This is a genomic window from Streptomyces sp. NPDC006643 (genome assembly GCF_042870175.1).
In the GTDB taxonomy this organism is placed as follows: Bacteria; Actinomycetota; Actinomycetes; order Streptomycetales; family Streptomycetaceae; genus Streptomyces.
Window position 1 is genome coordinate 226,740 of record NZ_JBIAHA010000009.1, and the last position, 46,707, is coordinate 273,446.

Here is a 46,707-nt window from a genome sequence, read left to right on the forward strand (position 1 = left end):
GCCGCTCTGCTCGCCGCCGCCGACGGCACCGCCTGATACTTAAGCGGTTACTTGACTGTTGGCGTCCCGGCTGCAATAGTTAAGTACGTGCCTAACTATGAAGGCTCGTTGGACGCGGTGTTCCAGGCGCTGGCGGACCCGACCCGGCGGGACATGGTCGAACGGCTGATCCGTGGCCCGCTCTCGGTCAGCAGGCTCGCGCAGCCCCTGGCGATGTCGCTGCCCGCCGTGATGCAGCACCTCCAGGTCCTCGAAGCGTGCGGCCTGGTCCGGTCCGAGAAGGCCGGCCGGGTCCGCACCTGTCACATCGAGCCCGCGGGGCTGCGGGCGGCGGAGGGCTGGATCGGGCGGCAGCGCACCGAATGGGAGCACCGCCTGGACCGGCTCGGCGGGCACCTGGCGGAAGCGGAACAGGACCGCCCCTCGGATGAGAACCGTCCGGAGCGGCACCGCCCTTCGGAGCACGACCGTCCGGAGCGGGACGACCGTCCGCCTGAGCACCGGCCAACAGGGCAAGGATCAGCAGAGCGAGGGAGCACCTCATGACCGACCACACCGTCACCCACGCGACATTCACCATCGAACGCGCCTATGCCGCCCCGCCGGCCCGCGTGTTCGCCGCCTGGTCCGACCCGAAGGCGAAGGGCAGCTGGTTCGCGGGTCCGGAGAACCCGCACGAGCTGGACTTCCTGGTCGGCGGCCGGGAGGTCAACCGGGGTACGGCCCCGGACGGCACCGTCATGACCTTCGCGTCCGCGTACCACGACATCGTCCAGGACGGCCGGATCGTCTACAGCTCCACCATGCACGGCGGCGAGGCGCTGTGGACCGTCTCGCTCACCACCGTGGAGTTCGAGCCCGACGGCGCCGGCACCCGGCTGACCCTCACCGAGCAGGGCAGCTTCCTCGACGGATACGAGAAGCCGGAATGGCGCGAGCACGGCACCGGCGAATGGCTCGGCGCGCTGGACGCGTACCTGAGCCGTACCTGAGTCGTGCCTGAGCCGTGGTCGACCGGGCGACCCGAATCTCACGCGACGGGCGCGGGCGGGACGACGTAGGTTCCGTCGCGTGAAGATTCCCTCGAACAGCGAACTGATCGACATCGCACAGGCGGTGCTCCACCCGCACTCCGTCGGCGACCGCCTCTTCGGCGACGTGGCGTCCACACTTGTCACCGACTCGGGGACGCTCTACTCCGGCGTCTGCATCGACACCGGCTGCGGTACGGGCTTCTGTGCCGAACACGCGGCCATCGCGGCCATGGTGACGGCGCGTGAGTACCGGATCGTCAAGATCGTCGCCGTGTGGCGGAACGAGGAGGGCGCCCTGCACGTGCTGCCGCCGTGCGGCCGGTGCCGGGAGTTCGTCCGGCAGATCGACCACGCCAACATCGACGCCGAGGTGGTGCTGGGCCGGACCGTCTCTGCCGGTCTGCGTGAGCTGCTGCCCGCCAACGAATGGCCCCAGCCGCTGGACTGACCGAGTCGGCCGGGCCGGATCGAGCCGCACGACGGCGACACGATCCGGCCCTGCCCGTGCCGGCGCCGGATCCGCGTGGGCTACGACGCGGCCAGCGCCTCCGTCGGTGGCAGACGAGCGGCCCGGACGGCGGGGTAGAAACCCGCCATTCCCCCGATCACCAGCGTCGCCGCCACCCCGCCGCCCATCGCCCACAGCGGCACCACCGCGGGCCAGCCCTGATACCCCGCGTAGCCGGTGGTGACGCCGATGCCCAGCAGGACACCGCCGATCCCACCGAGTGCGGACAGCAGCAGGGACTCACAGAGGAACTGCGTACGGATCTGCCCCCGCGTCGCCCCCAGCGACCGGCGCAGCCCGATCTCGGCCCGGCGCTCCAGCACGGAGATCACCATGGTGTTGGCGACCCCGACGCCCCCGACCAGCAGTGCCACCGCGCCCAGGCCCAGCAGCAGACCGGACAGCGCGTCGTCCGTCGCCTGCTTCGCCGCCAGCGCGTCGGACGGCCGGGAGACCTCCACCTCGTTGGGACTGCGCGGGTTGGCCGTCGCGCCGAGCACGCTCTGCACGTCCTCGACGGCCGCCTCCTCCGCCCGTGTGTAGACGGTCGTCGGATGACCGTCGAAGCCGAGCGTGTCCCGCGCCGACGGCCAGCCGACGAGGGCGGCGGCGTCGAGTTCCGGGGCCAGCTCGTTCGGCGCCAGCAGTCCCACCACGGTGAACCACCGGTCGCCGAGCCACACTTGCAATTCCGGGCCCGCCTCGAAGACACCCAGCTGCCGGGCCGCCTTGGCACCGAGCACCGTCGCCGGATAGCGGTCGTTCGCCGTGTTGAGCCAGCGGCCGTCGACGACGTCGATCCGTACCGTCTCCGTCAGATCGATCCGGGCGGCGAACACGCCGATGCCGCCCGTCTGTTCCTCCGGGATGTGGTCCGTCCGGTAGATGTTCGCCCCGGTGCGGCCGATCGCCGAGACCGACTCCACACCGTCGGTGGCCGAGATCATCCCGACCGCCTCGTCGGGCAGTGACGCCTGGTCGCCGCCGAAGGACTGACCGGGGACGACGGTGAGGAGATTGGTGCCGAGCGTCGCCATCCGCCGGTTCAACTCCTCCTGGCTGGAGGTGGAGATGCCCACGACGCCGATCATCGCCGCGATACCGATGGCGATGCCGAGCGCGGAGAGGAACACCCGCGTCGGGCGCGAGCGCAGGCCCGAACCGCCGACCCGTACGACATCGGCTGCGGCGAGCCGGGCGGGCCGCGGGCGGGCGGGCGCCGGGCGGAGCGGGGACGCCGTACTCGTACTCATACGCCGACCTCTCGTGGTGCGTGCGCGTCGGAGTGCGGGCCGGCGGCCGAATCGTGCTCGACCCGGCCGTCCTTGAGCCGTACCTCGCGCGGCAGCGAGGCGGCGATGTCCCGGTCGTGGGTGATGACCACGACCGTCGTACCGGCCCGGTGCAGCTCGTGCAGCAACTCCATGACCACCGCCCCGGACTTCGAGTCCAGCGCGCCCGTCGGTTCGTCGGCGAGCAGCAACGGCGGATCCCCCAGCACCGCGCGGGCGATCGCCACCCGCTGCTTCTCACCGCCGGACAGCTGGTGCGGCTCGTTGTACAGCCGCTGCCCCAGACCCACCCGCCGCAGGGCGCGTTCGGCCAGCGCGCGCCGCACCCCGCGTGAACGGCCGCTGTAGAGCAGCCCGTCGGCGACGGAGTCCAACGCCGGTACGCCCGGGGCGAGATGGAAGGACTGGAAGACGAAGCCGATGGACTGGGCGCGCAGCGCGGACAGTTCGCGGTCGGTCAGCTCGGCCACGGGGTGCCCGTCGATGCGTACCGTGCCCGCCGTCGGGCGGGCGAGCGTGCCCATGATGTTCAGCAGGGTGGACTTGCCGGAGCCGGACGGGCCGACGATGCCCAGCAACTCACTCCGTCCGATGGTCAGTTCGGCGTCGGCGAGCGCCGTGACCCGTCCGTACGTCTTCGAGACACCCGTCAGCTCGACGACGGGCCGGCCCGGCGTCACTGGGGTACCCCCACGCGCAGGCCCTCGGTGATGCCCGTGCCGGACACCTCGACCAGACCGTCCGCGAACAGGCCCAACTCCACCGGACGGTTCTCGGCGCCGTCTTCGGTGACCACCTGCACGGCGTAGCCGCCGCCCTGACGGGCGATCAGCGCGTCGACCGGCACGGCGAGTACGTCCGCGCGGCTCTCGGCGGTCAGCGTGACATCGACCGGCGCCGCCTGGTAACGCCCCAGCTTCTTCTGGTCCTTGACGGTCAGTTCGACCGGCAGGATGGCGTCCTCGGCGCTCGTCTCCTCGCCGCCTTCGGAGGGCGCGGCGGTGGCGGCGGCGCCGATGTCGGTCACCTCGGCGTCGACCACGGTCCCGTCGGGGAGCGCCACCGCGGCCTTCGTACCGTTCTTGACGAGACCTTCCAGCCGTACCTCCAGATCGACGGTGACCACCCGTCCGGTGCCGGTCCAGGTGAGGACGTCACCGCCGAGGGCGGCGCCGCGCGCGGTCCTGACCTCGGCGACACGTCTCGCACCGGACGCCACCACCGCGTCGCCGGGCGACACCTCGCCGGTCTCCGCCCGGCCGAGGTCCTTCTGCCAGGCCCGGACGGCGTCGGCGGTGGACTCGGTGTACTCCGCGTCGACGGTGAAGCCGGTGTGGCCGAGCGCCGCGAGATTGCGCTCCAGCATCGTGACGTCCTTGCCCTCGGAGCCGACGCCGAGCGTGCGGTACAGCGGGGTGGACCCGTACAGCAGGACCGACTTCCGCTCGTCGGCGCTGTAGACGCTCTCGCCGCGCTCGATCTCGTCGCCCACGTCCGGCAGCCAGGTCACGGTGCCGGAGCCGGCCCCCGTGTCGCTGCCCCGCGTGCCCTGCCCGTCCCGCGCACCCTGCCCGTCCCGCGTGCCCTGAGCGTTCTGCGTGCCGGTGCCGCCCGATTGCCCGGAGCCGCCGCCGGCCGGGGCCTGTACGGTCGTCGCCTCCCCGTACCCGAGCGCGCCGTCCACGGTCTCGCCGCGAGTGAGCGTGGTCTTCTCCACCGCCGCCGATTTCGCGGGCCGGGAGGGGGCCGCCTCGGCGGACTCGCCCCCGTCGCCGCCGAGCACACCCGTCGCGCCGACGCCCCCGGCGGCGACGACCGTCAGGGCGGCCAAGGTGATGAGCGAGGCGCGCAGCGGTCGGCGCCGACGACCATCACCGCTGGCGTCATCCGCGGGGCCGTCCTCGCGGGTGTCGCCGGGAGACGGTTCGGTGGGCTCGGCGGCGGGGCCTGCCCATGTGCCGTCGGCCGGTTGTGGGGAGGAGGTCACGAGCCGCCGCCCCGCTTCATCATGATGCCGCCCCCGGGGAACTTGTCACGGCAACTGTCCATGGCCCGCTGGAGTTCGGCATCGTCGCGGTTCACGTCGGCGGGGAGACTGAGTTCCATGGAGCCGCCGTTGATCTTCGGGTCGGGGAAGTCGGGCATGCCGTTCTTCCGTACGCACTCGGCCCACGCGGCGACCTTGGTGGAGTCGAGCGTGCCACCTCGGCCGCCCATGCCCTGCGGGGACAGATCGACACACGCCTCCTGGGCCGTCCTGAACTCCGGGGACCCGGGGTCCACACCGCTGTCCGGACCGACCTTGATGCCGCCGCCCTCCCCGGGATCCGGGAACTTCGGCACACCGTTCTCACGCATGCACTTCGAGTAGGCGAGACTCCTCTCCTCCATGCTGGTGGGGGACGCGTCCGGCCCGGCGCCGGAACCGGCCGAGCCGTCGGCGGACGACGAGCCGTCGTCGGAGCAGCCCGACAGGAGTACTCCCGCGAGCAGGAGCGGGAGATACGGAAAGATGCGCGCACTTCTGCGCCTGTACGAGTGGGTCATGCCCCAACATCTACCGACCCGGTGGTTACACGGCGGGAACGCACGCTGTTATGCCGCTGTAACCCCCTGTCCCGCATGCTGTGCGACATGCGCGTACTGATCGTGGAGGACCACCGGGAGCTGGCCGAGACCGTGGGCGCGGGCCTGCGACAGGACGGCATGGCCGTCGATCTCGCCCACGACGGACGGCAGGCTCTCGACATGACGGCGGTGTACGAGTACGACGTCGTCGTGCTCGACCGCGATCTGCCCGTACTCCACGGCGACGACGTGTGCCGCGCCCTGGTGGCGGGCGGTGTCCGGTCCCGCGTACTGATGCTGACCGCGTCGGCCACCATCGAGGACCGCGTCGACGGACTCGGCATCGGCGCCGACGACTATCTGCCGAAGCCGTTCGCCTTCGCCGAACTGATCGCGCGGGTACGGGCGTTGGCGCGCCGCGCCCAGCCGGCCGTACCGCCCGTCCTCACCCACGGCGATCTCTCGCTGGACTCGGCCCGGCGCATCGCGCGGCGCGGCGGGCGCCGCCTCGAACTCTCGCCCAAGGAACTCGCCGTGCTGGAACTGCTGTTGGCGGCCCAGGGCGGCGTGGTCTCCGCCGAACAGCTTCTGGAACGGGCCTGGGACCACGCGGCCGACCCCTTCACCAACACGGTCAAGGTCACGGTCAGCAGGCTCCGCCGCAAACTGGGCGAGCCGCCGGTGATCGAGACGGTGCCGCATGCCGGCTACCGCATCTGAGCGGGTGCGCCGCATGCCACACCCACGCCGCTTTCTGAGCCTCCGTCAACTACCGTGCCCGCGCTCGCCGTTCCGCCGTGTCCGGTGGACGGCCCGGCTGCGCCTCACGCTCCTCTACGGCGCGCTCTTCCTCCTGTCGGGGGCCGCGCTCCTCGCCATCACCTACTTCCTCGTCGTGAACGGGTCCAGGCCCCGCGTCTTCCTCATCGGCCACGGCGGGGAAGTGCCCGTCCCGGACGAGGACGCGCTGCGCCACTCGATGAGCAAGCAGGCGGACCGGCAACGGGAAGAGACACTGCGCCAGTTGCTCGTCCAGTCCGGTGTGTCCCTCGCGTTGATGTCCGCCGTCTCCGTCGCACTCGGCTGGCTGACGGCCGGCCGCGTACTGCGCCCGGTGCGGACCATGACCGACAAGGCCCGCCGTATCTCCGAACGCAACCTGCACGAACGGCTCGCCGTCACCGGCCCCGCCGACGAACTCAAGGACCTCGGGGACACGTTCGACAGTCTGCTCGCCCGGCTCGACAGCGCCTTCGACGCGCAGAAGCGCTTCGTCGCCAACGCCTCGCACGAGCTGCGCACCCCGCTCACCCTCCAACGCGCCCTGATAGAGGTCGCGTTGTCCAACCCGGCGGCGGACGCGCGGTCGCTGCGCACCGTCTGCGAGCGGGTGCTGGCGGCGGGGGAGCAGCAGGAACGTCTCATCGAGGCACTGCTCACGCTGGCTCGCGGCCAGCGCGGGCTGGAGCGACGGCGGCCGACCGATCTCGCGCCGGTCGTCGCCGACGCGCTGCGGGCCGCGCCGCCCGGCGGAGCACGGATCGAGCGGTCGCTCGCACCGGCGTGGACATCGGGCGATCCCCGGCTGGTGGAACGGATGGTCGGCAATCTCGTGGACAACGCGCTGCGCCACAACGACGACGGCGCGCACGCCTGGGTGCGGGTGAGCACGGGAACGGAGCACGGCCGGCCGGTGCTGCGCGTGGTCAACAGCGGGCCGGTCATCCCGGCCGACCGGGTCGAGACGCTTCTCCAGCCCTTCCAGCGCTACGAGTCCCGCGCCGACGGGCCCGACGGTCTCGGCCTCGGTCTGTCCATCGTGGCGGCGGTCGCGACCGCGCACGGCGCGGAGCTGACCGTCGTACCGGGACCGGCGGGCGGGCTGGACATCACGGTGGCGTTCCAGGCCCTGCCGCAAACCCCGGCGGCTACTCCCGGCCGTGCTCCGTCCCGGTCAGCCAGGCGTAGGCAGCCCGCGCCGTGAACTCGTCCTGGCCGCGCGCGAACAGCAGCTCCGCCCCGCGGAACGCCGGATCGCCGGCCGTGCCCGCCACGTACGGGACGGCGACGCACCGCATCCCGGCCGCCCGAGCGGCGGTCACGCCCGGCGCCGCGTTCTCCAGCACCACACAGTCCGCCGGGTCGGCGCCGAGACGCCGCGCGGCCTCCAGGAAGACATCGGGCTCGGGCTTGCCGTGCGGGACCTCCTCGGCGGAGACGTAGAGGGTGAAGTACGGGGCCAGTCCCGTGGCGCCCAGGACGGTCTCGATGGCCGTACGTGACGAGCCGGACGCGACCGCCATCGGCACCCCTCGCGCGTACAGCAGCTCCACGAACTTCCGCATCTCCGGGAAGACCTCGGTCGAGGCGCGCGCCAGCTCCAGATAGAGGCGGTCCTTCAGGACGAGCAGCTCGTCGACCGGCGCCCCGATCCCGTACTCCGCGCGCAGCCCCTCCAGCGTCTCCCGGGTGCTGATGCCGATGTACCGGGTGTGATGCTCCCAGCTGAAGTCGGCCACACCGTGCCGCGCGAGCAGCCGCCGGCCGGCCTCGTAGTAGTTCGGCTCGCTGTCCACGAGGGTGCCGTCGAGATCAAAGATGACGAAGGGGATATGCGCGGTGGTCATGCCCCCAGCATGCCAACCCCACGGGCCACTCGCGCGAGGGTGCCCCGCCGTCCCCGGTCGTCCGCCCGCCCCGCCGTCCCCGGTCAGGCGTCCGGGCGCAGGCTCATCCCGATCACCTCGACGGGCGGCGCCGACAGCCGCTCGGCCAGGGAAGTCCACCGGGCCGCCTCGGCGGCGTCGCCGCGCCCCTCGTAGTACGTGGCGAGCCTCTTGGCCCCTCGCGGATCGGCGAACTCCCGCGCCGCCCGGCGGAACCACTCGGCCGCACCGTCCTCGTCACCGCCCCGGGCGAGGATGATTCCCACGCTGTGCGCCGCGTTCGGGTGCTGGAGATCGGCCGCGTGCCGCCACGCCTCCAGGGCCCCGTCCACATTCCCGAGATCCAGCCGTACATGCCCCAGGTTGAACGCGCCGGACGGGTTGCCGCGCTTCGCCGCCCGTTGGTACCAGGGCTCGGCGGCCGTCAGTTCGCCTCTCTTGTCGTACAGCAGGCCGATGTTGAAGGAGGCCTTGTCCGACCCCAGCTCCGAGGCCCGCAGATACAGGCTCATCGACTCGTCCTCGTCCCGGCCCTCCAGCAGCTTCCCCAGATTGAGCAGCGCGTCCCGGTGCTCGTCCGCCGCCGCCCGGCGGTACCAGCGCTCGGCCTCCTCCGGGTCGCCGTCCTCGGCCGCGTGGAGACCGAGGTGATACGCCGCCTCGGTGACTCCGGCGTCGGCCGCGCGCCGCCACCACTCCCGCGCCCCGTCGAGATCCCGCCAGGTCGCCAGGCTGTTGCCGAGATCGTTCGCCGCGCCCGGGTGGCCCGCCTCGTACGCCTCCCGGAACAGGTCCTCGGCGTCCAGCGCCCTCCCCTCGCGCAGCGCCTCCACCCCGCGTTCGCGAAGCTCCCGGGCCTCGGCCGTGACCTCGAATGACTGTTCCGCGTCGGTCATATGTCTCCTCCCGACCGGCAATGACGAAACGGACCGCTCGACGGTTCCGTACGACCCCGGGCATCCTCAACGACGGCCCCGCCGTGCGCTGTTGGCCCACCGCGCGGGAGAATCCGACAGAACCAGGAACGGCTCACGCAGCACCCCCGAACACCACACAGCACTCCCGAACACCACGGAGGCCCGGCATGCTGATCGTCGCGGGCAAGGGTTACGTCGATCCGTACGACCGCGAGGCCTTCCTCGCGGGCTTCGAGGCCGCGCAGCGGCGGGCGCGCGCCGAGCCCGGCTGTCTCGACTACGTGGTGGCCGCCGACCCCGTCGAGCCGGGACGTGTCAACGTGTACGAGCGGTGGGAGTCGCGGGAGCATCTGGCGGCCCATCTGGCGCGTACGGCGCGGGAGTCACAGCCGTCCCCGGTCATGCTCAGCATGGAGATCACGCAGTACGAGATCGGCTCGTCGGGCCCGTTCCCAGCCTGACCAGCGGGCCCGCGTGACAGACAGGCCCGCGTGACGAATGGGTCAGCCTGACGCCCGCGCCAGCAGCCCCGAGAGCATGACCTCCAGCACCTCCCGCAGCGTCGTCGCGAAATCTATCCGCAACGCCGCGAGAGCCGGGTCGGACTCATACGCCGCGAGCATGGCGGCCGACGGCTGGGCGTGCGTCCAGATCGCCCCGGTCGTCATGACGCAGACGGCCGCGAACCGCGTGGCGTCCCCCTCCGTCAGCTCGGGCACCTGGGTACGGATGAGAGCGGCCAGCGCGCCGATGTTCACGATCGCCGTGCGCTTGTACTCCGCCGCGACGGCCGGTGAGACATTGCGCTCCAGGACCGCCGCCTGGGCGCTGGTGAGATCGCACAGGACCGGCCGGTCCGCCAGCGACGACGCGAGTACGGCCACCGTCCGGTCACCGCGCGCGGCGAGCGGGGCGCCGGCGTCCACGGCGGCGGGGAGCGCGCCCTCCAGATACTCCAGCCACTCCCGGCTCGCGGCGCCGAGCAGTTCGAGGAGTACGGCCTCACGGGACTCGAAGTAGCGAAGGACGTTCGACTTCGCCAGTCCGACCCGCCGGCTCAGCTCGTTGAGGCTCACCTGCGCCACCGGCATCTCGGTCAGCATCGCGGCTGTCGTGTCGAGGATCGCCTGGCGGCGCTGGGCGCGCTGCTCCTCGCTGCGGGCGCGCTGGAAGGTGTGTGCCATGGCACGAGTCTACAGACCTGCGGTCTGTTGTTATCGGACCGGCGGTCTGCTAGCTTCGAAAGGGAAGAGACCGGCGGTCTCCTATCGTCGCCGACGCTGTCGGCCATGCCGCGCCCGAACCTCTCCGAAGGAGTCGTCATGTACAACGTCCCTGATCAGACCGGTAAGTACGCCGTCGTCACCGGCGCCAACAGCGGCACCGGCAAGGAGGCCGTCCGCCGTCTCGCCGACGCCGGGGCGCACGTCGTCATGGCCGTCCGTACGGTCGCCAAGGGGGAGCGGGCCCGCGACGAGATCCTGGCCCGGCACCCGCACGCCAAGCTCGACGTACGCCGCGTCGACCTGGCCGACCTCGCGTCCGTCGGTGAGTTCGCCGACGGACTTCTCGCGGCGGGCACCCCGCTCGACCTGCTGGTCAACAACGCGGGGGTGATGGCCCCGCCGTCCCGGTTGGAGACGGCAGACGGCTTCGAGCTCCAGATGGGCAGCAACTTCCTCGGTCCGTTCGCCCTGACCGTACGACTGCTCCCGCTGCTCCTCGCCGCCGAAGCCCCGCGCGTGGCCACCATGAGCAGCGGCGTGGCCAACTACGGCACGATCGACTTCGCCGACCTTCAGTGGCGGAATCGGCGCTACAGCCCGAACCGCTCCTACGCGCAGTCCAAGCTCGCCGACCTCATCCTGACCAGGGAGCTGGCCCGGATCGCCGCCGAGCGCGGCTGGCCGCTGCTGAGCACCGGCGCACACCCCGGCTACACCCGTACCAACCTCCAGACGGCCGGCGCGAGTCTCGGCACCGGCAGGCTGACGGTGACGCGACTGCTCACCAAGCTCGCCTTCCTGCCCTCGCAGGGCGTCGAGCAGGGCACCGAACCGCTGCTGTACGCCGCGACCAGCCCCGACGCGGTTCCGGCCGGCTACTACGGCCCCGGCGGACGCTTCGGCCTCGTCGGCCCCACCACCACGGCGCGTACCACCGCCAGGGCCCAGGACGCCTCGGTCAACTCCCGTCTGTGGGCCGAGTCCGAGCGCCTGACGGGCGTCGCGCTCCCTGAACACGCCCTCTGAGGCGAGTTGTGCCTCCGACTCGTCCGGAAGGGTGAACCGGCCGCCGGAATGGGTAGTTCAGGCGGCAGTGCCGGACGCCGGCAGGCTGGTCTAGACCGCCTGCTAACGTCGGCCGCACAGAGCCGGTGAACGAGCGACAAGGGGACAGACAGTGGGCGACAGGAGCGACGGCGGCGACGACAGGAGCGGCGGGCGGGCCTACATCGGGTCGTTCACCTCGGCGGGAGGCCGCGGCGTCATCGCCACCAGCGTGGACCCGGACACCGGGGCACTGACGGAACTGGGCGCGACCGACGCCCTCGCCGACCCCTCCTATCTGGCCCTCTCGGCCGACGGCTCGATCCTCTACGCCGTCTCCGAGGGTGAGGAGGGCGCAGCCGCCGCGTTCGAGGTCACACCCCGCGCGTCGGGCGGCACATCGGCGCCGCGCCTGGTCGGCGAGCCGGTACCCGTCTGCGGCTCGGGCCCCACCCATCTCACCCTCGCCGCCGGGCATCTGGTGACCGCCAACTACGGCTCCGGCAGCGTGACCGTCCTGCCCGTCCTCCCCGACGGCGCCCTCGGCGCCGCCGCCGCGATCCGCCGGCACGAAGGCACCGGACCGCGCACCGACCGGCAGGAAGGCCCGCACGCCCACCAGGTGCTGCCGGACCCGAGCGGACGGTGGCTGCTCGCCGTCGACCTGGGCACCGACTCCGTATGGACCAGCGCCGTCGACGCCGAGAGCGGCGACATCACCCCGCACGTCGAGACCGCGCTGCGCCCCGGTACGGGACCGCGCCATCTCGCCTTCCACCCGGCGGGCACCCACGCGTACGTACTCAACGAACTGGAGACGACCCTCACGATCTGCCGCTGGGACGCCGAGAAGGGCGCCCTGGAGCCGGTCGGCGAGGCACCCGTCCTCCCGGACGGTGTCGAAGTGGCCAGCTACGCCTCCGAGATCGTCGTCTCGCACGACGGCCGGCACCTCTGGGCCGCCGTACGCGGACACGACAGCATCGCCGTCCTGACACTCGACGAGACACGCGAGAAGGCCGTACTGGTCACCACCGTGGACTGCGGTGGACGCTGGCCGCGCGATCTCACGCTGGACCCCGCGGGCCGCAGGCTCTACGTGTCGAACGAGCACTCCGGCGATGTCACCTGGTTCGACATCGATCCGGCGACCGGAATCCCGTCCCGCGCGGGCTCGTTCGAGGCGCCCGCCGCCTCCTGCGTGATCTTCGGCTGACCCGGCGCGGCAGCCGGCCGGCGCTCGGTCCGATCTCGCCGAACGCCGAACGCCGAACGCCGAACGCCGAACGCCGAACGCCGAACGCCGGACGGTCCGGAGATCGGACCGTCCGGCGCTGGACGACATACCGGCGATTGGGCCGGCCTCGGCGATCAGTGCGCCGGTGCCTGCGTCTGCGCGGAGATGCCCAGCGCGCTCGTGTACTGCGACAGCACCAGCTTGCCCACCGCCGGATACGCCCCCAGCGCTTCCGAAGCGGCGCAGTCGGCCTCCTTGAGCGCGATGTCCAGCAGACCCTCGGGCAGCTCCGGCCCGATCAGATACGGGGCGAGCGCCAGCTGCGTCGAGCCGGACTCGCGCAGCTGCTCGGCGATGGCCGAGACCGCGCCCTCGTCGTCGAGCGCCGCCGCCATCACCGGCACGGCGAGACGCGCGGCCAGCAGCATCCCGGTGATTCCCGCGGCCTGCACGGCCTCCTCGCCGCCCACCGTGGCGAGGATGATGCCATCGGCGGCCGTGGCCACCGTGAAGAGCCGCGCCCGGTCGGCGCGGGCGAGCCCGGCCTCCGACAGGCGCACGTGCAGCGCTTCGGCGAGCAGCGGGTGCGGACCGAGGACCTCGGTCATCTCCGCCACGGCCTTGCTCTCGACAACGGCCTGACGTATGCGCCTGACCAGGGAGTTGTCGGGACCCGCGAGCAGCGGCACGACAACGGCCGAGATGCCCTCGGGCTCGCTGACCTCACGGCCGGCGGCCTTCGCGAGCTCGTAGCGCGCGACACGCTGCTCGGCGGTGAGGGCCAGGACGGTGCCCAGCGCGGGGTACTCGTCGTCGTCGCCGTCCAGATAGCCGATCCGGGCGTCGAGACCCGGCAGCTCGGAACGCGCGATGCTGACGACCTCCTCGCCGAGGTTGCGCACCTCGGCGCTCGGGACGCCGGGCATGGCCAGCACAAGCGTGGGCGCGCCCTCGGGCGCCGCCACGGGTTCGGGTCGACGGTGCCGCCCCGACTGTCGAGGTCGAGGCATTCGTACAGGCAGGCCGGGTGCCGGCCCAGTGGGGGAGCTCATGGCGCCGAATGCTACTGGTTTTGTGGGGTCGGCTGTTCGGGGAGGGTCCAGTCGCGCGTCATCTGTCCATATTTTTTCGAAATGCTGCTTAACTCTTATTCGTCCAGCTCTGTCGGAACGGACAACAGCCGCCCGTCGCACGGCAGTCGCAGCGAACCGGTCGCGAGCGCAGCGGCGATCCGCAGCGCCCCCGCCAGCGGATCGCCCTCCGCCGAGACCGGCCTGGCACGCGGCAGCCGCTCGGCCAACTCCGCACGCAGCGGTACGAGCAGCGGGTCGCCCATCTTGAACAACCCACCCGTCAGGGCGACTTCAGCACCCTCGGCCTGCGGACACACCGCGACGGCCGCGTCGGCGATGTACCGCGCCGCCTCCTCGACGATCTCCGCGGCGACCGGATCGTGCGCCGCGCAGCGGGCCACCTCGGGGGCGAACGAGGCGAGCACGGCGGGCCGGTCCGAGCGCGGATAGACGACCCCCGGCATCCCCGGCGCCGGACCGAACACGGCTTCCATCCGGGACAGAAGTGCGGCCGAACCACCGCGCCGCCTGTCGTACGCGCGCATCGCCGCCTCCAGCCCCGCCCGGCCGATCCAGGCACCGCCGCCGCAGTCGCCGAGCAGATGCCCCCAGCCGTCCGCGCGCTGCCAGCCCGTCAGATCGGTACCGAGCGCGATCATGCCGGTACCGGCGGCCACGACGGCGCCCGGACGCTGGCCGAGCGCCCCCGCGTACGCGGTGACGGCGTCGGCGGCGAGCGCCAACCTCCGTACCCCCAGCGCTTCTTCCAGCGCCGCGGGCAGTACGGCACGCAGCCCGTCGCCCAGTGTCGCCATGCCGGCGGCGCCGATCGCGACCGCCACCGGAGCCCCGGTACCGTCCTCGCGCGCGAGCAGCGTCCGGACGGCGGGCAGCAACTGCTCAAGCAGATGGTCCGGATCGATCCCCGAAGGGCCGGTGCGGACGGGTTCGGTGGACACGGCGGTGCCGAGCGTCCTGACCGCCCCGTCGCCGTCCGCCGGGGTGCCGGTCGAGCCGAGCGCGATCCGCAGTCCGGACCCGCCCGAGTCGACGCCGAGCACCCGGCTCACGGCAGCGGCCAGTCGACGGGCTGCGCGCCCTGCTGGACGAGGAGTTCGTTGGCGCGGCTGAACGGACGCGAGCCGAAGAAGCCCCGGTCCGCCGACATGGGGGAGGGGTGCGACGACTCGATCGCGGGCAACTGCCCGAGGAGCGGGCGCAGATTGCGCGCGTCGCGGCCCCACAGGATCGACACCAGCGGCTTGTTCCGCGCGACCAGTGCCCGGATGGCCTGCTCGGTGACCTCTTCCCAGCCCTTGCCCCGGTGCGCGGCCGGTTTACGGGGAGCGGTGGTGAGCGCCCTGTTCAGCAGGAGCACCCCCTGCCGGGTCCAGGGCGTCAGATCCCCGTTGGACGGCCGGGGCGCCCCGATGTCCGCGTGCATCTCCCGGAAGATGTTGTCCAGGCTGCCCGGCACCGGCCGCACCTCGGGCGCGACGGAGAAGCTCAGGCCCACCGCGTGCCCCGGGGTGGGATACGGATCCTGACCGACGATCAGGACGCGCACGTCGTCGAACGGCTGCTGGAAGGCGCGCAGCACATTCGGACCGGCGGGCAGATAGGTGCGTCCCGCGGCGATCTCCGCGCGGAGGAAGTCGCCCATCGCTGTGATGCGCGGGGCCACCGGGGCGAGGGCGTCGGCCCATCCGGACTCGACGATTTCTTTGAGTTCACGTGCCACGGGGCGTCACTCTAATGCGCCACCGGGCTTCGCGATCAACGAATCGGCCAACGACCGGCGCCCCCGCCGGGCCGTCGTCCCGCTACTCGCCGGACCGCCGGACCGACCCCAGATGAGCCAGCTCCTCGTCCGAGAGCCGTATCGCGCCGGCCGCCACGTTCTCCACGAGATGGTCCGGATTTCCGGTACCGGGGATGGCCAGTACGTGCGGGCCCTGCGCCAGCGTCCACGCCAGCCGGATCTGCGCGGGCGACGCGCCGTGTGCCCGGGCGACGGAGAGCACCGCCTCGTCATCGGCAGCGCTCGCGCCCTCCTCCTGCCTGCCGCCGGCGATCGCGAAGAACGGTACGAAGGCGATACCGAGTTCACCGCACTCGCGGAGCAGTTCCCGATCGGCGTCGGGCGCGTCGACGCTGTACGCGTTCTGCACGCAGACGACGGGCGCGACGGAGCGTGCCTCGGCGAGTTGCGCGGAGGTGACGTTGGAGACGCCGAGGTGCCGGACGAGTCCCGCCTCGCGCAGCTCCGCCAGTGCCCCGAAGTGCTCGGCGACCGAGCCGGTCGACCAACTCCGCGGGAGGCGCAGATTCACCAGGTCGAGATGGTCACGGCCGAGCTGGCGCAGATTCTCCTCGACCTGACCGCGCAACTGCTCCGGCTCGGCCCACCACCACGCGCCCGAGGGGTCCCGGGCCGGCCAGACCTTGGTGCTGATGACGAGATCGTCGGCGTACGGCGCGAGCGCCCGGTTGATCAGCTCGTTGGCGGAGCGCGTCGGGGAGAAGTAGAACGCGGCGGTGTCGATGTGGTTCACGCCGAGTTCGACCGCGCGCCGGAGCACGGCGACGGACCGCGCCCGGTCGCTCGTCGCGCCGCCGGGGCCGAAGGGCGTGCCGCCGGTCAGACGCATCGCCCCGAATCCGAGGCGATTGACGGGCAGATCGCCGAGCTTCCAGACACCGGCGGCCGACGCGGGGCGCGTACTCGTGTCAGACATGGATCTCCTCTGCGGGACAGGACGGGTGAGCCGTTCAGGAGGGCGGCGGGGCCGGGTGGGAACCGGCCCCGGGCATGCGAAAAGCCTCCCCGGCGGATCGGAATCCGTATGTGAGGAGGCTTGAACGAAGGCTGATTCTAGCAGGCCTCGACCCGGTGTTCGAATGTGAATCGAGTCGGGATCGCGCCGGGATCGCGCCGGGATCGCGCCGAACCGGGTCGGGTCGCGCCGGACCGGGTCGGGTCTCAGGGCGTGCGCCCGGCGGACCCGGCCCGGCTCCGCCCTACGGGCGGGACGGCCCCCGCTCCCCGCGCGCCGCCGTCAGCAGGCCCTCCCAGTCCGGGATCTTCACCGATCCCCGTCCCAGCGAGGCCCCCAGCGCCGCCTCCGCGTCCTCGATCGCCAGCCAGCCCGGCCATTCGACCGGGCGGTGCCCGGCCGCCCGCAGCGCGTCGAGCGGGTCGGCCGTGATCCGGCGTGCCGACAGTGCCGGGGCGTCGGCGAGCAGCGAGACGACCGTCTCCTTCGCGCAGGCGCGATTGGTGCCGATCACCCCCGTCGGACCGCGTTTGATCCAGCCCGCCACGTACTCGCCGGGCGACGCCAACCCGTGCCGCAGCACCCGGCCCGCCAGATGCGGCACCGTGCCCGTGGTCTCGTCGAAGGGCAGCCCCGCGATCGGCACTCCCCGGTAGCCGACCGCGCGCAGGACGAGCCCCGCCTCGATGTCCTCGTACGTCCCGGTGCCCCGGACCCCGCCGTGCTCGCCGGGCGCGGTGCGTTCGAACCGTACGGCCGTGACCCGTCCGTCGGTCCCGAGCAGTTCCACCGGGCGCAGGAAGAACCGCAGATGGATGCGGCGCGCCCGGCCCCGGTCGGGAAGTCCGGCCCAGCCACGTACGACTTCGACGTTGCGTCTGTTAACGGCGGCCAGCGGCTGCGACACACCCCCGGCCGGGGCCCGCACCGGGGCGTACGCCGGGTCGAGCGCCAGGTCGGCGGGCTCCACCCGTACCTCCGCCGAGGGCAGCGCGCCCAGTTCACGCAGCTCCTTGGTGGTGAACTTCGCCTGTGACGGACCGCGTCTGCCGACCATGTGCACGTCCCGCACAGCGCTCCCGGCCAGTGCGCCGAGCGCCGGGTGCGGCACATCGGTCGGCCGCAGGTCCTCCGCGCCGCGCGCCAGGACACGCGCCACGTCGACGGCGACATTGCCCACGCCGATCACCACCACCGAGCGCGCGCCGAGCCCGAAGCCGGCGGGAGCGGCGTCGGGGTGCGCGCTGTACCAGGCGACGAAGTCGGTCGCCGAGTGGCTGCCGGCCAGTTCCTCGCCGGGGATGCCGAGCCGACGGTCCCGGGCGGCGCCCACGCAGTACACGACAGCGTGGTAGAGCCCCAGCAGCCGTTCGGGTGTGAGGCCGTGCGCGCCGACCTCCACATTGCCCAGAAACCGGACCCGGTCGTGCTCCAGTACCGAACGCAGAGTCTTCTGGAGGGACTTGATCTTCTCGTGGTCGGGCGCGACGCCGTAACGCACCAGTCCGTACGGGGCGGGAAGGCGGTCCAGGACATCCACGAGGACGCCGGGGAGCAGCGGCTGCTGGACGAGGGCCTGGGCGGTGTAGACCCCGCTGGGGCCCGATCCGACGACGGCGATGCGCGGCACGGCCTACTCCTTCCGGCAGGAGGCTTCCAGCATCGCACCGGGGCGGAGGGCTGGGGAGTACGCGACGCCGCCGGCTCACGGGAGACGGCGCGGCTGGGGGTACGCCAGTGCGCTGACCGAGTGCGATGAGTGGCGACGGCGGGTGTGCCACGGCGACAGGGAAGAATTGCCTGATTAAGTGGTGAATGTGTCAGAACTTGAGATGACTTCCGCCGCTGAGCCCACGACACCCGTCTGGCCCCGGTGGGAGGTGCAGGGATACGGCACGGTCACCTGCGATTCGCCGCCGGGTGGCCGGTGCGAGCTGTCACCGGACGAGCTGGTGCCGCCCTGGGTCGACATCCGGCTGACCTTCGCCGACGGGGCCCGCGTCGACGTACTCGCCGTGCTGCGGGACGGCGTGATCGCCGTCGAGGACGCGCAGGCCGATCCGCCGCTGCCCCTGGGTGACCTGACCGAGCTGGGTGCCTGGATCGAGGCACCGCTCGCGTACGCCTGCCGCGCGGTGGCGGGACAGCATCATGTGGAGAGCGTGCCGGTCACCGACGACGCGGCGGCGGTCGTTCCGCATGACACGCATGACACGCATGACACGCATGACACGCATGACACGCTCGACGCGCACGGCGCGGAGGTCATGGCCGGTGCCGTGGCCGTCATGGAGGAGGACGAGGGGTACGAGTACGAGGGCGAGCCCACCGACCCGTCGGACCCGGCCGCGCAACTGCTGGAGGACGAGCCCCCGCCCGCCGGCCGGCACCGTGCCGTCGACCCCGCGTCGTCCGACAACGCGGACCGGCGCGGCGTGGCGGAGACGTACCGCAGGGCGCAGCAGTTGGGCCAGGACCCGGTCCTCGCGGTGATGTGCGCGACGGGGTACGGGCGCCGCAAGTCGCTCGGTCTCATCGCGAGCGCCCGTGACGAGGGCTATCTGACGCCGCGTCACCGCCGCCGCTGAGGCCCGGACGCGGCGGGGGCCGCCGGCGTACGACCCGCTCCGGCGCGCCCCTACAGCGAACGCATCCGGTTGATCTCGGACGTCTGCTGAGCGATCACGTCGCTCGCCATCTCTTCGAGTTGGACGTTGTTGCCGCCCGACAGCGCCTCGGTCGCCATCGTGACCGCGCCCTGGTGGTGCGTGACCATGAGGCTGATGAAGAGGTCGTCGAACGCCTTGCCCTTGGCGGCGCGCAGCTTGGCCAGCTGGGCGTCGGTGGCCATGCCCGGCATGTCCATCGAGCCGTGGTCGTGGCCGCCCTCCTTCTTCGCCTTCTCCTCGCCGCCGTTGAGCTTCAGCCAGCCCTCCATCGCGCCGATCTCCGGCTTCTGCGATGCCGAGATGCGCTCGGCGAGCCGCTTGATCTGGCTGGATCCGGCGCGGTCCGGGGCGAGTTCGGTCATGACCAGCGCCTGGCTGTGGTGCTGGATCATCATCGTCGCGTAGCCGAAGTCGGAGGAGTTGGGGGTGTTGTCCGGTATCTCCTTCGCCGCCTCCTCCGGGGAGAGCGTCCTGGACTTCTCGCCCGGTTTGCCCGGGGCGACGATCTGTCCCGTGGCCCCGCTCTTGGTCTCGCTCCGCTGTTCGTCGTCGCTCGAGTCGCAGGCTCCCAGGGCGAGTAGAGCGGCGAGGGCGGCAGCCGCCACCACGGGCCGGAGGACACGTGGACTCCTGGTCCGGATCAACACGGTGACCTCCTGAGGTACTTGACGTGTATCGGGCACGTTGTTAGGCACTTTCCTAACACGCTTCCGGACACGAGTGATCAAAAACTTTCATTACATCTAGGTTGCCATCTGTTGAGATGTACATGTGAAGGACGATACTGCCGAGGTCCGTAAGCCGTTCAACTGGGAACGGATACAAGGGAGGACGCAGTGACTTCGTTGCACAGCACCCGCGTGCGGCGCAGACGTCTGGGCGTGGCAGCAGCCGCTGCCGCCGGGCTCTTCGCCACACTGCTGGCCGCCGGACCGGCGGTCGCCACACCGGACCCCGGTGACAAGCCGGCCAAGGAGGAGACCTCCAAGAGCCAGCAGGCCGAGGCCAAGAAGGCCATTCAGAACAACGAGATACCCGGCATCGACGAGATCATCCACAGCGACAACATGTCGCACGTGGCCAACGTTCCCAAGGAGCATCTGAAGGGGACCAACTCGGACATCGCCTTCCAGGGCAAGTACGCCTTCTCGGGCAACTACGACGGTTTCCGGATCTTCGACATCAGCAAGCCGTCGAAGCCGAAGACCGTGGCGCAGGTCCTGTGCCCCGGCGGTCAGAACGACATCTCCGTCTCGGGAGACCTGCTCTTCCTGTCGACGGACGCCTCGCGCAGCGACAACTCCTGCTCCAGCGTCGCGCAGCCGGCCACGGAGAAGTCCTCCTGGGAGGGCATGAAGATCTTCGACATCAGCGACAAGCGCAACCCTGAGTACGTCGCCGCTGTCGAGACCGCGTGCGGTTCGCACACGCACACGCTCGTGCCCGAGCGCAAGAACGTGTACGTGTACGTCTCCTCGTACTCGCCGAGTGCCACGTTCCCGGACTGCCAGCCGCCGCACGACGGCATCAGCATCATCAAGGTGCCCCGCAAGGCGCCCGAGAAGTCGAAGATCGTCGACTTCCCGGTGCTCTTCCCGGACGGCGGCAACCCCGGCGCGCCCACCAACCCGGGTGTCTCGGCGACCACCGGCTGCCACGACATCACGGTGCTGCCCTCCAAGGACGTCGCCGCCGGCGCGTGCATGGGTGACGGCATCCTGTTCGACATCAAGGACCCGGAGGCGCCGAGGATCATCGACCGCGTCCAGGACAACGTCAACTTCGCCTTCTGGCACTCCGCGACCTTCAACCAGGCCGCCAACAAGGTCGTCTTCACCGACGAGCTGGGCGGCGGCGGCGCGGCCACCTGCAACGAGGAGATCGGCCCGAAGCGTGGCGCCGACGGCATCTACGACATCCTCGGCAAGGGCGACAAGCGGAAGCTGGAGTTCAAGAGCTACTTCAAGATCGACCGTCCGCAGGCGGACGCCGAGGTGTGCGTGGCGCACAACGGCTCGCTGATCCCGGTCAAGGGCAAGGACATCATGGTCCAGGCCTGGTACCAGGGCGGTATCTCGGTCTGGGACTTCACCAACTCCTCGAAGCCCAAGGAGATCGGCTACTTCGAGCGTGGCCCGGTCACCCTCGACCAGGTCACCACGGCCGGCCCGTGGTCGGCGTACTACTACAACGGCTACATCTACTCGAACGACATCGCCAAGGGTCTGGACGTCATCAAGCTCGACGACCGCCGGACCAACGAGGCGAAGCGGGTGAAGATGGACGAGCTCAACGTCCAGACGCAGCCGGACTACTTCGAGGACTTCCGCAACTGACCGGCGCGGCCGGCCGCCTCGGTGGCCGGCCGGACCGGCGGCATCAAGAGGTCATGAAGTCATGACGCGTTCCGCCGGGCGGGCTCCCCGCCCGGCGGAACGGCGTACGACGTGTCCAGCCCGAACCGCTGGAACAGCTCCGCCCGCAGGCTCGTCAGCGGCATCCCCGCCCCCGGCAGCAGAATCGCGAACACCGCGCCCATCATCAGCGCGCGCAGCAGCGGATAGTCGCTGTCCACGTCGTCCGACCCGTACCGAACCATCGTCTCGCGCAGCAGCTCCGCCAACCGCTGCTGCTCGGCGCACTGCACGAAGCCCTCGGCCTGGAGAATGCCCGCCATGTGGGCGCGCATCACCACCGGGTGGTCGACCGTGAGACCGAGAATGGCGTCGATCGCGCGCGCCAGCAACTCCCGCCCGTCGTCGGTACGCGGCTCCCGCTCCAGGGCCGCTTGCAGCGTGCGGTGCATCAACCGATGCACGGCCGACTGGAACATCTGGCGCTTGCCGGGGAAGTAGTACGAGACCAGTCCACGGGCCGCGCCCGCCCGGTCGGCGATGTCGGCCAGGGTCGTCCCGTCGAAACCACGCTCGTCGACCAGGTCCACGGTCGCCTGGAGAAGCCGCTCGCGAGAGCGCCGACGAAGTTCTTCATTGACCGATGCGCTTCGGGGGACCATGCTGGACTCCTGCGTTGACTGGCTCTTAGCCAGTATACTCGGCACGTCCTCGCAGACGGCCCTGTCGGGCCTGGTGAGCGAGGGAGAGAGCTGTCCGTCTTGGGCGACGCGGGGGATCGCCCAAGACGGACAGTATGGTCGCCGCTTCTCTGTGCTGACCTGCGAACTAGCAGGTCAGCACAGAGAAGCGCGCAGACCGCGTGTGCGGGTTCGACCAGCTCTGGTCACTGTTGATCGTTCCCGTGCTGACTCGTTGCTGACTCAACTGACGCTCCCTCAGATGATGGGCCCGCGCTGCCGCTTGCGGCATGTTCGAAGCCGTCGAATCGCTTGTAGCCCTGCCGGTCGGTCGGATGTCGAGCGGTCGCCTTCCCGGAGCCGGTGAAGGCCAGGAGTGTCGCCGCCTGGTGCCGGAGCCGCAGTGGGTCGGGGGTCAGGGGCGGTCGTGGGCTTCCGGTACGTCTTCGGGTGCGGGGCCTTCGGTGAAGAGCTCGGTGAAGCCGGCGGGTGAGTTGTCGCCGAGGCAGCGCTCGATGATGTCGTGGGCATCCTCGTAGAAGCGGGCGCTGCGCGGGAACATATCCTGTTCGTAGGCGGTGAAGGCCGCTTCGGTGTCGCCGGGGTGACGGGCGATGGTCACCGCGAGTTCGGCGCCGTCGAGCATGGCGATGTTGGCACCGTCGCCGGATGGCGGCATGAGGTGTGCGGCGTCTCCGACGAGGGTGACTCCGGGGACGCGTTCCCAGCGGTGTCCGTCGGGGAGCGTGTGGATCATGCGGGCGACGGGGGCGGTCTCGCCATCGGTGATCAGAGCGGTGAGTTCGGGGGCCCAGCCTTCGAACTCGGCGGCGATGCGGGTGCCGACGGCCGGGTCGGTGAAGTCGATGCCGCCGATCCATTCGGCGGGGCGGTTCAGCTCGACGTAGGTGTGCAGGATGCCTCCTGCTTCGCGGTGGGCCACGATGCCCTTGCCGGGGGTGAGTGCGTACATGGCGCCCTTGCCGACAGCGGCGGCAGTGCGGGCATGGCGCTCGTCGACGTTGTGGAGGTAGGTCTCGATGAACGTCGTGCCGGTGTAGACGGGTATGGCGTCTGAGAGCAGCGGCCGGACCCTGGACCAGGCACCGTCGGCGCCCACGAGGAGATCGGTGGTGACAGTGGTGCCGTCGGTGAAGACCACTTCGTGGCGGCCCTCGCCGAGGGGACGCACGTAGGTGACTTTGCGGCCCCACTGGACCGTGTCCGCAGGCAGGGAGTCGAGCAGGACCTGCCGCAAATCGCCGCGGAGGACTTCTGGGCGCGGGTTCGAGTCGTCGCTTGGGACATCGAGGATCAGTCGGCCGTGCTGGTCGAGTACGCGGCTGGCATCGGCGCCTTCGTGAATGATCGAGAGGAATTCCTCGGTGAGGCCGGCGTCCGCGAGGGCTCGCTGCCCGTCATCCTCGTGGATGTCGAGCTGACCGCCCTGGGTGCGGGCCGAAGGCGAGGGGTCGGACTCATAGATCGTTGCGGCGACGCCGTGGATGTGCAGTACGCGCGCGAGGGTCAGGCCGCCGAGGCCGGCTCCGATGATCGTGACTGGTGTCGCAGTGGTCGTCATGCAAGCTCCCTGCTCGAAGGTTGGAATCTCGTGCCAGCAGGCGGAGAGTCTTGGTCGCCGCCGCGTGCCGCCGTGTGCCGCCGTGTGGGCGGATGTGGCCGGCGACGGAACGACGGCCAGGCGGTCGGGAGGGGTCGTCGCGAATCGACTGAGCCCGCCCCGTGAAGCGGCGCTTCGCGGGTGGCGCGGCAGCGATCGGGCCGGGTGACGTGTTCTCCGCCGACGCTTCAGCTGGATGCGAAGGGGTGGACGTGGACGCGGAGGGGCGCTTCGGCCAGGAGGGCGATGACGGCCTCATGGCTCTCGTCGATCACCGTGTCGGAGAAGTGACGTTCGAACGACGCCTGGTCCCGGTAGAACTCGAAGGCCCACAGGGTGTCGGGGTCGTTGTCGTCGCTGGCCAGTACCCAGTCCACTGGGCCGTCCGGGTCGCCGGTGTGGTGCAGGTCGCGGGTGAGCTCGAAGAGCGCTTTACCCTTGCCGGGCTTTGCCCTCATCTTCAAAACCGTGCCCGGCTGACTGCCGCTGATCATTGCGTGTCCTTTCGGAGGGGGCGTAGGAACTGTGGAACATCGTTCCAGCGCGAGTATGGAACATGGTTCCATCTGTGTCAAAATGAGGGCATGCCGATGACAGATCCGCCCACGGGGCGACGCAGGGAAGCGCTGACCGCCGGGCAGATCATCCGAGTCGCGATCGACCTACTCGACGAAGGCGGGGAGTCCGCCCTCACTTTCCGCGCCCTGGCCGGGCGCCTCGCCACCGGCCCCGGGGCGATCTACCACCATGTCGAGAGCAAGGCCGAGCTGCTGCGCGCGGCCACCAGCGAGATCGTCGCGGGCGTGTCAAGCGCGGCGGCGGCCACCTCGGGACCGGACGAGGCGATCCGCACTCTCATGCTCGGACTGTTCGACGTGATTCAGCACCGTCCATGGGTCGGAGCGGCACTGTCGAGCGAGCCATGGCAGACGGCGATGCTGCAGATTTTCGAAGACACGGGCAACTACCTCGAAGCCCTCGGCGTACCCGCAGAGGCTCAGTTCGAAGCCGCCTCCTCGTTCGTGAGCTACGTCCTGGGGGTTGCCGCGCAATGGGCCGCGGCCGCACGCGCGCTGCCGCCCGGTACCGACAGGACAGCCTTCCTGAAGAGTGTCACCGCACAGTGGACGAGGGAGCATGAGGCCATCAGGTATCCCTTCCTCCGCAGGGTCGCCGATCAGCTTGCGTCGCACGACGACCGGCAGCAGTTCCTCGCGGGTATCGACTTCCTCCTCGTCGGGACAGTCGGCAACGGCCACGTGCACGTACCCGATGGGCGACCCGTCCACAACGTAGGCGCGACAGCCGAAGACGCACCGCCACCAGGCCCGGCGGCGAGCCGCCGATAGTTCGCTGCTCGTTCGACGGCGCCCCGACGAGGTGCGGGGATCGTCGGGTACCGACCCCGCACAAGCCGCGCACGCCAAGACCGCGGTCCTGGTCGGCTCACTGATCGCCGCGGTGCTGCTGGTCAAGCGGCGCGATCTCGTCTACCGGCGGCTGCCCGAGGACGAGAACCGTGACGACGAACTGGACGGTATCCCCGACATCCACCAGCGCGAACCGGACGGTGCGCCATGAGGTGACGTGGCGGACGTCTGCCCAACCCCGTTCATCGGCGCCCGCCTCCTCAACTGGCCGACGAAGCATGTCTGATCCTTCCGACCGCCCGGGGGCACCACCGTCCCGGGAACCAGGGCCGTGGTTCGGCAGGGGAGGTGGGGCGCCGTCGGGGCCGAGGTGTCAGGATGCCTGTTCATGAGCGCACCGAACGCATCGCCGGGCAGCGGCAGTCGGGTCCTGGTCGTGGACGACGAGCCGGCCATCCTGGACGTGCTGGTGACCTCGCTGCGGTTCCTGGGGTACGAGGTGACCGAGGCGGCCACGGGCCGCGCCGCGCTCGCGGCCGTGCGGCAGCACGCACCGCACCTCGTCCTGCTCGACGTGATGCTGCCCGATCTCGACGGCTTCGAAGTGGTCCGGCGGCTGCGCCAGGGCGGCTCCGACGTGCCGGTGGTCTTCCTCACCGCCAGGGAGAGCGGGGCCGACGTGGTCGATGGCCTGGATCTCGGTGCGGACGACTACATCACCAAGCCCTTCCGGCTGGCGGAAGTGGCCGCCAGAGTGAGGGCCGTGCTGCGCCGAGGCGAGGGCCGGACCGTACGGGGGGTGCTCACCTGCGCCGACCTGGAGGTGGACACAGACACCTACGAAGTCCGCCGTGCCGGGCGGCGGGTGGAGCTGTCCCCCACGGAGTACCGCCTGCTGTGCCATCTGCTGGCCCATCAGGGGCGGGTGCTCACGCACGAGCAACTGCTGGCGCACGTATGGGACTTCGCCGAGGGCGATCCGGGTGTGGTGAAGACGTACATCTCCTATCTGCGCCGCAAGCTCGACGCCCTCGGACCGTCCCTGATCGAGACCCGTCGCGGCATCGGCTACACGCTGCGCGAACCGGACACCCGGTGAGCCCCCGGCGTGCCGCGCGTTTCGTGCCCCGGCCGCGCTCGCTGCGCGGACGGCTGCTGCTGGCGGTGCTGGCGCTCGCCGCCACGGTCCTGCTCGCGCTGGACGCGGTGGTGTACGGGGCCCTGCGCGGCTACCTCACCGACCGCACCGACGTCACGCTGCGCGCCGTACGCCAGCGCGTGGCGCAGCAGTTGACGGAGCCCGGGGCCGGTGGGGGACTCGGCGGTGACGTACGGCTGCTGGGTGCCTCGGAGTTCTACCTCCAGCTGCACAGACCCGATGGGCGGGTACGGGAGTTGGCGCCCGGTCTGCGCGACGCGGCGGACGCCGCCCCGAAGGTGCCGGACCCGCTGCCGAAGCCGGGCGGGCGGGAACCGGTCACGGTGGGTCCAGTGGCGCCGGGCGGCCCGGAGTACCGGCTGCTGACGCAGCGGGTACCTGGTCGCGGCACGCTCGTCGCGGCCGTACCGCTGGACCAACTCGAAGGCACCATGCGGCGGTTGCTGATCGCCGAGGCCGCCGCGACGGGCGGCGCGCTGGTGCTGCTGGCAGGCGCCGGCCTGTGGATACTGCGCCGCGGCCTGCGACCGCTGGAGACGATGGCGCACACCGCGGACACCATCGCCGCCGGACACACCGCCGGCCGGGTCACCCCGGCCGGCGAGGACACCGAGGTGGGCCGGCTCGGACTGGCGCTGAACACGATGCTGACCAGACAACAGGCCACCCAGGACCGGCTGCGCCGCTTCGTGGCCGACGCCTCGCACGAACTGCGCACCCCCGTCACGGCGGTGCTCGGCTACGCCGACCTGCACCACCAGGGCGTCCTGGCCGTGCCCGAGCAGCGGGAGCGGGCGATGAACGGGATCACCACCGAGGCCCTGCGCATGCGACGCCTCGTGAACGACCTGCTGCTGCTCGCCCGGCTGGACACCGTGCCGGACAGGGAGCACCGGCCGGTGGACCTGGCCGCGATCGCCCGTGACGCGGTGGCCGCCGCGCGCGTCGTGGATCCTGATCGGCCGGTGGCGCTCCGGACCGAGGAGGGCGCCGTGGTGTCCGGGGACGCCGAGCAGTTGCGGCGTGTGGCGGACAACCTGCTGGCCAACGTGCGCAACCACACCCCGGCCGGGACCCCGGCGCGCGTCACGGTCCGTATCTCGCCCGGCGTGGACGGCCGGTCGACCGAGCCCGCCACGGCGACGATCGAGGTGGGCGACGAGGGCCCAGGGATCGCGGCCGACGCGCTGCCACGCGTCTTCGACCGCTTCTACCGCGCCGACCCCGCCCACAGCGGTGAGGGCAGCGGACTGGGACTGGCGATCGTCGCGGCGGTGGCGCAGGCGCACGCGGGCACCGTCGACCTCGCCGGCACGGAGGGCCGCGGCACCCGGGTGAGCGTCCGCCTGCCGCTGGCCTCCCCGGAGAACTAGCCGGTCAGAGGAGTGCGAGGGTCCTGTCGTGGCCGTCCAGGATCTTCGCGGGGTCGGTGTCCAGGACGTTGTGCAGCAGCGTGGCGTACACGTCGCGGAAGTCGGTCGTCGTGCGCAGGTCGTCGTCGGTGAGATCGGTCAGGCTCGGCTGCTCGCCGTAGAAACCGCCCTTGACCGGCTCGCCGAGTACGAACACCGGTCCGGCGGTGCCGTGGTCGGTGCCCTGGTTGGCGTTGGCCCGGGGGCGGCGGCCGAATTCCGAGTAGACGGCGACGACGACTCTGCGGCCGGCCTTCGTCTTGCGGACACGCTCCATGAAACGGCTCAGGTCGCCGTCGAGCGCGCCCAACAGCCGTGAGTGGGTGGTCTTTTCGCCCGCGTGGGTGTCGAAGCCGCCGAGGCTCACGCTGTAGGCGCGGGTCGACACCCCCGCCTCGATCGCCTTGGCCACGACGTCGAGCTGCGCGCGGAGTTCGCCCTGGCCACCGGCGGAGGCCCCCTCGTTCCCCTGTCCCTCGTCGCGGGGCTCGCCCGGGTCCTGGGTGTCCGGCTCCTCTTCACTGTTGTAGGCGGAGGAGACTTTCGTGAGATCGGCCAGCGAGGTGCCTGCCCGTTCCAGCAGGGGATGGGCGTCATCGCCGACGTGCGACAACTCCGCGCACGTACGCTGCCAGGCGTCCGGCAGCTTCCGGCCACCCAGCCGTACAGCCGCACCCGCGGTGGTCTCCCCGGCCATCAACGGCGGCAGGGTGGCGCCCACGGAGACACCCTTGAGCGGGTCGCCGCCGCCGTCGTGGTCCAGCCAGCGGCCCAGCCATCCCGAGGGCACCGGGCCGGAAGGCGAGGCGGTCTGCCAGATCCCCATCGACCGGAAATGACTGTGATCCGGCTTGGGATACGAGACCCCGCGCACGACCGCGAGCCGCTTCTCGTCCCAGAGCTTCTTCATCCCCTTCATCCCCGGGTTGAGGCCGAGTCCTTCCCCCAGTGCCAGGACCTCGTCCTCCCCGTAGGCGAGATCGCCACGCAGGTCCTGGTAGTGGGAATCGGCCGCCGGCACCAGGGTGTTGAGGCCGTCGTTGCCGCCGTAGAGGGTGACCAGTACGAGCGTGGCGGCGTCGGCGTCCGGCTCCCCGGAGCCGGTCGCGAGCAGCTCGTCCAGCCCCCACGCGGTCGCCCCGGCGGCGAGCGCGGCCCCGCCGACCACGCCGCTGGTGGTGAGGAACTTGCGTCGGGTCCAGGTGTCCACGTGCGCTCTCTCCTTCAGTTCAGTACGAGGTGTTCGGGGGCGGTCAGCGCGACGGCCGTGATCTTGCGCGGGTCGCGTGCGGCGGCGGTGAGCACGCCGCGCGTACTGTCGCCCCAGCGACCGATGCCGAGCTTGCGGGCCAGCAGCTCTGGGCGTTCCTTCGCGGAGGCGTTCTCCACGTCGCTCAGATCGGCCTGCTGTACGAGAGCCTGCGCGAAGCCGATCCGCACCTGTGCCGCTGCCGTGGTCAGCCACGCGGCACCGGCCGGCCAGCCGCCGACGCTCTCGGGCGCGAACGGCACCTGGCCGAGCCCGGCAAGGGTGCGGGTCAGCAACCGCGTGCGAACCTTTTCCGGCAGCTTCGAGGGCCGTACGCCCAAGGCCCGAAGGCTGCCCACCACGTACTCGATCGGCTGTTTGACCAGTACGTTGTCGGCGTCCGTGAAGGCCTCGTCGGTGAACATGGCCCGGAACATCGCGGAGGAGTCGCGCTGTTCGCCGTACGCCTTGGTGACTCGCGTCAGGGCTGCTTCCGACGGCTTGTTCTCGTTGCTCACCAGGGCGCCCCACATGCGTCCCGCCACATGGGCGTGCGAGTCGGGCAGGCTCACCAGATGGTCCACGAGCGTCCGCGCGGTGAAGCCGGCCTTCTCGCCGACGATGGTCTGCGGGCCCCGGTCGTGCCGACGCGGCTGGAAGTGGGACTGCCAGGGATGTGCCTTCCGTTCGAGGGTCCAGCCCGTGAGGGCGGCGGCTGCCTCGCGTACGTCGGTCTCGGAGTAGTTGCCCACGCCGAGCACAAACAGCTCCATCAACTCCCGGGCGAGATTCTCGTTGGGGGCCTTCGCGGTGCTGCCGTCGGCGTCCAGCCACACCATCAGCGCGGGATCCACCACCATGGCGCGGGCCAGCGTCCGGAAGTCGCCGCCACCCAGGCGCCGCAGCGTCTCGTTCTGCTGAAGCATCGCCGCACCGGACTTCACCTTCTGGATCGAGGTGGCCCAGTGGTTGTGCCACAGCAGCGTGCGCTTCTCCGCCCACGGCTCCTCGGCGGCCACCATGCGCTCCAGCCACCACAGCGTCAGTCGCTCACGCTGCTGCCGAAGTGTCCGACGGTACTCCTTCCGTACGGGATCGTTCTTGCCCTGACCTCCGGAGTCGCCGGACTCCTCATCGGCCGGCCCGCCGGAGCTCGGGGACGGGCTCGCGCCGTCGAGAGCGTCGTCGGCGACGGAGAAGGCGGCCGGCTGTTCGCCGTCGTCCGTCCGCCGGGGCCGCTTGCTCTGCCGCTTCTCCAAGCGCTCCTCGGCTTCCGTGCTGCGTGGCGGCAAGGGCCCAAGCCGCGGCGCGGGCGTCGCGTCGGCCCCGGCGTCCCGCCCTCCGGCCAACAACCGGTCGAGGGTCTCGTCGAAACCGGACTTCTCCGCGGCGTCCACCGCGTCCGCGCTCGCGCCGAAACCCGTGCGTTGAAGCAGGCGCGTGACCTGCGCCCTGGTATCGAGTGTCCGTCCCATGACCGCGAGAATGCCGTGCGTCCGTCCCAACAGCGTCAGTGGAAGGTGGGAATGCGGTGTGAACCGGCACCGAGCCCGTCGTGGGGCTCGACCGTTCCCGCGGGCCGCGGCGCAGTCCCGGCTGTCGGGCAGGAGACGGCGAGAGAACACGTCGGGTTGTCGAGCGGAGCCTTGTCATCCCGACCGGTCCACCGTGCTGGGCGGCACGGCGGTCGGTCACGACCTGGACGCCGCGGCGGGAATGACGCAGGTCCGGAGCATGCTCCGGACCTGCGCGTGGACGGCTCTCAGCTCACCCGGCCCGACCGGGCGCCGTCGCCGTCGCGGGTCGCGGCGTTGAGGACGTCGAGGGCGCTCTGCTGGCACTGGTGGCTGGTCTCGTTCGGCGGTCCGCTCCAGTCGGAGCCGTAGAAGTCGTCGTCGTCGCGGGCGTTGTCGTACGCGGAGTCGGCCTGCCGGTCGAGGTAGGCGCTGTAGGGCCGGTCGTCGAGGGCCCGGTTCAGGTCGCCGAGCCCGCGGGTGTAGGCGCCCTTGAAGGAGGCGCCGTCGCTGTCGCAGGGGGTGTTGTCGCCGCCCGGCTCGTGCAGGATTCCGTCGGTGTTGATTCCGGTCGACGTGGTGGAGGCGTCCGCCAGCGTGCGGGCCATGTCCAGCAGACCGTCGTCACCCGTCGCCCGGTGTAGCTCGGCCAGTCCGCCGAGCACGATTCCCTGGTTGTAGGTGTAAGTGGGCTGTCCGTTGTTGGCGCAGTCGTCGCCGAGGCCGTCGTTGATCATGTTGTCGGAGTTGATCATCCCGCTGTCCTGGAACCACTCCCATTCCCTCTGAGCCTCCTCGAGGTAGAAGGTGTCGCCCGGGATGCGGTTGTGCAGGGCGGCGTTGAGCTGGAGATAGAGCTCGTTGGTGACGGCGTTCTTGTACGGGTCGTCCACCTTCCACTGCACGCCTCCGCCGCACTCGTCCGTCCAGTGGTCGGCCATGTGGGCGGCGTCGGCGCGGGCGGTGTCGAGGTAGCGGGTGTCGCCCGTGAGGTCGTACGCCTTGACCCAGGCCAGTCCCCACCAGCCGGTGTCGTCCAGGAACTCGTTGGTGAAGTCACCGTCGTGCGCGTCGATGTTGAGCTCGTACGTCCGGGCGATGGCGTACTCGTGGTCCTGCACGCCGCCGTCGGCGATGTTGTCGATGATCGCGGTCAGGGCGTTGGCTCCCGTCCACCAGCCGTTGTTCTCGAACAGCCCACTCTCGTTGTCGTACATGGTCATGAGCGCCGTCGCCGCCGCGTTGCTCCGGGCGTCCGCGGCGCGAGCGCCGACCGGCGCCCGGCCGGTGTCGTTCTCCTGGGCGGCAGTTGCGGTCGATGGGACGGCACACAGAATCAGGCCGGCGGACAGGACGGCTGCGGCTGCGGTCTTCGTGCGGGCGAAGAACATGATGTCTCTCCATCCGCGGTCGCAGTCGCGACCGCGGTCGATAGGGAGTGTGTGGGGACGCGCTGCACATGAGGGGACGCAGGGTTGGGGTCTGTCGGGGCAGGGGCCGGTGGTCGGGCGGCGTCTTCCCGTGGAAGCGCATCCGTTTTGTTGGCCACTACAAGATGGTCATGAGTTTCGTCACCCCTTGACGTCGATAGTCTTGTTCATTCCAGTGCATGCGTTGGTCTACATGCCAATGTCCATGGATAGGCTGCCGCCATGGAGCACGAGACGCCTGCCGCCTGGCCCGCACGTCGGCGGATGCCCGACCTCACGACCCTCGACGCCCCGACACGCACGGCGGTGGTCGCCGCCGTGGCGCGTCTGCGCACGCTGCACGACGATTTCGCCGACCGTGTCCTCGCGCTGATTCGCCGGCATCTCCCGGGCTACGCGGTGCTCTCCGACGACGAGATACGGGTGACCGCGAGGAAGTTCATGGACATCCTCGTCTCGGAACTCTCCTCCCTGCGCGTCCCCGACGCGGCTCTGCGCGAGATGCTCGGCGACTTCGCCGTCGAGCGGGAGGCCCAGGGCCTTCCGCTCGACGTGCTCGCCATCGGCTACCAGCTGGGCTCGCGGGAAATGCTCGCCGTGCTTGACGAGGTGGCGGCCGAAGTGGGCCTGCCCGCCGACCTCTTGCTCGCGGTTCACGACAGCACCTGGGAGTTCTCCATAGAGGCGTCCGCGGTGTTCGCGCGCGTCCGCAACGGCCTCGCCCTGGAACGCGCCCACTTCGATGCCGAACGCCGCTCGGCCTTCGCGGGCGGCGTTCTCAGCGGGACGCTTCAGGCCGAGGGGATCAACCGCGAGGCACACCTTCTCGGACTCACCTCCCAGCCCTGCCATGTGGCCCTCGCCGCGTGGGCCACGTCCGCCACCGACGCTGTCGCGGTCCGCCGGGCCATCGCCTCGGCGCTGCGCGTCCCCACCGACCGGTTACTGTTCGCCCAGGTCGGGGAGGTCCTCGGCTTCATCGCGCCCCGGCCGCCCGAGTCCGTCGTCGGCCATGTGGTGGCGGTCGGTCCGCCGCTGCCGCTCGAACGGCTGGACACGAGTTTCGACGAGGCGGTACTGGTTCTGGAGACCGCGCGCCGGTTCGCCATGCAGGGCGTCGTACACCTCTCCGATCTCGGGCCCCGACCACTTGTACTCTCGCAGGCGCACACTGCCGAGGGCCTCTCCGCACGGCATCTGGCGCCGCTCGACGGCGCGGGGCGTTCGAGCAAGGAGATCGAGGAGACCGCGCGGGCGTACCTCGAATGCGACCAGGACGTGCGGGAATTGGCCCGCCGGCTCGACGTGCATCCGAACACCGTCCGGTACCGGGTGCACCGCTTCCAGGAACTCACCGGGCTGGACCTGCGTCGTACCGAGGACGTCGTGACCTCCTGGTGGTTGCTGAACCGCCGGCGCGGCTGAGGCCGTGTCCTTGCTCTCGCACCCCTGCTCATCCCTTGCTCGCTCCGAGGGACAACCCCGCGATGAACTGTTTCTGGAGCAGTACGTAGACGAGCAGGGTCGGGATCGCGGCGAGCATGGCACCCGCCGCGATGAGGTTCTGGTTGCTCACGAACTGCCCCTGGAGATTGGCCAGGGAGGAGGTCATCGGTCGTTTGTCCCCGGACGACATGAGGGTGATGGCCCAGAAGAAGTCGTTGTAGATCCACGTCGTCAACAGGGTGGCGAGTGCGGCCAGAGCGGGACGGCACAGGGGGACGGTGAGGCTCCAGAAGCGGGTCCACAGGCCGGCCCCGTCCATCAGGGCGGCTTCGTACATCTCGCCGGGTATGGACTTCATGTAGTTGCTCAACACGAATACACAGAACCCCAGTTGGAAGGCCACGTTGATCACGATGAGGCCGAAGGCGGAGTTGTACATCAGGCCGCTGTCCGCGAGAAACGACGGCAGCGGGATCTGTAGATACATCCGGAACAGCGGGGTGATGATCACCTGTTGAGGAAGCAGGTTCCCGGCGGTGAAGAGGATGAGCAGGGCCACGTTGACCCTGAGGTTCACACGCGTGAGCACGAAGGCCGCGCCGGCGGCGAGTGCCAGCGCGACGACGACCGCCGGCACGGTGATCAGTAGCGAGTTCCAGAAGAACCGGCCCATGTCCGCCTGGGACCACGCGTCGCCGAAGTTGCTCAGCGTCAACTCGTGCGGCAGTGAGACATACCCGTGTTTACGTGTGTCGGAGTACGGGCGGAGCGCGATGTAGAGCGCGAACAGGATGGGCACCAACCACAGGACGGACGCGCTGACCAGGAACACCTGGGAGAGCAACTGCCCCCGCTTGAGGGGCGTACGAACGCCGTCGGCCGGTACCGCGACGCCCGGCGGCGTCTTCGGACTCACTGTGTTTCCTCTCTGCGGAAGGTCTGGCGGAGAAAGAGGCAGATCGGTACCAGCGAGATCAGCAGCAGGACGACGCCGAGAGCGGAGCCGAAGCCGACCCGCTGGGTCTCGCCGACGATGTTGGAGGTCACCAGGACCGAGAGCAGTTCGAGCCCGTTGATGCCCTTGTTGGTGATGTAGACGAGGTCGAACGCCCGGAGCGACTCGATCACGGTGATGACCATGATGACGACGTTGATCGGTCTCATCACCGGGAAGACGACGCGCCAGAATGTCTGCCAGGCGTTGGCCCCGTCGATCAGGGCGGCCTCGCGCAAGGTCGGGTCGACGGCCTTCAGACCGGCCAGGTAGAGGACCATCACGTATCCCGCCTGCCGCCAGGTGGCTTCCAGGAGGACCGCCCACAGGTTCAGGTCCGGATCCCCGAGCCAGTCGATGGCGTCGCTGTCCCCGTTCCGGCCGATGACGGTGTTGATCACGCCGTAGTTCTGCGAGTACATGAACTCCCAGATGATGCCGACCAGCGCGAGGGAGAGCATGACGGGCAGGAACAGGATGCTCTGGTACATGCGGCTGCCGCGGATGCCCCGGTCGATGACGACCGCGAACAGCATTCCGAGCGGGGTGGCGAGCACGACGAAGACGGCCAGCCAGATCAGGTTGTGCTGCACCGCCGGCCAGAACTCCGGGTAATTGGTCGCGGCCTGGTGGTAGTTCTGGAAGCCGTTCAGACAGCCGTTGTTGAGTACCGGGGGCAGCGCCGGGTCGCACGGCTCGGTGCTCAGATCACCGACGCCGTTCCACCGGGTGAACGAGAGCACCACGGTGCCGAGCGCCGGGACCCACACGAAAGCCAGGGCGAGCAACAGCGGCACCCCGAGCAGCAGGGTGACGACGACGCGGTCGCGGGTGGTCATGTGGCGCATGCGCCGCTTCCGGCGTCTTCCCGGGGGCGGAGGCGGCCCCCCGGGCGGTGCCGGGATCCGGCGTGCGGAGGTGCTCGTGCTCATCCGGTGTAGATCGCCTTCGCCTGGGATTCGGCGCTCTTCTGGAGCCCGGAGATGCCTCCCGTGCCGGGGTCCCCGATGAACTTCTGGATGAGGGAGATCATCGCGGTGGCCATGGCCGGATCGGCGTCCCGGTCCATGAACTGCGCGACGGCCTTGCACTTGCCGATCTCGACGACCGACTTCTTCTGGATCGCGTTGTACGTGGGCACCCGCAGGCCCTTGGCCAGGCCGACGTCCCACTGGTCGGTCTTGAGGTACTCGGCCTCGGCCTCGCCGGTGCCGATGTACTCCAGGAGCGCCTTGGCCGCGGCGGGATTCTTGGCCTTCTTGCTCAGCATGAACCCGTCGGTGGGCGCGTCCATGTAGTCCTGGCCCCACTTGGGGTTGATCGCGGGAAAGGGGAAGAAGTCGAGGTCGTCCAGGTCCGCCTTGTCGCTGACGAACTGCGCGGCCACCTGGTTGGTGCCCTGGAACATCATCCCGGCCTTCTTCGACTCCAGGGTCTTGGCCGCGTCCTGCCAGATCCGGCCGTTCGCGCCGCTCTGCACGTACGGCATCATCTCCGCCCAGTGCTGGAAGACGGTGTGCACGCCTTGGTCGGTCCACGGAATCTCGTGCTTCATCAGCTTCACGTGGTAGTCGTAGCCGTTGAGCCGCAGGTTGAGGATGTCGAACGTGCCGAGGGCCGGCCAGCCGTCCTTGTCGCCGAAGGCGATCGGGATCAGACCGTCGGCCTTCATCTTCTTGCACAGGGCCAGGTACGCGTCCCAGGTGGTCGGGACGGTGTAGCCGTTCCGCGCGAACAGGCTCTTGCTGTAGAAGACGACCCATGGATAGTTGTAGAGAGGTACGAGGTACTGGCGCCCGTCCAGCCCGGTGGACAACTGCTTGGCGGCCGGGCCGAAGTTGGGGCCGATCTTCTCCCAGACGTCGTCGAGCGGTTCGGCCAGCCCCTGCGCGGCGAAGTGCTGCATCCGGTAGCCCGCGAACCAGGTGAACAGGTCGTCGGGGGTGCCCTGGAGATAACTGGTGATGTTCTGCTGGAACGTGTTGTGGTCAACAGTGTTGATCTTGACTTTCACCTTGGTCGATGCCGTCGCCGACGCGGTGAGCGCGGCGAAGGCGGACTTGGTCGCGGGGTCGGAATAGTTCGATCCGAAGGTGACCGTGCTGCCCGCCACCGGACCCGAGGGCTTGGCGGACTCCTCCGGGTCGTCACCACAGCCCGAGAGCAGACTCCCGCCGATCACCGTCAGGCCGGCGGCGCCCACGCCTCTGAGCAGACTCCTGCGTGAATACGTGGAAGTGGAATTGACGATGCTGTCGGGCGGGTCGACAACCGACATGATGCCTCCGTGGTGTGAATGGTTGAACCGGAAGTGACGGCGGTCGGGAAATCACCCGGAGCGGACCTGTCGGCGCGGTTCCAGTCTGTTTCCAACAGAAGCCACCAAGTTGCAACGTGATTGAACGCAGGCGTAGTTCTACGCCCGCCTCACGACCGCGTCAACGTTCCCGGCCACAAACGACTTTGGATCCTGTCGCAATCGGACGCGGATCCGGGTGCCAACCACGCACCGCGCAAGGCGGGGCTTCCTCTGTCGCCAACTCGCCCGTCCACCAGGTCAGTTGACGATTCAAACAGGTCGGAGTCGGTGGGCGGGTCGACGAGGGGGACGCCTGGTGAGGTCGTCTCTATTCCGACGCTCAATTTTGTTGGTTCTTGTGCGAAGTGTTGACGCTTAATCAAACGCGACTCCACACTGTGCCGCACTATCCCCCATCAGAAGGAGTGCGACGCATGCGCGAAAGGAAATTCAGAACCGCGCTCATGATCAAGTACGCGATGGTGGCCGCTCTGACCGTTGCCGTATTACCGGCAGTTCCCACTCGTGCCGCCGCTGCCCCCCTCACCACCTGGACGGTCCCCGGCCCGACCGCGGGTGCGCCGGTCTCCGCACAGGTGACCCTCGACGGCGACGGCGGCGAGCTGAGGTTCGGCGTGTCCCGACAGGGGGCGGTTGTGCTGAACCCTGCCCCCATCGGGATCGAGACCAGCGCCGCCGACCTGACGGAGGACCTGACATTCACCGGGCGCCAGGACCGGGCTGTCACCGAGTCGTACACGATGACCACCGGGAAGAAGCGCTCCCAGCAGACCGCTTTCACCCAGACGACCCTGTCCTTCACCGGCACGGGGGGCGCACGACTGGACGTCGTGGTGCGGGTGTCGGCCACCGGCGCGGCTTACCGGTACGTCCTGCCCGGCTCGGGGAGCGTGACGGTCGAGCGCGAGGCATCGTCCTGGAGTGTGCCCACCTCGGCGAGCGCCTGGCTGGTGCCCGGCCACCGCGAGGACCAGGGCCAGTTCTTCCGTACGACCGCGGGCGGGGCCCCGGCGAACGACTACGCCGTGCCCGCGCTCTTCCAGGTCGGCTCGGACTACGCGCTGCTGGCCGAGACCGGCCTCGACGGGCGCTACGCCGGCAGCCGGCTGAACCACCGGGCCGGGTCGGGGACCTATACCACCGCGCTCACCAACAACGCTCCCGTCACCGCGACTCTGCCCCTGTCCACCCCATGGCGTACCGCCGCTGTCGGAGACCTGGCGACCGTCACCACCTCGACGCTCGTCGACGACCTCGCCGCACCGTCCAAGGTGGACGACACCTCGTGGATCGAGCCCGGGGCCTCCGCCTGGTCCTGGTTGACCGAGCACTCCAGCCCTTCCGATCCCGCACGCCAGCGCGAGTACATCGACTTCGCCCAGCACCACGGCTGGGACTACGTGCTCGTCGACGAGGGCTGGCAGTCGAGCTGGATGCCGGAGCTCGTGGACTACGCCCGTGCGCGTGGCGTCCAGGTGATCGCCTGGTTCAACTCCTCTGCCCTCCAGACGGCCGAGCAGCGGGAGAGATGGCTGCCGCTCGTGAAGAGCTGGGGAGTGGCAGGAGTGAAGATCGACTTCAGCTACGAGTACACCCAGCCCACCCTGAAGTGGTACGACACCGTGCTGGCCCGGACGGCGGAGCTGGAACTGCTGGTCAACTTCCACGGTGCCGCCACCCAGCGCGGCATGCAGCGCACCTGGCCGCACGTCATGACCGGAGAAGCGGTCTACGGCGCGGAACAGCAGAACAACCGGGCCGCGCGCAACACCGTCCTCCCGTTCACCCGCAACGTCGTTTCCAGCATGGACTTCACCCCGGTCGTCTTCAGCATGAGCAACCGGGACACCACCGACGCCCACGAGCTGGCGACCGCGATCGTGTTCGAATCAGGCTGGCAGCACTACGCGGACAACCCCGAGAGCTACCAGTCCCGCCCCGAGGCGCTGCGCATCCTCGACCAGCTCCCCACGGTCTGGGACGAGACACGGCTCCTCGCCGGCACGCCCGGCCAGGAGAGCTACATGGCCCGCCGAGCGGGCGACAGCTGGTACGTCGGCGGTATTTCGGCCCTCCCCGCGAAGACGTTCCAGTCACCGCTGAACTTCCTCGGCGGCGGGCGGTGGCTCCTGGAGACCGTGCGCGACAGCTCCGGGCCGCTGCTGCGTGAGACCCGTGTGGTCAGCGGCGGCGACACCCTCTCCGTGCCGATGCCGCGCAACGGCGGCTTCGCCTCCGTCCTCTGCCCCTACACCACAGGCATGACGACCTGTGGTTCGTCCGACTACGACGGCGTGCTCAAAGGCCAGGAATCCGGACTCTGCGTTGACGTGCCCAACAGCACCCAGACCAACGGAACCGACGTCAAACTCTGGGAATGCAACGGCGGTTCCAACCAGCTCTGGACGCAGACCCCCTCCCGGCAGCTCACCGTGTTCGCCGGCAAGTGCCTCGACGTCGACGGCGGAAACACCGCCGACGGGACGGTGGTGCAGATCTGGGACTGCAACAGCAGCGGCGCCCAGCAGTGGTCCGTGAACACCGACGGCTCCGTGGTCAACCCCGCGTCGGGCAAGTGCCTGACCTCCCGGGGGCACGGCACCGCCAGTGGCACGGCGCTGGAGATCCGCGGGTGCGACGGGGGAGCCCATCAGAAGTGGGCGCGCGCCGCCGCGGCGGGCCCCCTCAAGGGTCAGGAGTCCGGACGCTGCCTGGACGTCCCCGGCAACGCGACGGACAACGGGACCAGGCCGGCCCTGTGGGACTGCAACGGTGGCGCCAACCAGACCTGGACGTCCACGGCTTCCAACCAACTCAGGATCTACCCCACCGAGTGCCTGGGCGTCAGCGGCGGGTCGACCGCCGACGGAAGCGCCGTCGTGATCACCGACTGCGACAACACGGCCGGTCAGCAGTGGCGGGTGAGGTCCGACGGCTCGATCGTCGGCGTGGCGTCCGGCAAGTGCCTGGACGCCTACGACGGTGGTACGGCCAACGGCACCCAGGCGATCATCTGGCCCTGCAACGGGGCTCCCAACCAGAGGTGGAGCCGAGGCTGACCCTGCTCCACCCCGAGTCGCGGCGGGCGCCGAGCGGACACTCGGCGCCCCCGTGCTCACATCAGCCCGCCTCAGAGGCGGACGCGTGCTCCCGAAAGGAAGGAAGAGAACGCATGAGATCACGATGGATGACGCCTGTGTTGGTCGCCACCCTGGCTGCGGGATTCCTGGCGCCCCAGGCGGTGGGGTCGCCAAGGGCCGCGGCGTCGGCGGTGGTGCCGGCGGTGGACAACGGAATCGGGGTCGACGCGCCGTTGATGGGCTGGAGCGGCTGGGGCTTCCTCCAGCGGGACCCCACGGCGGCGAAGTTCAAGGCGCAGGTCGACGCGTTGGTGTCGAGCGGGCTGAAGGACCTCGGCTACAACTACGCGAACATGGACGACTTCTGGTACAAGTGCCCCGGCGGTCAGGGACCCGACGTGGACTCCTACGGCCGCTGGGTGACCGACGAGTCACTGTTCCCGGGCAGCGGTTCCAAGGACGGCATGCACGTTCTCGGGGACTACGTGCACGGCAAGGGCCTGAAGTACGGCCTTTATGTGACGCCAGGCATCTCCGCCCAGGCAGTGGCGGAGAAGACCCCGATCAAGGGCACGCCGTACACCGCGGACCAGATCGCCACGACGAGCAGTGCGAGCAACTTCAACTGCAAGGGCATGCGGAACATCGATTTCAGCAAGCCCGGTGCGCAGGAGTTCATCGACTCCTGGGCCCAGCAGTTCGCCGACTGGGGAGTGGACTATCTGAAGCTGGACGGGGTCGGTCCGTCGAAGACGGCCGATGTCCGGGCCTGGTCGAAGGCGCTGGAGAAGACCGGTCGCCCCATCGCGCTGAACCTGTCCGCCAGCCTGTCCGCCTCTCCCACCTGGTCGGAGCTCTCGAACTCCTGGCGCATCGACGGTGACATCGGTGCCAGCCCGAAGGGTTACAGCTTCCCCCTCACCAGCTGGGAGAACGTCTCCAAGCGGTTCGACGACGCGGCCAAGTACCAGCCGTACGCCGGGAAGGGGGGATGGAACGATCTGGACTCCTTCGGTGTCGGCAACGGTGAGAACAACGGCATCACCAAGCCGCAGCGGCAGTCGCACATGGCGCTGTGGGCCCTGGCCAGCTCCCAGTACATGCTGGGGGCCGACCTGACGAATCTCGACCCGGCGGACAAGGAACTGCTGGCCAACGAGCGGCTCATCGCGATCGACCAGGACGGCATCCCGGCCGCCCGGGTGATCAAGGAGGGCGACCAGCAGGTGTTCGCCAAACGCGAGAGGAACGGCACTTGGTACATAGGCGTCTTCAACACCGACACCACCTCCAGCCACACCTTCAGCGTTCCGCTGGCCCAGCTCGGGCTCAGCGGTACGGCGAAGATCACTGACATGATCAACAATGACAAGCCGCTCGGTACCGTCAGCACCTACACCACCAGCGTGGCGCCCGGGGGAGTGGCCCTCATCTCGGCGGTGCCCACCTCCGGATCGGGCGGCACCGGCGCACTGGTCAGCGCCCAGTCCGACAAGTGTGTCGACATCGACGGGAATGTCCATCTCCCTGGCACCAAGACGCAGATCTGGGACTGCAACGGCGGCCTCAACCAACTGGTCACACCGACCTCCACCGGTGAGCTGCGCACCATGGGCGCCACGGAATGCCTTGATGTCTTCGAGAACGGGACCACCCCGGGGACCAAGGTCTCGCAGTGGAACTGCCACGGCGGCACAGCTCAGAAGTGGACCGTCAAGGGCGACGGCACCATCGTCGCCCGTAAGTCGGGTCTGTGCCTGGACGTGAAGGGCGGGAGGACCACGAACGGTACCGAGCTTCAGCTCTGGACCTGCAACGGAACCGACGGCCAGAAGTGGTCGCTGGACAACCGCTGACCCCCGGCACGGGCCGGCGTGATGCTCACCGGCGCTCCGGCCGCTCTCCGCGGTCGGAGCGCCGGCCATGCCCTGGGGCAGGGCCCGTAGCCCCCCGGGGCAGTCTCCGCGCACACCTGAGAGTTCACTCATCTGAACAGTGGGGCTGAATCCTGTTCGGCGATGAGCTATTTCGTGTGCAGCAGGGTTGACCCTTGTGCGTTTCTGGTCCTAGCGTCGAGGTCTCACGTTCATGTAGAGAATGCTTGTTCATGAATATGAATCTCTACGGCAGCTCCACCCACTCGGTAGGCGCGTGACGCAGCTCCGCTCCTGATGGCCGCACGTATGGGAGACCCGATGAAGCGCGAACAGATCACCCGTAGGACTCTGCTCTCGACAGCCGCCGGCGTAGCGGCGGCAGGAGCCGTCACCGCCGTGCCGGGCCTCGCCGTCGCGGCGGCGGACGAACGACTCACCGACTACGCCTCTCACACCGCCGAGGGCCGAAGCGTCACCGTCACCACTGAGACCGGCCAGCGACTGCGCCTCACCGCGTACGGCGACCAGATGATCAGGGTGCGCGCGGTCCGCTCCGGCGAGAGCTTCTTCTCCGACACCCGCTACGAGATGGTGGAGCCCCGGAACCACACCGCCATGGGCGGCAGCCTGAGCCTCACCGTCACCGGCGACACACTCGAACTCCGCACCGGTGCGGCGAACGGGCTGCGCGTCGTCCTGCGCAGGAAGCCGCTCCGGCTGGAGTTCTACTCCCGGTCCGACGGCGCCCTGCTGGCGAAGGAGGACACCGCCCGCGGCATTGTCTGGAGCGGAACGAACCAGTCCGTCGTCAGTGAGGTGTTCGCGTCCCCGTCGGCCGAGGAGCGCTTCCTCAAAGCCGGGCACGGCACCCTGGGCCGCTCGCCGCGGATCGACCGCACCGGGGACACCGTTTCCCACAACTATGCCGACGCTTCCGCGACCAACCCCGACAACCAGGCTCCGGGCATCGTGCCGCTCTATCTCTCCAGCAAGGGGTACGGGGTCTTCTTCAACACCACGTTCGACACGACGTTCAGCTTCGGCGGAAACGGCGGGTACGGGTTCTCCGCCGACGCACACGACGCCGGGGGCGCCCGCCCCCAACTGGACTACTTCCTGATCAACGGCCCCCGGTTCGTGCAGCTCCTCGACCGTTACACCCAGCTCACCGGCCGCCCCCGGCTGCCCCGGCGTTCCATCTTCGGGCTCCATATGTCCGACAAGAACTTCGCCGGCGTGAGTGACCAGAACTGGTGGCGCGAGAAGATCGGCCGACACCGCGACGCGGGCTTCCCCTTCGACCACCAGGTCAACGACAACCGCTGGCGGGAGGGTTCGGGCTCGTGGTCCGGATCGTGGTTCGAGTTCAGCGCCGACCGCTGGCCCGACCCCGCCGGGTACCGGAAGTGGGCGGACGACAACGGCGTCACGGTGACTCTGGACTACAACCGCAACAACAGTAACGAGATGGCGGGCTGGAGGGGCGGCCCGCCGCCCGGATTCAGCTTCGCGGCAGCCGACCTCAGGAACGTGAAGGAGAGCAACGCCGTTCCCGACTGGAGCAATCCCGATGCCCGTGCCTGGGTGTGGAAGGTTTTCTGGGACAAGGCCCTCGATCCGTCCCTCGGACACCCCGGCGACGGACTGTGGATCGACGAGACCGACGACCTCCACACCATCCCGTACACCGCGCGGACAGCCGACGGCCGCACCTGGGCCGAAGCGCGCAACGCCTACTTCCTGAATCTGCACAAAGGTGTCGGGGAAGAAGGCTGGGACCCCTCCGGGGCCGGACACATCGGATCCGCCAAGCGCCCCTGGACCTGGAGCCGTGGCGCCACCGCGGGCCAGCAGCGTTACGGACACTACTGGACGGGCGACATCAGCCAGACCTACGACGAGATGCGGGCGCAGATCCGGGGTATGCAGACGGCCGGCCTCGGGGGCTTCCCCTTCGCCAACATCGACGGCGGCGGCTTCGGCGAAGGCGGTACGGTGTCCGACGCCTTCTACCGCAACTGGCCCGTCGCCTGGTCCAGCCTCTCCCCGATCTGGCGCCCCCACAGCTCTGCCTCCACCGAGGAACACGGCAAGAAGGCGTCCCGCTGGCCCCTCGACCAGAGCGCGCAGGCGCAGGCGGACTTCCGCCGGTACGGGCAGCTGCGGTACAGGCTGATGCCGTACATCTACACGCTCGCCCACCAGGCCGCCGCCACCGGTCTGCCCATGGCGAGGGCCATGGTGCTCGACTACCAGGACCGTCCCCGGGCCTACTCCCGCGACCTCCAGTACCTGTGGGGCCCCTCGCTGCTCGTCGCACCGATCACTTCCGACGGGGCAGGCGTCCAGAACGTCTGGCTGCCGGCCGGAACGCGCTGGTACGACTTCTGGACGGAGGCCCAGCACAGCGGATCCGACACCGGAGACCTCTCTCATACCGCGCGGACCGGCGAAACACCGCTGTTCGTCAGGGCGGGGGCGATCCTGCCCGGATACCCCTACGCGCAGAGCACCGCCTATCTCACCGGACGCCAGCTGGAGTTGGACGTGTACACGGGGGCGGACGGAGCATTCGAGGTCATCGAGGACGATGGGGTGAGCGAGGCGTACCGGACCGATGGGAGGACGAGCGTCACCCGGCTGACCTTCACCGACGCCTCCACCCGCGTCGTTGTCGCGCATCCCCGGGGGACGTACGAGGGCGCGCCCGGGGAGCGCCGCTATGTCATCCGTCTCCACGGGCTGAGCGCACCGGTGGGGATGCGGGTCAACGGGGGAGGCACCCTGCCGGCCTTCACCAGCGAGGCCGCGGCCCTGCTGAGCGAGAACGGTACCGGCTGTGTCTGGAATGCCGAGACAGAGATCCTGAGCATCGTGACCGCCGAGATACCGGTGTCCGGCAGCGGCGTCGCCGTGACCGTGGAACCGAGCGGCGCCGCCTTCCCCTCCGTCAGCGGCGGAACTGTTCATGAGGCCGAGAACGCGCGGCTCGACAGCGCCTTCGTCATCGACACCCGCCACCCCGGTTACACCGGTGTCGGCTACGCCGACTGCACCGGGACTTCCGCGACGGGATCCACCCTCACGTGGACGGTCGCCGTGACCGCGGCGGGGAGGAAGGAACTCAGAGTCCGATACGCCAACGGAAGTGACTCCGACCGCCCGATGACCTTCGACATCGACGGCACACGTCGGGCCACACTCGCCCTCCCCCCGACCGGCGGCTGGGCCACCTGGTCCACCGCCTCCTTCACCGCGGACCTTCCGCGCGGGGAGAACGTCAAGGTCCGGGCGACGCTCACACAGTCGCGGAGCGCGAACATCGACAGCCTGACCGTGTTGTAGCCGAAGCCGCGTATCGGCGCCTTCGGCGCCACGCGTACCGCGCGTCACAAGGACGAGCATGGCCAGGGCGCAGTCAACTTCCCCTCCCCCTCGGCCTGTTGCTCCATGACGGCACTGACCGGAGAGAGTCCTCGCGCCTCCCGGGATCAGTTGGCCGTGGCCGGGAGCCGAGTCCGCACCGGCCTCTGGGATGCCAGGTCACCGCTCCGTCCTACGTCATCGAACAATCGGTCGTCAGACAATGGAGGAACCCCAGGATGAACAGGCCACAACACCGCACCGTCAGCCGGAAGTTGCTCGGTATCACCACCGCCGGCCTGCTCTGTGTTACCGGACTCGCCATGCCGGGTGCGGCCTCGGCCGAGGTCGCACCCGCGGCCGAGCGAGCCCCGGGTGACAGCCTCGCCCCCACCCCGCCGATGGGATTCAACAACTGGAACACCACGGAGTGCGGCCCGGAGTTCAACGAGGAGATGATCAAGGAGACGGCCGACATCTTCGTCGAGGAGGGCCTCAGGGACGCCGGCTACGAGTACATCAATCTCGACGACTGCTGGGCGGAGCCCGAGCGCGGGGAGGACGGCAAGCTCGTCCCGAACAAGGAGCGGTTCCCGGAGGGCATCAAGGCCCTCGCCGACTACGTGCACGACAGGGGACTCAAGCTCGGCATCTACACGAGCGCGGGCACCAGGACCTGCAGTGAGGTACCGGGAATGCCCGGCGCGCTCGGCCACGAGGAGAGTGACGCCCAGCAGTTCGCCGACTGGGGCGTCGACTACCTCAAGTACGACAACTGCAACCACGAGGGTGTGCCCGCGCAGGAGCGCTACACCGCCATGCGCGACGCTCTCGACGCCACCGGCCGGGACATCGTCTACAGCATCTGTGAATGGGGGGTGAACGAGCCCTGGGAGTGGGCCCCCGAAATGGCCGAACTCTGGCGCACCACAGGTGACATCAACGACACCTGGGAGAAGATGACCGAGAACCTCAAGGAGAACCTTCCCCTCGCCGAGTACGCCGGCCCCGGGCGCTGGAACGACCCCGACATGCTGGAGGTCGGCAACGGAGGCATGAGCGACACCGAATACCGCTCCCACTTCTCGCTCTGGTCGATCATGGCGGCCCCCCTGCTGATCGGCACCGACCTGCGTGAGGCGGACGATGCCACGCTGGAGATCCTCGGGAACGAGGAGGTCATCGACGTGGACCAGGACCCGCTGGGCAAGCAGGGCGAAGTCGTCTCGGACGACTCCGGCAAGTGGGTCATCAGCAAGGAACTGGCCGACGGCAGCCGTGCGGTGGCGCTGTTCAACGAGACCGACGACGAACAGACCATCAGCACCACCGCGGACGAGGTGGGACTGCCGGAGGCCGACACGTACGAGACCCGGGACCTGTGGGAGCACGAGGACGGTGAGAGCTCGGGAGAGTTCGAAGCCGAAGTGCCCGCGCACGGAACGGTGTTGTTGAAGGTGACAGCCGAGTAGGCCGGCCGGGCTCCTCGGTCCGTCCGTCGGCCGGGGGCTGATGTCCGACCGTACGGCGGCCGGGGGCGGGAGTGGGGCGACACTTCAGGGTCGTCCCACTCCCGTGCGCCGGCGCTGTTCGAGTCGTCAAGGACACCACCGCCGGTGTCCGACACCGGTACAACCGGGCCGGCGGATCCGATTCGCCAGGACCTGCGATCGAGTCCGGTACTCATCTGCTCACCGCTCGTGGCCGAGTGCGGCGGCCAGGGTGGTGAGGAGGTCGCTCGCGGCGTCGGGAATGACCGTGCCGGGCGGGAAGACGGCGGCGGCGCCCGCGCGGTGCAGTTCGTCGATGTCGCCGGGTGGGATCACC

At 69.8% G+C, this 46,707-nt stretch carries 41 protein-coding genes and 1 pseudogene (1 of these 42 cut by a window edge); 20 read left to right on the forward strand and 22 right to left on the reverse strand.

Translation table 11 applies throughout. From position 1 onward, the window contains the following. The 4 genes from ACFYNU_RS14970 to ACFYNU_RS14985 form a co-directional block, all read left to right on the forward strand. Positions 1-36 carry the 3' portion of a VOC family protein gene (locus ACFYNU_RS14970; protein WP_356585639.1) on the forward strand. It extends 441 nt beyond the left edge of the window, so 36 of the gene's 477 nt are visible here — the last part of the coding sequence; its start codon lies off the left edge, out of view; the stop codon is at positions 34-36. 51 nt (positions 37-87) lie between these two features. Next, positions 88-546: a metalloregulator ArsR/SmtB family transcription factor gene (locus ACFYNU_RS14975; RefSeq protein WP_356585641.1), complete on the forward strand. Its 459-nt coding sequence runs from the start codon at positions 88-90 to the stop codon at positions 544-546. Next, positions 543-992 carry an SRPBCC family protein gene (locus tag ACFYNU_RS14980; protein WP_356585643.1) on the forward strand — a complete coding sequence of 150 codons (450 nt, stop codon included), beginning with the start codon at positions 543-545 and terminating at the stop codon, positions 990-992. Before ACFYNU_RS14975 ends, ACFYNU_RS14980 begins: the two co-directional genes overlap by 4 nt. 79 nt (positions 993-1,071) lie before the next feature. Continuing rightward, positions 1,072-1,482 carry a cytidine deaminase gene (locus ACFYNU_RS14985; protein WP_356585645.1) on the forward strand — a complete coding sequence of 137 codons (411 nt, stop codon included), beginning with the start codon at positions 1,072-1,074 and terminating at the stop codon, positions 1,480-1,482. An 80-nt stretch (positions 1,483-1,562) separates the two neighbouring features. Here the strand turns inward: ACFYNU_RS14985 and ACFYNU_RS14990 are convergent, their stop codons facing one another. The 4 genes from ACFYNU_RS14990 to ACFYNU_RS15005 are packed head-to-tail and all read right to left on the reverse strand — an operon-like array spanning position 1,563 to position 5,381. After that, positions 1,563-2,795, reverse strand: a complete 1,233-nt coding sequence (locus ACFYNU_RS14990; protein ID WP_356585647.1) for an ABC transporter permease — start codon at positions 2,793-2,795, stop codon at positions 1,563-1,565. Further along, complete coding sequence (locus ACFYNU_RS14995) at positions 2,792-3,514, reverse strand: ABC transporter ATP-binding protein (protein WP_356585649.1); 723 nt, start codon at positions 3,512-3,514, stop codon at positions 2,792-2,794. Before ACFYNU_RS14995 ends, ACFYNU_RS14990 begins: the two co-directional genes overlap by 4 nt. Then, entirely contained in the window at positions 3,511-4,821 is a 1,311-nt protein-coding gene (locus ACFYNU_RS15000) for a peptidoglycan-binding protein (RefSeq protein WP_356585651.1), read from the reverse strand. The genes ACFYNU_RS14995 and ACFYNU_RS15000 overlap by 4 nt, the downstream gene beginning before the upstream one ends. After that, positions 4,818-5,381, reverse strand: a complete 564-nt coding sequence (locus ACFYNU_RS15005) for a hypothetical protein (protein ID WP_356585654.1) — start codon at positions 5,379-5,381, stop codon at positions 4,818-4,820. The genes ACFYNU_RS15000 and ACFYNU_RS15005 overlap by 4 nt, the downstream gene beginning before the upstream one ends. A gap of 87 nt (positions 5,382-5,468) precedes the next feature. On the opposite strand from ACFYNU_RS15005, the gene ACFYNU_RS15010 reads away from it, so the two are divergent. Continuing rightward, the gene (locus tag ACFYNU_RS15010) at positions 5,469-6,122 is read left to right on the forward strand and encodes a response regulator transcription factor (protein ID WP_356585656.1); all 654 of its coding nucleotides are present in this window, start codon (positions 5,469-5,471) and stop codon (positions 6,120-6,122) included. A 13-nt stretch (positions 6,123-6,135) separates the two neighbouring features. After that, positions 6,136-7,386 carry a HAMP domain-containing sensor histidine kinase gene (locus ACFYNU_RS15015; RefSeq protein WP_356585658.1) on the forward strand — a complete coding sequence of 417 codons (1,251 nt, stop codon included), beginning with the start codon at positions 6,136-6,138 and terminating at the stop codon, positions 7,384-7,386. Here ACFYNU_RS15015 and ACFYNU_RS15020 read toward each other — a convergent pair. Together ACFYNU_RS15020 and ACFYNU_RS15025 are read right to left on the reverse strand one after the other, a co-directional pair. After that, on the reverse strand, positions 7,331-8,029 hold the full coding sequence (locus tag ACFYNU_RS15020) for an HAD family phosphatase (protein ID WP_356585660.1): 699 nt from the start codon (positions 8,027-8,029) through the stop codon (positions 7,331-7,333). The two genes, ACFYNU_RS15015 and ACFYNU_RS15020, sit on opposite strands and share 56 nt — an antisense overlap. Positions 8,030-8,112: 83 nt before the next feature. After that, a complete protein-coding gene (locus ACFYNU_RS15025) occupies positions 8,113-8,964 on the reverse strand; it encodes a tetratricopeptide repeat protein (protein ID WP_356585662.1) in 852 nt (283 codons plus the stop codon). Between the two features lie 188 nt (positions 8,965-9,152). On the opposite strand from ACFYNU_RS15025, the gene ACFYNU_RS15030 reads away from it, so the two are divergent. Further along, positions 9,153-9,446, forward strand: coding sequence for a putative quinol monooxygenase (locus ACFYNU_RS15030; RefSeq protein ID WP_356585664.1), 294 nt, complete (start codon positions 9,153-9,155; stop codon positions 9,444-9,446). 42 nt (positions 9,447-9,488) lie between these two features. On the opposite strand, the gene ACFYNU_RS15035 is transcribed toward ACFYNU_RS15030, so the two are convergent. Further along, positions 9,489-10,169 carry a TetR family transcriptional regulator gene (locus tag ACFYNU_RS15035; protein ID WP_356585666.1) on the reverse strand — a complete coding sequence of 227 codons (681 nt, stop codon included), beginning with the start codon at positions 10,167-10,169 and terminating at the stop codon, positions 9,489-9,491. A gap of 138 nt (positions 10,170-10,307) precedes the next feature. Here ACFYNU_RS15035 and ACFYNU_RS15040 point away from each other — a divergent pair, with 138 nt between their 5' ends. Further along, the gene (locus tag ACFYNU_RS15040; RefSeq protein ID WP_356585668.1) at positions 10,308-11,237 is read left to right on the forward strand and encodes an SDR family oxidoreductase; all 930 of its coding nucleotides are present in this window, start codon (positions 10,308-10,310) and stop codon (positions 11,235-11,237) included. Between the two features lie 151 nt (positions 11,238-11,388). Then, positions 11,389-12,471 carry a lactonase family protein gene (locus ACFYNU_RS15045; protein ID WP_356585670.1) on the forward strand — a complete coding sequence of 361 codons (1,083 nt, stop codon included), beginning with the start codon at positions 11,389-11,391 and terminating at the stop codon, positions 12,469-12,471. Positions 12,472-12,626: 155 nt separating this feature from the next. On the opposite strand, the gene ACFYNU_RS15050 is transcribed toward ACFYNU_RS15045, so the two are convergent. The 5 genes from ACFYNU_RS15050 to ACFYNU_RS15070 all read right to left on the reverse strand — a co-directional run bounded on the left by ACFYNU_RS15050 (position 12,627) and on the right by ACFYNU_RS15070 (position 17,972). Further along, positions 12,627-13,544: a hypothetical protein gene (locus ACFYNU_RS15050; RefSeq protein WP_356585672.1), complete on the reverse strand. Its 918-nt coding sequence runs from the start codon at positions 13,542-13,544 to the stop codon at positions 12,627-12,629. 95 nt (positions 13,545-13,639) lie between these two features. Next, complete coding sequence (locus ACFYNU_RS15055) at positions 13,640-14,635, reverse strand: BadF/BadG/BcrA/BcrD ATPase family protein (protein WP_356585673.1); 996 nt, start codon at positions 14,633-14,635, stop codon at positions 13,640-13,642. After that, positions 14,632-15,306, reverse strand: a complete 675-nt coding sequence (locus ACFYNU_RS15060) for a uracil-DNA glycosylase (protein ID WP_356585675.1) — start codon at positions 15,304-15,306, stop codon at positions 14,632-14,634. The genes ACFYNU_RS15055 and ACFYNU_RS15060 overlap by 4 nt, the downstream gene beginning before the upstream one ends. A gap of 82 nt (positions 15,307-15,388) precedes the next feature. Further along, on the reverse strand, positions 15,389-16,303 hold the full coding sequence (locus ACFYNU_RS15065) for an aldo/keto reductase (RefSeq protein ID WP_356585677.1): 915 nt from the start codon (positions 16,301-16,303) through the stop codon (positions 15,389-15,391). A 283-nt stretch (positions 16,304-16,586) separates the two neighbouring features. Continuing rightward, complete coding sequence (locus ACFYNU_RS15070) at positions 16,587-17,972, reverse strand: FAD-dependent oxidoreductase (protein ID WP_356585679.1); 1,386 nt, start codon at positions 17,970-17,972, stop codon at positions 16,587-16,589. Positions 17,973-18,174: 202 nt separating this feature from the next. On the opposite strand from ACFYNU_RS15070, the gene ACFYNU_RS15075 reads away from it, so the two are divergent. Further along, positions 18,175-18,930 carry a DUF6214 family protein gene (locus ACFYNU_RS15075; RefSeq protein ID WP_356585681.1) on the forward strand — a complete coding sequence of 252 codons (756 nt, stop codon included), beginning with the start codon at positions 18,175-18,177 and terminating at the stop codon, positions 18,928-18,930. A gap of 50 nt (positions 18,931-18,980) precedes the next feature. On the opposite strand, the gene ACFYNU_RS15080 is transcribed toward ACFYNU_RS15075, so the two are convergent. Beyond that, positions 18,981-19,658, reverse strand: a complete 678-nt coding sequence (locus tag ACFYNU_RS15080) for a DUF305 domain-containing protein (RefSeq protein WP_388766313.1) — start codon at positions 19,656-19,658, stop codon at positions 18,981-18,983. Between the two features lie 189 nt (positions 19,659-19,847). Here ACFYNU_RS15080 and ACFYNU_RS15085 point away from each other — a divergent pair, with 189 nt between their 5' ends. Then, positions 19,848-21,347 (forward strand): hypothetical protein, encoded by a 1,500-nt coding sequence (locus ACFYNU_RS15085; RefSeq protein WP_356585683.1) that lies wholly within the window; start codon positions 19,848-19,850, stop codon positions 21,345-21,347. Positions 21,348-21,406: 59 nt separating this feature from the next. On the opposite strand, the gene ACFYNU_RS15090 is transcribed toward ACFYNU_RS15085, so the two are convergent. The 3 genes from ACFYNU_RS15090 to ACFYNU_RS15100 all read right to left on the reverse strand — a co-directional run bounded on the left by ACFYNU_RS15090 (position 21,407) and on the right by ACFYNU_RS15100 (position 24,160). Further along, positions 21,407-22,027, reverse strand: a complete 621-nt coding sequence (locus ACFYNU_RS15090; RefSeq protein ID WP_356585685.1) for a helix-turn-helix domain-containing protein — start codon at positions 22,025-22,027, stop codon at positions 21,407-21,409. Positions 22,028-22,460: 433 nt separating this feature from the next. Continuing rightward, positions 22,461-23,627: an NAD(P)/FAD-dependent oxidoreductase gene (locus ACFYNU_RS15095; protein WP_356585687.1), complete on the reverse strand. Its 1,167-nt coding sequence runs from the start codon at positions 23,625-23,627 to the stop codon at positions 22,461-22,463. A 227-nt stretch (positions 23,628-23,854) separates the two neighbouring features. Next, complete coding sequence (locus ACFYNU_RS15100) at positions 23,855-24,160, reverse strand: antibiotic biosynthesis monooxygenase (RefSeq protein WP_356585689.1); 306 nt, start codon at positions 24,158-24,160, stop codon at positions 23,855-23,857. Positions 24,161-24,250: 90 nt separating this feature from the next. On the opposite strand from ACFYNU_RS15100, the gene ACFYNU_RS15105 reads away from it, so the two are divergent. The 4 genes from ACFYNU_RS15105 (at position 24,251) to ACFYNU_RS15120 (ending at position 27,568) form a co-directional block, all read left to right on the forward strand. Beyond that, on the forward strand, positions 24,251-25,015 hold the full coding sequence (locus tag ACFYNU_RS15105) for a helix-turn-helix domain-containing protein (RefSeq protein WP_356585691.1): 765 nt from the start codon (positions 24,251-24,253) through the stop codon (positions 25,013-25,015). Positions 25,016-25,046: 31 nt separating this feature from the next. Then, the gene (locus ACFYNU_RS15110; RefSeq protein ID WP_356585693.1) at positions 25,047-25,247 is read left to right on the forward strand and encodes a hypothetical protein; all 201 of its coding nucleotides are present in this window, start codon (positions 25,047-25,049) and stop codon (positions 25,245-25,247) included. Between the two features lie 177 nt (positions 25,248-25,424). Continuing rightward, on the forward strand, positions 25,425-26,135 hold the full coding sequence (locus ACFYNU_RS15115) for a response regulator transcription factor (protein ID WP_356585695.1): 711 nt from the start codon (positions 25,425-25,427) through the stop codon (positions 26,133-26,135). Beyond that, complete coding sequence (locus tag ACFYNU_RS15120) at positions 26,132-27,568, forward strand: HAMP domain-containing sensor histidine kinase (RefSeq protein WP_356585697.1); 1,437 nt, start codon at positions 26,132-26,134, stop codon at positions 27,566-27,568. Before ACFYNU_RS15115 ends, ACFYNU_RS15120 begins: the two co-directional genes overlap by 4 nt. A gap of 4 nt (positions 27,569-27,572) precedes the next feature. On the opposite strand, the gene ACFYNU_RS15125 is transcribed toward ACFYNU_RS15120, so the two are convergent. The 3 genes from ACFYNU_RS15125 to ACFYNU_RS15135 form a co-directional block, all read right to left on the reverse strand. Continuing rightward, a complete protein-coding gene (locus ACFYNU_RS15125; RefSeq protein WP_356585699.1) occupies positions 27,573-28,817 on the reverse strand; it encodes a DUF1501 domain-containing protein in 1,245 nt (414 codons plus the stop codon). A gap of 14 nt (positions 28,818-28,831) precedes the next feature. Further along, on the reverse strand, positions 28,832-30,331 hold the full coding sequence (locus tag ACFYNU_RS15130) for a DUF1800 family protein (protein ID WP_356585701.1): 1,500 nt from the start codon (positions 30,329-30,331) through the stop codon (positions 28,832-28,834). A gap of 287 nt (positions 30,332-30,618) precedes the next feature. Next, positions 30,619-31,761: a glycoside hydrolase family 76 protein gene (locus tag ACFYNU_RS15135; protein WP_356585703.1), complete on the reverse strand. Its 1,143-nt coding sequence runs from the start codon at positions 31,759-31,761 to the stop codon at positions 30,619-30,621. Positions 31,762-32,022: 261 nt separating this feature from the next. Here ACFYNU_RS15135 and ACFYNU_RS15140 point away from each other — a divergent pair, with 261 nt between their 5' ends. Beyond that, entirely contained in the window at positions 32,023-33,225 is a 1,203-nt protein-coding gene (locus tag ACFYNU_RS15140; RefSeq protein WP_356585705.1) for a helix-turn-helix domain-containing protein, read from the forward strand. A gap of 28 nt (positions 33,226-33,253) precedes the next feature. Here the strand turns inward: ACFYNU_RS15140 and ACFYNU_RS15145 are convergent, their stop codons facing one another. Genes ACFYNU_RS15145 through ACFYNU_RS15155 form a run of 3 tightly spaced genes read right to left on the reverse strand, consistent with a single transcriptional unit; the run spans position 33,254 to position 36,422 of the window. Continuing rightward, positions 33,254-34,162, reverse strand: a complete 909-nt coding sequence (locus tag ACFYNU_RS15145; protein ID WP_356585707.1) for a carbohydrate ABC transporter permease — start codon at positions 34,160-34,162, stop codon at positions 33,254-33,256. After that, on the reverse strand, positions 34,159-35,172 hold the full coding sequence (locus ACFYNU_RS15150) for a sugar ABC transporter permease (RefSeq protein ID WP_356585709.1): 1,014 nt from the start codon (positions 35,170-35,172) through the stop codon (positions 34,159-34,161). Before ACFYNU_RS15150 ends, ACFYNU_RS15145 begins: the two co-directional genes overlap by 4 nt. After that, entirely contained in the window at positions 35,169-36,422 is a 1,254-nt protein-coding gene (locus ACFYNU_RS15155) for an ABC transporter substrate-binding protein (protein WP_388766330.1), read from the reverse strand. Before ACFYNU_RS15155 ends, ACFYNU_RS15150 begins: the two co-directional genes overlap by 4 nt. A gap of 551 nt (positions 36,423-36,973) precedes the next feature. Here ACFYNU_RS15155 and ACFYNU_RS15160 point away from each other — a divergent pair. From ACFYNU_RS15160 to ACFYNU_RS15175, 4 genes and pseudogenes are all read left to right on the forward strand, one after another. Further along, positions 36,974-39,619, forward strand: coding sequence for a glycoside hydrolase family 97 catalytic domain-containing protein (locus ACFYNU_RS15160; protein ID WP_356585713.1), 2,646 nt, complete (start codon positions 36,974-36,976; stop codon positions 39,617-39,619). A gap of 128 nt (positions 39,620-39,747) precedes the next feature. Further along, the gene (locus tag ACFYNU_RS15165; RefSeq protein WP_356585715.1) at positions 39,748-41,496 is read left to right on the forward strand and encodes an alpha-galactosidase; all 1,749 of its coding nucleotides are present in this window, start codon (positions 39,748-39,750) and stop codon (positions 41,494-41,496) included. A gap of 339 nt (positions 41,497-41,835) precedes the next feature. Then, positions 41,836-44,862, forward strand: coding sequence for a TIM-barrel domain-containing protein (locus tag ACFYNU_RS15170; protein ID WP_356585718.1), 3,027 nt, complete (start codon positions 41,836-41,838; stop codon positions 44,860-44,862). A 257-nt stretch (positions 44,863-45,119) separates the two neighbouring features. Continuing rightward, positions 45,120-46,349, forward strand: a pseudogene (locus ACFYNU_RS15175) (glycoside hydrolase family 27 protein); the annotation flags it as partial. Positions 46,350-46,707 lie beyond the last annotated feature (358 nt).

Excerpts from the sequence above, each read along its gene's own strand:
- ACFYNU_RS14980 (WP_356585643.1), top strand. The coding sequence starts at position 543 with ATGACCGACCACACCGTCACCCACGCGACATTCACCATCGAACGCGCC.
- ACFYNU_RS14990 (WP_356585647.1), bottom strand. The coding sequence starts at position 2,795 with ATGAGTACGAGTACGGCGTCCCCGCTCCGCCCGGCGCCCGCCCGCCCG.
- ACFYNU_RS15005 (WP_356585654.1), bottom strand. The coding sequence starts at position 5,381 with ATGACCCACTCGTACAGGCGCAGAAGTGCGCGCATCTTTCCGTATCTC.
- ACFYNU_RS15010 (WP_356585656.1), top strand. The coding sequence starts at position 5,469 with ATGCGCGTACTGATCGTGGAGGACCACCGGGAGCTGGCCGAGACCGTG.
- ACFYNU_RS15015 (WP_356585658.1), top strand. The coding sequence starts at position 6,136 with ATGCCACACCCACGCCGCTTTCTGAGCCTCCGTCAACTACCGTGCCCG.
- ACFYNU_RS15020 (WP_356585660.1), bottom strand. The coding sequence starts at position 8,029 with ATGACCACCGCGCATATCCCCTTCGTCATCTTTGATCTCGACGGCACC.
- ACFYNU_RS15025 (WP_356585662.1), bottom strand. The coding sequence starts at position 8,964 with ATGACCGACGCGGAACAGTCATTCGAGGTCACGGCCGAGGCCCGGGAG.
- ACFYNU_RS15030 (WP_356585664.1), top strand. The coding sequence starts at position 9,153 with ATGCTGATCGTCGCGGGCAAGGGTTACGTCGATCCGTACGACCGCGAG.
- ACFYNU_RS15035 (WP_356585666.1), bottom strand. The coding sequence starts at position 10,169 with ATGGCACACACCTTCCAGCGCGCCCGCAGCGAGGAGCAGCGCGCCCAG.
- ACFYNU_RS15040 (WP_356585668.1), top strand. The coding sequence starts at position 10,308 with ATGTACAACGTCCCTGATCAGACCGGTAAGTACGCCGTCGTCACCGGC.
- ACFYNU_RS15050 (WP_356585672.1), bottom strand. The coding sequence starts at position 13,544 with ATGAGCTCCCCCACTGGGCCGGCACCCGGCCTGCCTGTACGAATGCCT.
- ACFYNU_RS15065 (WP_356585677.1), bottom strand. The coding sequence starts at position 16,303 with ATGTCTGACACGAGTACGCGCCCCGCGTCGGCCGCCGGTGTCTGGAAG.
- ACFYNU_RS15075 (WP_356585681.1), top strand. The coding sequence starts at position 18,175 with ATGACTTCCGCCGCTGAGCCCACGACACCCGTCTGGCCCCGGTGGGAG.
- ACFYNU_RS15090 (WP_356585685.1), bottom strand. The coding sequence starts at position 22,027 with ATGGTCCCCCGAAGCGCATCGGTCAATGAAGAACTTCGTCGGCGCTCT.
- ACFYNU_RS15095 (WP_356585687.1), bottom strand. The coding sequence starts at position 23,627 with ATGACGACCACTGCGACACCAGTCACGATCATCGGAGCCGGCCTCGGC.
- ACFYNU_RS15100 (WP_356585689.1), bottom strand. The coding sequence starts at position 24,160 with ATGATCAGCGGCAGTCAGCCGGGCACGGTTTTGAAGATGAGGGCAAAG.
- ACFYNU_RS15105 (WP_356585691.1), top strand. The coding sequence starts at position 24,251 with ATGCCGATGACAGATCCGCCCACGGGGCGACGCAGGGAAGCGCTGACC.
- ACFYNU_RS15115 (WP_356585695.1), top strand. The coding sequence starts at position 25,425 with ATGAGCGCACCGAACGCATCGCCGGGCAGCGGCAGTCGGGTCCTGGTC.
- ACFYNU_RS15130 (WP_356585701.1), bottom strand. The coding sequence starts at position 30,331 with ATGGGACGGACACTCGATACCAGGGCGCAGGTCACGCGCCTGCTTCAA.
- ACFYNU_RS15135 (WP_356585703.1), bottom strand. The coding sequence starts at position 31,761 with ATGTTCTTCGCCCGCACGAAGACCGCAGCCGCAGCCGTCCTGTCCGCC.
- ACFYNU_RS15140 (WP_356585705.1), top strand. The coding sequence starts at position 32,023 with ATGGAGCACGAGACGCCTGCCGCCTGGCCCGCACGTCGGCGGATGCCC.
- ACFYNU_RS15150 (WP_356585709.1), bottom strand. The coding sequence starts at position 35,172 with ATGAGCACGAGCACCTCCGCACGCCGGATCCCGGCACCGCCCGGGGGG.
- ACFYNU_RS15160 (WP_356585713.1), top strand. The coding sequence starts at position 36,974 with ATGCGCGAAAGGAAATTCAGAACCGCGCTCATGATCAAGTACGCGATG.
- ACFYNU_RS15165 (WP_356585715.1), top strand. The coding sequence starts at position 39,748 with ATGACGCCTGTGTTGGTCGCCACCCTGGCTGCGGGATTCCTGGCGCCC.
- ACFYNU_RS15170 (WP_356585718.1), top strand. The coding sequence starts at position 41,836 with ATGAAGCGCGAACAGATCACCCGTAGGACTCTGCTCTCGACAGCCGCC.